Origin of the sequence: Curtobacterium sp. LFS079, from assembly GCF_047977865.1 — a bacterium.
In the GTDB taxonomy this organism is placed as follows: Bacteria; Actinomycetota; Actinomycetes; order Actinomycetales; family Micrococcaceae; genus Arthrobacter.
Window position 1 is genome coordinate 57,672 of the sequence record NZ_JBFPFO010000010.1, and the last position, 56,167, is coordinate 113,838.

The window sequence follows — 56,167 nt, forward strand, 5'->3', positions numbered from 1 at the left end:
CGGGGCTGCACGGGATCGAACTGAGCAGCGTCGACCTGCACGCCTACGAACTCGGGCGCGCCGCGGGCCAGGCCGCCATCGAGCGCATCCTCTATCCGGACTCCCCCGCCGTCGACCGCGTCCTTGCCCCGACCCTGGTCGCCCGCTCCTCAACCGCCGCGCCGCACTAGGCCAAGGGTGCCGCCCGGAGCCGCCCGCCGCCGTCGGTGCTGGTAGAGCGCTTCTAGAGCGCTGCGAAAACCTCGCGGAGCAGCTTGGCGGTCTCGGACGGCGTCTTGCCGACCTTCACGCCTGCGGCTTCGAGTGCTTCCTTCTTGGCCTGGGCGGTTCCGGCGGAGCCGGAGACGATGGCGCCTGCGTGGCCCATGGTCTTGCCTTCGGGCGCGGTGAAGCCTGCCACGTAGCCGACGACCGGCTTGGTGACGTTGGCCTTGATGAAGTCGGCCGCACGCTCTTCGGCGTCGCCGCCGATTTCGCCGATCATGACGATCGCCTTGGTCTCGGGGTCGGCCTCGAACGCAGCCAGGGCGTCGATGTGGGTGGTGCCGATGACCGGGTCGCCGCCGATGCCGATGGCCGTGGAGAAGCCGAGGTCGCGCAGTTCGAACATCATCTGGTAGGTCAGGGTGCCGGACTTGGAAACCAAGCCGATGGGGCCCTTGCCCGTGATGTTCGCCGGGGTGATGCCCACGAGGGCCTCGCCCGGAGTGATGATGCCGGGGCAGTTCGGGCCGATGATGCGGGTGATCTGCTTGCCGTCCGCGTCCACCTTGGACTGGGCGAGGGCCCAGAATTCGGCGGAGTCCTGGACCGGAACGCCTTCGGTGATGACAACCACGAGGCCGATGCCGGCTTCGATGGCCTCGACCACGGCGGACTTGGTGAATGCCGGGGGAACGAAGACGATCGAGACGTCGGCGCCGGTCTCGGCGATGGCTTCCTTGACGGTGCCGTAGACGGTGATTTCCTTGTCGCCGTGCAGCACGGTGGTGCCTGCCTTGCGGGCGTTCACGCCACCGACGATGTTGGTGCCGGCCTTGAGCATCAGGGCGGTGTGCTTGGTGCCTTCGCCGCCGGTGATGCCCTGGACGATGACCTTGGAATCCTTGTTCAGGTAGATAGACATTGTCGAGTCCCTTACTTAGCTGCGTTGGCGAGCTCGGCGGCCTTGTCGGCGCCCTCGTCCATGGTTGCTGCCAGGGTCACCAGCGGGTGGTTGGCCTCGGTCAGGATGCGGCGGCCTTCGTCCACGTTGTTGCCGTCGAGACGGACAACCAGCGGCTTGTTGGCGGAGGAGCCGAGCTCGGCAAGTGCACCGACGATGCCCTTGGCCACGGCGTCACAGGCGGTAATGCCGCCGAAGACGTTCACGAAGACGCTCTTGACCTGATCGTCGCCCAGGATGACGTCGAGGCCGGCGGCCATGACCTCGGCGGAGGCTCCACCGCCGATGTCCAGGAAGTTGGCGGGCTTGACGTTGCCGTGGTTCTCACCGGCGTAGGCGACGACGTCGAGGGTGGACATCACAAGACCGGCGCCATTGCCGATGATGCCCACTTCGCCGTCCAGCTTCACGTAGTTGAGGTCCTGTGCCTTGGCCTTGGCTTCCAGCGGGTCCGCGGCGTCCTTGTCCTCCAGCTCGGAGTGGTGCACGTGGCGGAAGTCGGCGTTCTCATCCAGGGAGACCTTGCCGTCCAGGGCAACGATGTCGCCGGCGCCGGTGCGGACCAGCGGGTTGACCTCGACCAGGGTGGCGTCTTCCTTCTTGAAGACGTCCCAGAGCTTCAGGATGACAGCGGAGACCTTGGGGGCCAGCTCGGCGGAGAAGCCGGCGGCGGCGACGATTTCGTCAGCCTTGGCCTGGTCGATGCCGACGGCCGGGTCGATGGCAACCTTCGCCAGGGCCTCGGGACGCTCGACGGCGAGCTGCTCGATTTCCATGCCGCCTTCCACCGAGCACATGGCCAGGTAGTTGCGGTTGGCGCGGTCAAGCAGGACGGAGAAGTAGAACTCTTCGGCGATGTCTGCACCCTGGGCGATCATCACCTTGTTGACGGTGTGGCCCTTGATGTCCATACCCAGGATGTTGGTGGAGTGCTCAAGTGCCTCGTCGGCAGTCTTGGCAACCTTCACGCCGCCGGCCTTGCCGCGGCCACCGACCTTAACCTGTGCCTTGACGACAGTAACTCCGCCGATCTTCTCAGCAGCTGCCTTTGCTTCTTCAGGAGTGTGCGCCACGATGCCGGCGAGCACGGGTACACCGTGCGCTTCGAACATATCGCGCGCCTGATATTCAAACAGGTCCACGGTTTAGTGTCCTTCTACGTCGAAGTAGTGTCGGTACAGCCGGCGTCCGCGGTGACCGCGGTAACCAGCTGCGGAAGAGAAGTGTGCAACGTCCCGCCAAAAACTGCCGGTCATATTGCGCAAGTTCCTCTGGAACTCTAGCCGCCCGCGGGGGCAAGCCGGTTCTACACTACCCGTTAAGTGAGTAACCACACACTTCTATCAAACGTAGAAAATCCGCGTAATCCCGCGGATTTTCAGCAGTTACCTCTCACTTGGCAGGCTACGATGCCGGCATTTTGCCGCTCGTAATGGTTCCGCCTTCGGAGACCAACACGTATCCGTCCCGGTTCACGAAGAAGGCCATCCCGGCGGAGATGTTCCCGCAGGCGACGCCGCCGTTGTATGTGGAGCAACGCAGGCCGTTGCGCTCGATGTTCTGCCCTCCGGTGAGGACCGGCAGTTCCGCGATGGGGCCGGCGCGGCTTCCCTTGGGCCCGAACTCTGCTTCCATTTCGGTGACCCCGGAGCGGCAGCTTCCATAAACCACCTTGTCCAGCCGCAGCAGCACGGTGCCGCCAAGGTAGCCCAGGCGCGTGCCGTTGCAGCTGTCGCTGACGTCCTTGGCCTGGGGTTCCGGGTACACGGCCAGCTCACAATGCACCACGGGAACGGCGTCAAACTTCGCGTTGGCACTGTCCGAATAAGTATTGGCCTCATAAGGCAGGTTCAGGTGGTATCCCCGGGCCGTGGTCATGGCACACACGATGTTGCGGTCCTCGGTGACGAAAGCGGTCACGTCGCCGCCGCCGAGTTCACTGGGCTGTGTGACCGGGGCCCGCTTGATCTGCTCCAAGGGAAGCAGAGGTGGCGGCGGCACGTACGCCGGGTCCTTCGTGGACACGGAACACGCCGTGGCCATCGTGAGCAGGCAGGCGGCCAGAATCCCCAACACAGTCCGTCGCATGGCACCCATTATGCCGTGCGACGGCGCCACCCCGGGGCTTTCACGACGCCGTCCGGCGTCAGCTCTCCAGTTTGGTCAGCGGCGCGTAACGCAGCAGCAGGCGCTTCTCCCCGACGTCGAACGTCACCTTCGCAACCGTCTTGTCGCCGGAGCCCTCGACGCCGGTCACGGTGCCGTTGCCGAAGCTCGTGTGGTTCACCTTGTCCCCCACCACCACGGCAATGACTTCCTTCTGCGGCTGCACCCGGTTGCGTGCGACGGCGGCCGGCACGTCGGCGTCGAACCCTGCAGTGGGGCTGGCGGCGGCGCCGCGGGAGGTCCCCGCACCCCAATAGGAACCGCCGTAGCGGTTGCCGCCCAGGGACGGACCGCCCCAGCCGCCCTGCTGGCGGGAGGTGCCTTCGCGCTTCCACTCGACCAGGTCAGAGGGGATTTCCTCGATGAACTGGCTGGCCGGGTTGTACTGGCTCTGGCCCCACATGTTGCGGACCTCGGAGCGGGTGACGTACAGCCGCTGCCGGGCGCGGGTCAGGCCCACATAGGCCAGGCGGCGCTCTTCGGCCAGTTCCTTCGGGTCCGTGGCCGAACGCTGGTGCGGGAAGATCCCGTGCTCCATGCCCGTCAGGAACACCACCGGGAATTCCAGGCCCTTGGCCGTGTGCAGGGTCATGAGGGTGACCACGCCCAGGCGCTTGGCCTCGGCCACGGCGGCGGCTGCCGCCGTGGCGTCCCCGTCCGGGGCGTCCGGGATCTGGTCGGCGTCGGCCACCAGGGACACCTGCTCCAGGAATTCGCCGAGCGAGCCTTCGGGGTTGTCGCGTTCGTATTCGCGGACCACCGCGACGAGTTCGGCGAGGTTCTCCACGCGGGATTCGTCCTGCGGATCGTTGCTGGCGCGCAGCCCGGCCAGGTACCCGGTTTGTTCGAGCACGGCTTCCAGGGCGGCGGCGGCGCCCGAGCCTGAGGCTACCTCGGCGAGGTCGTCCAGCAGCTTCACGAAACCGAGCACGGCATTCACTGAACGAGTGGCCATTCCCGGGGCTTCCGCGGCGCGGCGGGCCGCCGCCATGAAGGAGGTGCGGTCCCGTTCGGCGAGGGCCGCCACGGCACCTTCGGCGCGGTCGCCGATCCCGCGCTTGGGTTCGTTGAGCACCCGGCGAAGGTTGACGTCATCGTCCGGGTTCACCAGGACCCGCAGGTATGCGAGGGCGTCCTTGATTTCCTTGCGTTCGTAGAAGCGGGTGCCGCCCACCACTTTGTACGGCAGGCCGACGCGCACCAGCACGTCTTCGATCGAACGGGACTGGGCGTTGGTGCGGTAGAAGATGGCGACGTCGCCCGGGCGCAGACCCGCCTCGTCCTGGAGCCGGTCGATCTCCCTGGCGATGAACTGGGCCTCGTCATGTTCGTTTTCGCCCACGTAGCCGATGATCTTCTCGCCGTCGCCCTCGGCCGTCCAGAGGCGTTTCTCCTGCCGGTTCGGGTTGCGCGAGATCACCGAGTTCGCCGCGGAGAGGATGTTCTGGGTGGAGCGGTAGTTCTGCTCCAGTTTGATGGTGCGGGCGTTCGGGTAGTCCTCTTCGAATTCCACGATATTGCGGATGTCCGCACCGCGGAAGGCATAGATGGACTGGTCGGAATCGCCGACGACGGTCAGCTCGCTGGGGCCGACATGTCCCGGTCCGCCGTGGGTCGCGGCGTCCGTGCCCACGATCTCCCGTACCAAGGCGTACTGCGCGTGGTTGGTGTCCTGGTATTCGTCCACCAGCACGTGCCGGAAGCGCCGGCGGTAGGACTCCGCGAGCGCCGGGAAGGCCCGGAACATGTACACCGTCTGGGCAATGAGGTCATCGAAATCCATGGCGTTGGCCTGGCGCAGCCGCTGCGTGTAGCCCTTGAAGACCTCCGCCACGGCCTGCTCGAAGGGATCGTTGTAGTTTGCGGCCGCGGAGAAGGCATCGTCATCGATGAGTTCGTTCTTGAGGGCGGAGATCTTGTGCTGGATGGATTTGGGCGCGAAGCGCTTGGGGTCAAGGTCCAGGTTCTTGGCCACCAGGGTGATCAGCCGCAGCGAGTCGGCGGAGTCATAGATGGAGAAGTTCGAATTCAGGCCAACGCTGGCGGCCTCGCGGCGGAGGATGCGCACGCAGGAGGAGTGGAAAGTGGAGATCCACATGCTCCTGGCCCGCCCGCCCACCAGGGCCTCGATACGCTCGCGCATTTCGGCGGCGGCCTTGTTGGTGAAGGTGATGGCCAGGATTTCGCCGTGGTGCGCGCGGCCCGTGGCGATCAGGTAGGCGATCCGGTTGGAGAGCACACGGGTCTTCCCCGAACCGGCGCCGGCCACGATCAGCAGCGGGCTGCCGGAGTGCTTCACGGCTTCTTCCTGCTGCGGATTCAGCCCCAGCAGCAGCGACTCGGCGCTCGGCAAGGAGTGCCTGCCATGGCTGCCGGCAGATTCCCACGAAGCGGGACCGCCGGTCCCGGAACCACCCCGCGGCGCGCCGGGCGCGCCGGACGCCGAGGCGGGCAAACCGGCCCCGGCAAGGGAACGGGCGGGCTCGGGCGCAGCCTTGTAGGAGCTGCCTGCATAGGGGTCGAACAACATATCCATGGTGATTACAAGTCTAGGCGGTGGGGCAGACACGGAGGTTCCGGCGGCAGCCGGCGGAGCCTCCTGAGCCGGAACCGGGCCATTATGACTCCCGCCGCGAGCGCCGCCGCCACGGCGCCCAAGGTGTTTGCGACGACGTCCGAGAGGGACGTTACCCGGCCGGGAATCAGCAATTGCACAAGCTCGATGAAGGCGGATGCGCCAGCCGCCAGGGGCAGCATCCGCTGCCAGGAGGACGCCTTCGGCCAAAGGATCCTGACAAGCGCTCCGAAGGGCACAAACAGGACAATGTTCGCCACGAATTCCACCGCCGTGGCGGCGGGGCCGAACGGCAGGCCCAGGAAGGCCAGCCAGCCGGCGATGATCCCTACGAAGCCGGTGACGGTGCCGGCTTCGCGCGCGGGCAGGAAAACCACCAGGGCCAAGGCAATCAGGTAAGTGGCAAACACCGTGCGCAGGACCCGGCGCACGCGGGGATCGGAGGGAACCACAACTAGGCGAACCGGGGAACGGACTCGAGCGCCGCGCCGAGCTCGCGGACCGCCGTCGGACCTCCGGCGATGAACCAGGCCAGTCCGTTCACCCGGACGACGGCGGTGTCCCCGCCCGCCGCGCGGACAATCGCCTTGCCGGGGAGCCAGTCCCACTCCGGGCAGCTGTGCTGGAACCAGCAGCCGAGTTCGCCGTCGGCCACACGGCCGAGGTCGCAGGAGCCGGAACCGAACATGCGCAGCGACGCCGCCGACACCGCGGCCGCATGCCATGGCATGGCGGCGCGCGGATCGGCAAGCCAGGTGGGGTGGATGTAGGTAGCGGCGCAGAGTTCCGCAAGCGGGGTGGCGGAGGGACCGGCGATCCGTTCGCCGTTCAAGGTGGCAGGGTGGCCTTCGCCGCCCAGCCAGAGCTTGTCCGGTTCCGGCTGGTAGACGGCGCCGAGGATCACCGCGGGGTCCGGGCTGATGCCGTCCGGGCTGCCGCCGTCGCGCTTGAGGGCGATCGCCGAGCACCAGTAGCTCGAGCCGTGCAGGAAGTTGTAGGTGCCGTCCACAGGGTCGATCACCCAGGTCCGGCCGCTGCTGCCGGCCACGGAGCTGCCTTCCTCGCCGAGGATGCCGTCCTCGGGGCGGCAGCGGCGAAGCTGCTCCAGCACGTAGGCCTCGGCGGCCCGGTCCGCGGCGGTGACGACGTCGGAGACGGAGGTCTTGCGGTCCGCCTGGAGTCCGCCCATCCTCATCAGCAGCGCGAGCTGCCCGGCCTCGCGGACGAGGGCCGCGGCCAGTTCGTAGTCGTCGAGCGCGGGATCGAGTTCAACAGCGGAGTGCCTGCCAGTGGTCATGGGTCCAGCTTAAGTGGCGGGATAATGGTTGGATGGCCAAGACCCCCGCCCAACGGATCAGGAAGCACGGCGCCAAAGCAGCCGTCCCCGCGAGCCACCCGGCAACCCCCGTCAATCCCAACACCAAACGCACCGTAATTCAGAAAGACGGGGCCCAGGCCGAAGGCAACGGCAAGTTGGTGGTGATCGCCGGGGTCGTGGCGAGCGTCTTCCTGTTCTGGTACCTGCACCTGCTGACCCTGAACCAGATGACCCAGCTCTCCGGCGGCCTGGCGATGCCGGATTCGCTGATCGGCGGTTTTTCCCTCGACTACGTCCAGCACTTGCATGGAGCCATGAATGACGACGCCCGCGGCCAGCTGGGCTATATCCACAAGACGGCCGGCACTTTGTTTCCGCTGATCTTCGGCTTCAGCTGGCTGCTCCTGGTGGGCATCAACGTCTCCCGCAAGGCGCTCCGCTGGGCGTTGTGGGCGCCGCCGCTGGCTTTCGCGGTGGTCCGCTTGTGGGCCAACGTCGCCGTGGATGCCGCCTTGTCGCCGGCAGCGCCCGACGCCGGGCAGGTCGCCTTGGCGTCCACGCTCACCATCCTGGGCTGGGTGCTTTTCCTGTTGAGCCTCGCCGGCGGCGTGCTCGCCGTCTTCCTGGGGCGGCGCCGCGCGAAGCGCGCCTAAGCGAACTACCGGGCTGCCGAGGCTAGCGTGCGGAGCCTCCTACGTTCACCGTGCACACGGTAGGCAACCGTCAGGCCCACCAGGGACAGTCCGAGGATGATCGGGTACGCCATGGTCCGCTCGATGGCCCCGGGTTCGTCCACGCGGAGCGATGAGGCCAGCACGAAAACGGTGGCGCCGGACGAGACCATGCCGAACAGCAGCACCATCCAGGACATGCTGCTCCGGCCGAGCCACACAAGGCCGAGGACGGCCAGGGCAAGCGGAGCGGCGATGAAGTAGAGGCCGGCTCCGGTCAGGTGCCATGCAAGTTCCGTGTCCTCGGGGATGAGCCCGACCATTGCCTGCCCGATTCCCGCCACCAGGATCAGGGCCCTGACTGCCCCGGCGGCCAGCCAGGGAATGTTCCCCGAACCGGTCCGGATTGCCCGCTGGCCGGGCAGGGCTGCGACGGACAGTACGGCGGAGCTGAGCAGCACTGCGCCGAGCACCATCGCAACGCCCTGGAGCACGAAGGAGGCGTTCATGAGCCAGTTCAGCGGCGAGCAGACTTCGTGGCCGTTGAAGACATCGCACTTGGCCGCACCGAGATCGCTGATCACATGGGAGCGCCTGTCGTATGCCGGTGAGCCCTGCCATGCGGCCATGGCCACGGCTTCGACCGCGAAGTAGTGGATGAGGCTCAAGGAGGCCCAGGCACCTACCAGTTCACGCCGTCCGGCGAGGTCAGGAAGCAGTCCACGGTCGCCCGTCCCCCGAGCACCCGCCGTCGTCATAGCGCCAAATATAGACCCGCGGCGTGCGGAGGCGAAGGGATCCGCCGGATCAGGCCGTCGGGGCGTCCGCGTCGCTGGACAGCAGGGCACCGGCCTGGGCGGCGCGCTGGTGGGCGCCGGCCTTCTCGAAGTACTCCATGGACTGCTTCAGGCTCCGCTCGGCGGCCTTCCGGCGCCCGTCCGAGGCTTCCGCCCGTGCAAGGAGCAAGTAGGCCTCCCCCGCGGTCTGCGGCGGGAGCTTGTCCGCGGACCCAGTGACTTCGTTCAAGAGGACGATCGCAGCCGGGACGTCTCCGGCCAGGAAGGTCCAATGGGCGCGGACGTAGCGCAGCAGGAGGATATCTTCCTCGCTGCCCCCAACGATGTCCGTGGCAAGTTCCGCGCGCTCAATGCAGCGGAGCGTACCGGTATCCGCAACCCCGGCAGCAAGGCGCATCGCCGCCGAGGCCTTGTTGAACTTCGCCCAGACATCGAGGTTGCTCGACGGCGAAAAGGTGTCGGCAGCGAGTTCGTGGTGCTCCAGGCCTTCCTCGACCTTGTTGCACAGGAAGGCGACGTTGCCGATCACCCAGTACGCCTTGCCTGCCAACTGGTCATCCATGTCGTCCGAGATCCGCGCGGAAAGCGCAAGGGATTCTTCCCAGGCCTCTTCGAGCTTGCCGGATTCGGCGAGCGCCGCGATCAGGGCCTGGCGGGCGTGGACTTCGAACTCCGCGTCGGCGTCGTCACCCAGCAGGCCGACGGCGGAGCGCGCCGCTTCCGCGGCATCGTCCAGGAGCCCGCTGCCCTGCACGGACTTCGCCAACAGGATCAGCGCCCTCGCGCGGTCCCGGGATGAGGCGTCGCCCGGGGGTGTTTCCGCCAGCGTCCGGGCAAGGTCTGCGGCTTCGCCGACGTTCCCGGCATCCAGCAGGTTCTCGGCTTGGAAAAATGCCATGTTCCACCATCCGGAGGCGTCGCCCTCCTGGCGGGCAGTTTCCGCCGCGTTTCGCGCGCTGTCCGCCGCCCTGGCGAATTCGTGGCCGGCCCTGTATTCCCTGGCGCGCAGCTCTGCAGCTGCATAGGACGGTGTCCCCCTGTTTTCCGACATGACCTCATTATCCCGAAATAGGCAGTGCATGGTTCCGGCTGGGACGCCTGCGAGGCATACCATTTTCCCCGAAAATCGTAAACCGAATCTAGTGACACGGCGTGTCGCAAATCGCTATACTAACTACGTTTCACTCCGTTCTCTTGCTTCACATCAGTCACCTATCAGGAGCACCCGTATGAAAAGAACTATCGCCACTTTCCTTGCCGCTGCCGCTCTTGCGGTGGCCGGGTTTTCCACGTCGGCGGCCATTTCGGCAAATGCCGAGCATTCCGGACAGGATACCTCCATCGCCGGTGGCTGGTGGCCCAACTTCACGCAGAGCTCCGTAGAAGCCGGCGGTTGGTGGCCGAACTTCTCGAACAGCTCCGTTGAAGCCGGCGGCTGGTGGCCGAACTCCACAACCACCGGGAACGATATCTAAGACGAAGCACAGTTGAGGCAAGCAAGGGCGCCGGATCACATCCGGCGCCCTTCGCATGTCGCGGGGCGTTGCCCGGGAGATCTTCGAGTCAGGTTTTGCCCAGCAACCGGACGAAATCCGCAGGAGGCACCGGCCTGCTGAAGTAGTAGCCCTGTCCGCTCGCGCATCCAAGCCAGGACAGTTCCGCCGCCTGTTCGGCGGTCTCGATTCCTTCCGCGACCGCTTCCATTCCGCAGGCGTGGATCAGCTGCAAGACGGCAGCGACGAAATCCCTCTGGCCATCGTCCGTACCCAGTCCTTCAATGAGCGAGCGGTCGATCTTGACCACATGCACCGGCAGGTTGCGCAGGTAGCTGATGGAGGAGTATCCGGTGCCGAAATCATCGATCTCCAGCTGGACGCCCAGGTGGCGGAGGCCGGACAGGGAATACCGGTCGAGATCGGAGCCGTTGACAGCCACCGATTCCGTGAGCTCGATGACCAGCTTCGAGGCGTCGACGTGGGTGTCGGAGAGGGCGTCGCGCACCCGTTCGATCAGTTCCAGGCTTCGCAGCTCGGTGGGGGAAATGTTCACCCTCATGCTGAAGGCATCCACAAGCCCGGGGGTGTCCAGCCACGTGCGCAATTGCCGCAGGGCTTCCCGAAGGACCCAGTCGCCAAGATCCACGATGAGCCCGGTTTCCTCTGCCAGCGGAATGAAACTGTCCGGCATCACCAAGCCCCGCTCCGGATGGTTCCACCGCACCAGGGCCTCGGCCCCTTCGATCCTGCCGCTGGCCAGCTCCACCACGGGCTGGTAGTACAGGACCAACTGGTTTGTCCGGATGGCCTCGCGCAGCTCGGTGACCATTTGCCCCTGCAGCCGGCGGGCGTGCAGCAACGCCGGCTCGAACACCCGGACCGTATTGCGCTTCTCTGCCTTGGCCGCATACATGGCGGTGTCGGCTTCCATGACTAGCTCGTCCACGGACTGGCCAGGTTCGGCTACCCGGAGCCCGATGCTCGTGCCGCAAACAATCCGCAGGTCCCCGATCTCAATGCTTTCCGCGAGGGCACGCAGGATCCGCTTGGCCACGCCGCGGGCCTGCTGCACGTTCGATTTGGGCAGCATGACCGCGAACTCGTCCCCGCCAAGCCTGGCGACGGTATCGCCTTCACGGACAGCGTCGGCGAGCCGCTGGGCGGTAATCCGCAGCACGTCGTCACCGGCGCTGTGGCCCAGCCTGTCGTTGACACCTTTGAACGAGTCGAGATCGAGGACAAGCAACGCCGGCGGCAGTTCACCGTGTGCGGTTTCGGCCAGCTCGTGGCTCAGTTTCCGGTTGAGGGCTGTCCGGTTGGCAAGCTGCGTCAAGGGATCGGTCAGGGCCATCCGTTCAAGCTCGATCTGGGCCTCGCGGAGCATCGCCGTCCGGCTCTCCACCCGTTCTTCGAGCTCGCGGTAGACGGCCTGGAGGTCGTCGGCCATCAGGTTTATCCCGGCGATGACGGCGGCAACTTCATCCCGCGGACCGGAAAGCGGGATCCGCGTGCTGAGGTCGCCGTCGGCTATCCGGATGACCCCTTCGACGAGCGCCAGGAGGCGCGGGTCCTGCGATTCAGGATTCACGAAGGTAACCTGCCAACCACTCCCGGGCCGCAGCGTCGGAGATAAAGAAACGTGCAGGGATGGACTTCGGCGCAACCCGCAGCAGGAAATGCGCGATGACCCGGTCCACGGGACTTTCGCCAAGGAGTGCGAACGCCGAGACCGTTTCGGCGGCGGCGTTGACCGCGCGGGCGCCATCGTTGATGTCCAACACGCCCGTCACTGTGATCAGCACGGGACGCTTGCGCCCATCGGCCATGGCCCGCACTAGGGTGACCGCGGCTTGGGTTTCGGGGGAGCGCAGCTGCGAGCGGACAGGAAGGACAACCTCAACGATCCCGTTGTCGGCCAGCCTGACATCGATCGGCCCGGCGCTTCCCAGGCCGGTGTCTCCTTGCTGGCGGGCGATCTGCTGATTGCTCATGGGTCCCGGATCCTGCCGTGGCGATGGTTTTCCTGCGGCTCCGACTCGCCATCTGTCTTGTCGGCGCCTTGCAGCGGTGGACCAATGATAAGTCACTCCTGTCACATCCGCTCCTTTCTGTCCCAAGCCGCTGACCGGGCCGCGGCTCGCCGGGCGCGCCGCACGCGGGTGGCGATCAACAGGCCGGCCGCGGAGAATCCGATCGTCAAGGGATACGCCATCAGCCGCTCCAAGGTGCCGGGTTCGGGCAGGTGCATTCGGGTCACGCCGCCGACGATGAGCGCACCGAAGCATGCCGTGCCGCAGGCCAGGAGAAACCAGCTCATCCGCGTGTGGGGAAGCCATAGGAACCCCAGGAGCAGCAGGGCGAAGGCACCTCCGATGAAATACATGAGCGCCCCGGCAAAATGCCAGGGCGAGCCAAGGTCTTCCGGCACCAGGCCCACGATCACCGTTCCCGCGCCGGCCGCTCCGGTGAGCGCCCGGACACCGACAGCCCCGCTCCGGCTCCGCAGGTACGCCGCATCCTGCCGAATGCGCACCCCCGGCCTGGCCGCGACGCACAGCATTGCCGAACCCAGCAGCAGGGCACCAAGGAGCAGTCCCAGGCCCTGCACCACGAACGAGGCGTTCATGAGCAGATGCAACGGGGAACAGACGTCCCGCCCCTCGTAGACTGCGCAGTTGATGGCGCCCAGGTCGCTGATGAACCCGGTGCGGCGATCGTAGGGTTCCGGACCCGCCCAGGCTTCGATTACTGCGGCCTCGGCGGCGAAGTACTGCACCACGCTGAGCTGGGCCCAGGCGCCGACCAGAGTGCGGGGGTTTCCGAGATCGGGCAGGAAGCTGCCAGGCACGGCCTGGGCTGACGTCTGCTTTGTCATCACGGCCAGCCTAAGTGTTCGAACGCCCCGCCCGTAGCTTGTATGCTTGTATGCGTGTCCGGCGCCTGGCCAAATGGAGCAGGCTTCGAGCACCGCCCGCCCTCGTAGCTCAGTGGATAGAGCACGGCTCTCCTAAAGCCGGTGTCGTTGGTTCGATTCCAATCGAGGGCACTTGACTGACCAGCAGCCCGTCCCGGATCTCCGCGCGTGGCTGGCCGGCGGCTGGACCGTGCAGCGCACCCTGTGGGACCGAGCCAGCGGCACCCGAGGAACCTTCACCGGCGTCGCGCATTACTCCCAAACGCCCGACGGCGGCCTCCACTACCGCGAGAGCGGCACCCTCGAGTGGGGCAGCCACAGCGGCCCCGCCTCCCGCGAATATCTCCTGCGTCCCACGGGCAGCCCCGGTGCGATGGACATGTTCTTCCCGGACGGCCGGCCGTTCCACCGCTTCAGCTTCAGCCCGGACGCGGCGCATGACCGGCACTGGTGCGATCCCGACGACTACGCGGTGGGCTACCGCTGGCTCGGCCCCGACTCTTTCGCCTACAGCTGGGACGTGCACGGCCCGGCGAAGGACCTGTTGCTCGAATCCGTCCTGAGGAGGGAACCATGAGGGATCTGATCGTTGTCAGCGCGGTCTGTGTCTACGACCGTGCCGGCCGCATGCTGACGGTCCGCAAGCGCGGTACGGACAAGTTCATGCACCCCGGCGGCAAGCCTGAGCCGGGCGAAAGCGCCGCCGAGGCGGCGTCGCGGGAGCTCGCCGAAGAGGTGGGCATCCTCATAGCCCCGGGCGAGCTCGAGCCGCTTGGCGTCTACCTGGCCACCGCCGCCAACGAAGCCGCGACGGACATCCAGGCCACCGTGTTCACCGCGCCCGGCAGCTGGGAGGCCCACCCCTCGGCGGAGATCGCCGAGATCCGCTGGCTGGAGCTCGGCGGCGAGCTGCCGGAAGACCTCGCCCCGCTGCTCACCGAGCACGTGCTCCCGGCGCTGGCCGGAAAATAGCCGCTACAACTCGGGAACCGCCTCCTGCGCCACCGCTGTGGCCTCCGCGAACTGGGTGTTGTACAGCTCCGCGTAACGGCCGTCGGCGGCGAGCAGTTCGGCGTGCGTTCCGCGTTCAATGATCCGGCCGTCCTCCACCACCAGGATGGCGTCCGCCGCGCGGATCGTGGACAGCCGGTGGGCAATCACGACGGCGGTGCGTCCCTGGAGTGCCTCGCCGAGGGCCGCCTGCACGGCTGCTTCGCTGGTGGAGTCCAGTGCCGCCGTCGCCTCGTCGAGGATGACCACGCGGGGCTGGGCGATGAGCAGCCGGGCAATGGTGAGCCGCTGGCGTTCGCCGCCGGAGAGCCGGTAGCCGCGCTCCCCCACCACGGTGTCCAGGCCGTCCGGCAGTGAGCGGACCATGGCCTCCAGCCGGGCACGGCGCAGCACGTCCCACATTTCCTCGTCCGTGGCGCCGGGCCGGGCCAGGCGCAGGTTGGAGGCGATGCTTTCGTGGAAGAGGTGCCCGTCCTGGGTGACCATGCCCAGCGTGTCCCGGAGGGAATCGAAGGTGGCGTCCCGGATGTCCAGGCCGGTGCCGGGGCCGTACCCGCCCAGTCGCACGGTGCCCGAGTCAACGTCGTACAGGCGGGACAGCAGCTGCGCCACCGTGGACTTTCCGGCGCCCGAGGAACCCACCAGGGCCACGGTCTGCCCGGCCTCAACCCGGAAGCTGATGCCGTGCAGCACTTCTTCGCCGCCGCGGGTGTCCAGGATCGCCACTTCCTCAAGGGATGCGAGCGAGACCTTGTCCGCCGAGGGGTAGCCGAAGCGGACGTCGTCGAACTCCACCGCCACAGGCCCTTCCGGGATGGCGGCGGCGCCGGGCTTTTCCTTGATCAGCGGTTCGAGGTCCAGGATCTCGAAGACCCGCTCGAAGCTGACCAGGGCGCTCATGATCTCCACGCGGGCGTTGGACAGCGCGGTGAGCGGGGCATAGAGCCGGGTGAGCAGCAGGGCCAGCACGACGACGTCGCCCGGTGCCAGCTGCTTCTGGAGGGCGAGCCAGCCGCCCAGGCCGTAGACCAGGGCGAGCGCGAGCGCCGAAACGAGGGTAAGTGCCGTGATGAAGGTGAACTGCAGCATCGCAGTGCGCACGCCGATGTCCCGGACCCGGCCGGCCCGCAGCGCGAACTCGGCCGATTCGTCGTCCGGCCGGCCGAACAGTTTCACCAGGGTGGCGCCGGGCGCGGAGAAGCGCTCGGTCATCTGGGTACCCATGGCCGCGTTGTGCGTGGCGGCCTCGCGGCGGAGGTCGGCCAGCTTGGAGCCCATCCGCCGGGCGGGGATGAGGAAGACGGGCAGCAGCACCATGGCCAGCACGGTCACCAGCCAGGAGGTGTTCAGCATGACCACCAGGGTCAGGGCGAGCGCCACCACGTTGCTGACCACACCGGAGAGCGTGCCGGCGAACGCGGACTGGGCCCCGATGACGTCGTTGTTGAGCCGGCTGACCAGTGCGCCAGTGCGGGTGCGGGTGAAGAACGCGATCGGCATCCGCTGGACGTGGTCGAACACCCTGGTGCGCAGGTCCACGATCACGCCTTCGCCGATCATCGAGGACAGCCAGCGGGTCAGCAGTCCCAGCCCGGCCTCGGCCACGGCCACGATTGCGATCAGCACGGCCAGCCAGATCACTTCACCGGCATCGGAACCGGCGATGATGGTGTCCACAACCCGCCCGGCGAGCACCGGGGTGGCCACGGCCAGGAAGGCCCCGGCGATCGAGGCCAGCACGAAGGCGATCAGCCGGGTACGGTGCGGCCTGGCGAAGCCCAGCACGCGCTTGAGGGTCTCCTTGGAGAACGGCTGCGAGCCGCTCTTGGCCCGGGTGATGTTGTAGAGCGAGCTCCACGCCACGCGGTCCATGCTCATCGTTCCACGCCTCCCGTTGCGGTGTGCTGCAGTTCCGTGACCTGCCCGTTGTCGACGTGCCAGCGGGCGTCCAGCCGGACGTTTTCGAGCAGGCGCCGGTCGTGGGTGACCAGCAGCAGCGCGCCGTCGTAGCTGTCCAGCGCCTGTTCCAGCTGTTCAATGGCCGGCAGGTCAAGGTGGTTGGTGGGCTCGTCCAGGACCAGCAGGTTCACGCCGCGTGCCTGCAGAAGCGCCAGCGCGGCGCGGGTCCGCTCCCCCGGCGAGAGCGAGTCGACGGTCCGGGACGTGTGGTCGGCCTTAAGCCCGAACTTCGCCAGGAGGGTGCGGACCTCGGCGGTGGGCCAGTCGGAAAGCACGGTCTCGACGGCGGCCGCAAGGGTGAGGTGCCCGGCCAGCAGCCCGCGGGCCTGGTCGATTTCGCCGATGGCGACCGACGTACCCAGTGTGGCCTCGCCGTCATCGGGGTCCGTGATCCCGAGGAGCAGCCGCAGGAGGGTGGACTTCCCGGCGCCGTTGGGTCCGGTGATGCCGATCCGCTCGCCGGCATTCAGCTGGAGGTTGACCGGACCCAGCGTGAAGTCACCCTGGCGGACGACGGCGTCCCGCAGTGTGGCGACCACCGAACTGGAGCGCGGGGCGGAACCGATGCTGAACTGCAGCTGCCATTCCTTCCGCGGTTCGTCGACTTCCTCCAGGCGGGCGATCCGGGACTCCATCTGGCGCACCTTCTGGGCCTGCTTCTCGGACGATTCGGTGTTGGCTGCGCGGCGGTTCTTGTCGTTGTCCGGGTTCTTCTTCAAGGCGTTCCGGACGCCCTGCGAACTCCATTCGCGCTGGGTGCGGGCGCGCGCCACCAGATCTGCCTTGGTGTTGGCGAATTCCTCGTAGCGTTCGCGGGCATGCCGTTTGGCCACGGCGCGTTCTTCGAGGAAGGAGTCGTAGCCGCCGTCGTACACGGCCACGGAGTTCTGGGCCAGGTCCAGCTCGACCACGCGGGTGACGCAGCGGGCCAGGAATTCGCGGTCGTGGGACACCAGCACCGCCCCGCCGCGCAGGCCCTGGACGAAATTCTCCAGCCGGGCAAGGCCCTCGAGGTCGAGGTCGTTGGTGGGTTCGTCAAGGAGCACCACGTCGAAGCGGCTCAGCAGCAGGGCGGCGAGCGCAACGCGCGCGGCCTGCCCGCCGGAGAGCCCGGTCATCAGGGCCTCATGTCCGGTCTCCAGGCCGAGCTCGGCCAGGACTGCGGGGATGCGTTCCTCAAGGTCCGCGGCACCGGAGGCCATCCAGCGGTCGAATGCCGTTGAGTAGGCGTCATCGCTGCCGGGCGCGCCGCTGCCCAGGGCTTCGGCTGCCGTTTCCATCTCCGCCGTCGCTTCGGCGCACCCCGTGCGGCGTGCGATGTAGGCGGCCACCGTCTCGCCCGGAGTCCGTTCGTGTTCCTGCGGCAGCCAGCCAACGAACGCGTCGGCCGGCGCAAGGCTGACTGTGCCCTCCTGCGGGCGGTCCGAACCGGCAAGTATGCGGAGCAGCGTGGATTTGCCGGCCCCGTTGGCGCCCACGACGCCCAGCACGTCTCCGGGTGCCACCGTCAGGGAGAGATTGGAGAACAAGGTGCGGTGACCGTGGCCGCCGGAAAGGTCCTTGGCGACAAGTGTTGCAGTCATTGTTCAATCCTCTCACCGTGCCGGCAGCCGGCAGTCCGCTCGGGGCGAAACGTTCCGGGCATGGAAAAACCCGCCGGTCCGGACTTGGGGGGTGTTCGGACCAGCGGGTTCGGGAATCAAGCATAATTCAATAGGTCCAGTTCGTAAAATCAGTCCCTTACCAGATTCGAAAGCCGAGCATGTCCCTCCCTACCAAAGCGTTCCAGCGCTGGCTGCATGGAGTTGCCCCGGGCGTCAGCACTTCCGATGTCTGCAGGGTCTCCGGCGTGAAACGGACCACCCTGGCGCAGCAGATGGTGCGCGGCAAAGTGGCGGAGTCATCGCTGGTGCGGATCAGCCGCGCCCTGGACCTGAACCCCGTCTCCGCCCTCGCGTCCTTCGACTCCTACGCGGACCTGCGGGGCGCCCCCGCGACCCCCACGGATGCCGAGCTCATCAGCCAGATCGCCACCATGGACCTCCTCCGCACGGTCGTCGCCCGGAACGATCCCGGGGCGCCGCAGCGCTTTGAACTGGCTGCCGCGCCGCACGAAACGTCCGTGCGCAACTGGGTCGAGGCCATCGACGACGGCGAGCTGCGGCACCGGGTCAGCGACGCCACCGGGATCGCTCCGCAAAACTTCTCCGCTCACCTGACCGCCAACAGGATGCCCCCGGAACTGGCCGTCGCCACGGCCCGGGAGGCCGGCGTCGGGCCCGCAGGCGGGCTCATCGCCAGCGGGCTGGTCAGCGAAGCGGAGGCAGGATGGCCGCCGGGGGCACGGCAGGCCGCACTCGACCGGCTGGGCACCGCGGGACTGGTTTCCCTCGCCGGAGAGCGGCTCCAGGCGTTGGGCAAGGTCCTGCACCGCCAAGAACAAGAACGAAACCGCACCGAACGAATCTGGGAGAACCTGGGATGACCGCCGTCCTGCCATGGCTGACACTCTTTGTCTGCGTTGCGATGACAGCCGTGCGGGTGCCGAGCGCGATCAGGGGCCAGAACCGGACCATGTTCTTCCTCTTCGCCTTGCTCTCCGTGGACATTCTGTTGAGCATCCGCGAGCCGTACCTCGCCGCTGACGCCGTGCTCGGCGGTTTCAACCTGGCCAACCTGCTGCTGCGCTTCCTGCTCTACGGCACCTTCCTGCTGCTCGGAGTCAGGACCGCCGCCGCCTTCGGGTCCTGCGCGGGGATGCGGGCGATCCGCGGCCCTGCGGGCATGGCGGTGCTTCTGCTCGTCGCGGTGCTGACGGCATGGACCTTCTTCAGCATGGATACCAGGGGGTCGGCGGCAGGTCTGTCGGGCCTGCCCCGGACTGCTTCTCTGGAAAGCTACGCGGCGCTGGGCCGGTTCTACCCCGGCTACGTGGCCGCCTGCCTGCTTCCCGGGATCTGGCAGGCCGTCCGCGGCCCGGGCCCGGCACTGCTGCGCCTCGCCTCGGGTACCCTGTTGTTCGGCTTTTGCCTGCTGCTCCTGTCCCAGGGCTTCCCGTTGGTTCCGGAGTCCGCGTCCTGGCTGCGCGCGGTGATCAACTACTCGGCCGCGCTGGCCAGCGCCTTGGGCCTGGGCGGGATCTGGCTCTCGAAGTCCCTTGTCCGGCGCCCGGCCAGCGGTTAAAGTTTATGAAGAAATCCAAAACATACCGGTCAACCTCTTTCACAAACCCATTAGAACGTGCCACAATAATGATTGTGTGAATGGAACGCAGCCTGGCCCTTGAATCATGAACGGGTTTCGAGAAGCTGTGGCGCGGACAGGATCACCATTGGGGGGATGAGTGGTGGCGGGCTGTTGGGGACCGCCCCCACTCAGCCTTTTTAACGGCCCTTGCCGGTCCGGCGCGGGCACGGGGCCATGGCTAAGATGGCAATCATGAAAAGCCTGCTCACCCGCCGCACCGCAATCTCCGCAGCATTCGCCGCTGCCGCCCTCACCTTGGCTGCTTGCGGCGGAAGCCCCGCACCGTCCTCCGGTTCCGATACCTCCCTCTCCGACATCAAGTCCAAGGGCGAAATGGTGATCGCCACGGAAGGCACCTACAGGCCTTTCAGCTTCCATGAGGAAGGCTCGGGCAAGCTCACCGGCTTCGACGTCGAAATCGCCGAGGCCGTGGCCGCCAAGCTGGGCGTCAAGGCAAGCTTCCAGGAAACCCAGTTCGACGGCATCTTCGCCGGCCTGGACGCCAAGCGTTTCGACACGATCGCCAACCAGATCTCCATCAACGACGAGCGCAAGGCCAAGTACACGCTCTCCCTCCCGTACACCGTGTCCACCGGCGTCGTGGTGACCAAAGCGGACAACTCCACGATCCACAGCTTCGCAGACCTCAAGGGCAAGACCACCGCGCAGTCGCTCACCAGCAACTTCTACAAGATGGCCGTGCAGGCCGGTGCCAACGTGCAGTCGGTGGAAGGCTGGGCACAGGCCGCCACCCTGGTCCGCCAGGGCCGCGTCGACGCCACGGTCAACGACAAGCTCACCTACCTGGACTACGCCAAGACCACCCCTGATTCCGGGCTGAAGGTAGCCGCCGAAACCGCGGAGAAGACCGAGAGCGCGTTCGTCTTCCGCAAGGGCTCCGATGCGTTGAACGACGCCGTGGGCAAGGCTCTGGCCGAGCTCCGCGCGGACGGAACCCTGGCTAAGATCTCGCAGAAGTACTTCGGCGCGGACGTCACCAAGTAGCCGGCGGCCCCGCGGATGACTTTCAACTGGGACCTCGTCTGGAGTTCCTTCGGACCGATCGTCGGCGGTGCCGTCACCGGCACCATCCCGTTGACCCTGGCGTCCTTTGCCTTCGGGCTGCTCCTTGCCCTGATTGTGGCCCTGCTGCGGCTGAGCCCCAACAAGGTGCTCTCCGGCGTCGCCCGCTTCTACGTCTCGGTCATCAGGGGCACTCCCCTGCTGGTGCAGCTGTTCGTGATCTTCTACGGCCTGCCCAGCCTGGGGGTGAAGCTTGATCCCTGGCCCAGCGCCATCATCGCCTTCTCCTTGAACGTGGGCGGCTACGCCGCGGAGATCATCCGGGCTGCCATCCTGTCCGTGCCCAAGGGCCAGTGGGAGGCCGGGCACACCATCGGCATGTCCGGAGGCCAGACGCTGCTCCGGATCATCCTGCCGCAGGCTGCGCGGGTGTCCGTGCCACCGCTGTCCAACACCTTCATTTCCCTGGTGAAGGACACCTCGCTGGCTTCCCTCATCCTGGTCACCGAGCTCTTCCGCAACGCCCAGCAGATCGCCGCGTTCAGCCAGGAGTTCATGGTGCTCTACCTTGAGGCAGCACTTGTCTACTGGGTGGTGTGCCTGGCCTTGTCCACCGCGCAGTCGGCCCTGGAACGCAGATTGGACCGCTATGTCGCCCACTGATCCCGTTGAGCCTTCCCTGGTGCTTTCGGCCCGGGGGCTCACCAAGTCCTTCGGCAGCAACACCGTGCTGCGGGGCATCGACCTCGACGTCCGCCGCGGCCAGGTGGTGGCGCTGATCGGGCCCTCCGGCTCCGGCAAGACCACCGTGCTGCGCTCCCTCAACGGCCTCGAAGTGCCCAACGGCGGCACTGTGGCGCTCGGGGGAACCGGCACCTTCGCGACCATGGGCACTGCCCGCGGGGCCGGCGCCGCCGGCAGCAAACCCTTCGAGCTGGACTTCGAGGGCACCGTGGGCAAGCGGGAGATCGCGGCACTCCGCGACCGCAGTGCGATGGTCTTCCAGCACTACAACCTGTTCCCGCACATGACGGTGCTGAAGAACGTCACCGAGGGCCCGGTCCAGGTGCAGAAACGCCCCAAGGCCGAGGCAGAAGCAGAAGCCCTCAGCCTGCTTTCAAGGGTGGGGCTGGCGGAGAAGCGGGACGCCTATCCCTTCGAGCTTTCGGGCGGACAGCAGCAGCGGGTGGGCATCGTGCGCGCCCTGGCCCTGAAGCCCCAACTGCTGCTCTTCGACGAGCCCACCTCGGCACTCGACCCGGAACTTGTCGGCGAAGTCCTGGCCGTCATCAAGGAACTGGCCGAGGAAGGGTGGACCATGGTGATCGTCACCCACGAGCTCAGCTTCGCCCGCCAGGTGGCGGACGAAGTTGTCTTCATGGACGGCGGGGTCGTGGTGGAGCGCGGGCCCGCGGCCGAGGTCCTGGGCGCCCCGCAGCAGGAACGCACCAAGCAGTTCGTCAAACGGATCCAGCACGAGGTCTGAACCCGGGCCGCCGGGGCTCAGCGGCTGAAGCGCAAGGTCACCAGTTGGAAGGGCCGGAGGGTGAGCTCAGCCATGTCCTTGCCGGCAGCCACGCCCGGGAGGTCCACGGGCCGCTCCAGCAGGTCCACCGTCTGCACCGAACGGGCTTCGAAGTTGGCCGTGACCACGCCGCTGGAACGTTCGCCGAGGGATTCGTAGAGGCGCACCACTACGTCCCCGGTCCCGTCTTCGGCCAGCTTCACGGCTTCCACCACGACCGCCCTTCCGGACACCGTGAACAAGGGCTCGGCGGGCGTTGCCCCGGCCACGGTCCGCGGCTTGAGGTTGCGCCGGTAGCCCTCCTCGACGGCGTCGGCAATCGCGGCGCCCGGGCGGACGCTCAGCTCCAGGACGTGCATGCCGCGGTCTGCCTGCGGGTCGGGGAACTTGGGGGCCCGCAGCAATGAGACCCGCACATTGGTGGTGGTGCCGCCGTCGTCCCGGATTGCCCGGGTGACGTCATGCCCGTAGCTGGAGCCGTTGGCGACGGCGACTCCGTAGCCGGGCTCGCCCACGTGGATCCAGCGGTGGGCGCAGATTTCGAACTTCGCCGCTTCCCAGGACGTGTTGGTGTGGGTCGGCCGAAAGACATGTCCGAACTGGGTCTCCGAGGCCGAGCGGTCCGCCCGGACATCGAAGGGGAAGGAAATCTTCAGCAGCTTCTCGCGCTCCTGCCAGTCCACGGCGGTGGAGATGTCCAGGGACGGCGCGTCCGGAGCCAGCGTGATGCGCTGGGTGATCGTGGAGGAACCCACCTCGCGTTCCACCACGACGACGGCGTCCCCAGCCTCGCGTTCGAGACGCACCGAACGCGCTTCGGTCAGGGAGCGGACGTTGCGGCGGTAGAACTCGTCGATGTCCCAGGCGTCCCATTCGTTGGGGGTGTCGCGGAAGAGCTCCAGATGGTTGCCGTGCTGTCCCGGCGCAATGGCTTCACGGCGGCTGGCATGGTCGGACAGGGAAACCAGCAGGCCGTTGGCATCCAGCACGGCACGGATGACGCCGTTGTCCAGCACATAGCCGCCGTCCTGTTCCGTGGCTTCCACCGGCCGCTCCGCGGGTAATGCCCCGGCCACGGCCAGGGCGGGCACGCCATTGCGGGCCTGGGGAGCGGCGTTGAGCAGGAACGGGGTCTCCCCCTCGCCGAGCAAAGCCTTCGCGGCGCCGGCGATGATGTCTTCGAGTTCACGGGCGATGGCGGCGTAGTTGCGTTCGGCGTCCTGGTGGACCCAGGCGATCGAGCTGCCCGGCAGGATGTCATGGAACTGCTGCAACAGCACGAGCCGCCACAGCCTCTTGAGCTCCGCCGCAGGGTACCGGTACCCGCTCCGCACGGCCGCCGTCGCGCACCACAGCTCGGCTTCCCGCAGGAGATGCTCCGAGCGCCGGTTTCCCTGCTTGGTGTTGGCCTGGCTCGTGTAGGTCCCGCGGTGCAGTTCCAGGTACAGCTCCCCCACCCAGACGGGCGGCTCCGGGTATTCGGCCTGCGCCTGCTGGAAGAACTCCTTGGCCGTGCCCATCCGGACCTTCGGTGAGCCTTCCAGGTCCGCCGTGCGGTGCGCGGCGGCAACCATTTCGCGGGTGGGTCCGCCGCCGCCGTCGCCGTAACCAAACGGCACCAGCGAAATACTGCCCCGGCCGTGCTCGCGGTAATTGCGTTCGGCGTGGGCGAGCTCGCGGCCGTGGAGTTCGGAGTTGTAGCTGTCCACGGGCGGGAAGTGGGTGAACAGCCGGGTGCCGTCGATGCCTTCCCAGTTGAAGGTGTGGTGCGGCATCCTGTTGACTTGGTTCCAGGAGATCTTCTGGGTCAGGAACCAACGCGAGCCCGCGGACTTCACGATCTGCGGCAGCGCCCCGGAGTAGCCGAAGGAGTCGGGCAGCCACGCTTCCTGGCAGTCGACGTCGAACTCTTCCAGGAAGAAGCTCTTGCCTTCGAGGAACTGGCGCGCCATGGCCTCGCCGCCGGGCATGTTGGTGTCCGATTCCACCCACATGCCGCCCACGGGCATGAACTGGCCGGCCTTGACCTTTTCCCGGATCCGCACGAACAGCTCCGGGTAGAACTCCTTGATCCAAGCCAACTGCTGCGCGGAGGAGCAGGAAAACACGAAGTCCGGGTTGTCGTCCATGAGCGCGACGACGTTGGAGAAGGTGCGCGCGCATTTCCGGATGGTCTCGCGGACCGGCCACAGCCAGGCGGAGTCGATGTGGGCGTGGCCGGTGGCCAGCAGCTCATGCGCCGAGGCGTAGGCGGGACTGGCCAGGACCCCGGCGAGTGCCGCCCGGCCGGCGGCTGCGGTTCCGGCGATGTCGTCCGGGTCCATGACGTCCAGCATGCGTTCGAAAGCGCGCAGGATTTCGTGGCGGCGCGGCAGCTCGACGGGCAGTTCAAGCATGAGCCCGCCCAGGGTCCAGATGTCCTGGCTCAACTCCCAGACGGTTTCGTTGAGTTCGGCGATCGCGATCCGGCCCAGCCGGTAGCGCGGCTCCTCCCCCGCCGTGGCCTTGTCGCCCAGCGGCGTGGAAGCGAAGGTCCAGCCCTGGCTCAGGTCGGGGTTGGCCGCGGCCTCGACATAGAAGTCCACGGACATGCCGCCGCCCAGGAGCTTCAGGGGAATGTGCTGGTTCCGTGGCGAGATGGCCTTGATGATGGTGCCGTCCGGCCGCCAGGCGATGCCCTCGCACTGGAAGCCCGGGGCATCGTTGCTGAAGCCGAGGTCGACGACGACCTCGACGGTCGTTCCTTCGGCCGCACCCCAGCCGTCCGGGACCTCGCCCTGGAGCCGGATCCATTTGGTGCTCCAGGCCCGGCCCCAGGCCGAGCCGTGCTCAAGCGGACCATAGGCCTGGCGGATGGCTTCAGCGGCTGGGACCGGTTCGCCCGGAACGTCCCAGCTGCTCAGCGTCAGCGGCACGGTGCGGGCATAGATCGCGGGCGCTATCCGCTCGCGGACAAAACGGTCCAGGCGCTTTTCGGTCAGTCGCCGGTCGTCGTGCAATTCAGATCCCCCTAGCGCCCCGCCGTCTGTTGTCGGCCGGGCCGTAAGCCCCGATGGGAAGCAGGCTTGTCATGGTGCGGACAAAGCTGCGCGGAACAGCGTTTCCATTCGATGGATAAAAATCTACGTCGTCAACGGCCAATCGCCAAGTGATTGCCGACTCTCTCTGCAGCCGGGTGTGTCAGGCCCGGGACGCCGCACCGCTCAGCAGCCGCTCGCTTCCCGCGTAGACGTTCAGGCTGGTGCGGCGGCTGAAACCGACGAGGGTCACACCGGTTTCTTCGGCAAGCTGCACTGCCAGGCTGGAGGGAGCACTGACCGCGGCCAGCATCGGAATTCCGGCCAGGGCGGCTTTCTGCACCAGTTCGAAGGAGGCGCGTCCGGAAACCTGCAGCACCGTACCCGACAAGGGGAGCTTGCCTTCGCGCAGCGCCCAGCCCACCACCTTGTCGACGGCGTTGTGCCGGCCCACGTCCTCGCGCAGGCACAGCAGTTCCGCGGCTCCGTCCTCGTCGATCCGGAACAGCCCTGCCGCGTGCACGCCGCCGGTCTTGTCGAACACCGCCTGGGCTTCGCGGAGCCGGTCAGGCAGGGCGGCGACCGTTTCCACCGGAACCCGGAGGCCGTCGTCGGCGGTGTTATGTCGCAGGGTCTTGCGCACGGCCTCGATCGAATCGGTGCCGCAGATACCGCAGGAACTCGAGGTGTAGACATTGCGTCCGGTGTCCGGCAGGACGACGTCGGGCCGGAGCTGGGCTTCCACCACATTGAAGGTCTGCACGCCGTCCTCGTCTTCGCCGGCGCAGAAGCGCAGGGAGACCAGTTGCGCCGGATCCCAGATCACGCCTTCGGACACCAGGAAGCCGGCAACAAGGTCGAAGTCGTCGCCGGGAGTGCGCATGGTGACGGAGAAGGACATCCGGCCCAGGCGGATCTCCAGGGGCTCCTCGACGGCGAGCACGTCCTCCCGGTACCGGACCGGATGCTCGGCGGCCTGGGGGGAGCCGTCCAGCACGAACTTATGGACCTTGCGGCGCTGGGTCATGCGTCCCATTCAGCTGCCCTCCGGGGTTGAAACATGGTTCACGAAGCGCACCACCATGGCCTTGAAGCCGGGCGTGTTCGATTCCCGGGCCACCAGTTCGCGGTGCACCAGGGCATTGGCTTCCGGGAAGTACGCTGCAGCGCTCCCGCGGGCCGTGGGGTAGGCGATCAGGCGGAACTTGTCAGCGCGGCGCTCACTGCCGGCAAAGGTGGAGATCACGTCCACCATGTCACGGTCCTTGAAGCCAAGCCGGCCAAGGTCTTCCGGATGCACCAGAATCACCCGACGGCCGTCGGACACCCCGCGGTAACGGTCGTCCAAGCCGTAGAAGGTGGTGTTGTACTGGTCGTGGCTGCGCATGGTCTGCAGGATCAGATGGCCTTCCGGAGCCTCAAGGTACTCCAGCGGGCTCACGGTGAATCGGCCCTTGCCGATATCCGTGGCGAAGGTCCGCGTGTCCCGCGGCGGGTTGGGCAGCACGAAGCCGTTCTTGTTCCGGACGCGGGCGTTGAAATCCTCGAAGCCCGGAATGGTACGCGAGATGTGGTCGCGGATGACGCCGTAGTCCTCGGCCATGGCCCGCCAGTCCACCGGGTGGTCGTCGCCCAGGACGGCCTGGGCCATCCGGGCTACGATCACCGGTTCGCTCAGCAGGTGCCCGGACACCGGCTCCAGGCGGCCCTGGGTCTTGTGGATGACGGACATCGAGTCTTCAACGGACAGGAACTGGCGGCCGCCCGGGTGCTTGTCATCGGTGTCGGTGCGGCCGAGCGTGGGCAGGATCAGGGATGTCTTGCCGTGGACGACGTGCCCGCGGTTGGGCTTGGTGGAAATGTGCACGGTCAGGCCGGCCTTCCGCAGCCCCGCTTCCAAGGCTTCAGTGTCCGAGCCCGCGGCGGCAAAGTTGCCGCCCATCGAGACGAAGACGTCGATGTCGCCGTTTTCCAGGGCGTGTTGGGTTTCCACGGAGTCGTAGCCGTGCTCGCGGGGCATGGTGAAGCCGAACTCCTGGTCCAGGGCGAGGAGGAACGCCTCCGTCGGCTTTTCCCAGATACCCATGGTGCGGTCGCCCTGCACGTTCGAGTGTCCGCGGACCGGGCAGGCACCGGCGCCCGTCTTGCCGAAGTTGCCCTGCAGCAGGAGCAGGTTGATGATCTCCCGCAGCGTGTCCACGGAATGCGGCTGCTGAGTCAGCCCCAGCGCCCAGCAGATGATCGTTGCCTTGGAAGATGCCAGCATGCCGGCGATCTTGGTGATTTCCCTACGGTCAAGTCCGGTTGCCTTCTCCGTGACTTCCCAATCCAGGGTGGAACGGGCCTCGGCGTAGGCTTCGAATCCGACCGTCTGTGCCTCGATGAACGCCCGGTCCACCACGGTGCCAGGATTGCGCTTCTCTTCTTCCAGCAGCAGGTGGCCCAGCGCCTGGAACAACGCGAGGTCACCGCCCACCTTGATCTGCAGGAACTCGTCCGCAATGGTCGTTCCGCCGCCGATGACGCCGTTGAGCGTCTGGGGGTCCTTGAAGTTGAGCAGGCCGGCCTCGGGCAGCGGGTTCACGGCCACCACCTTGCCTCCGTTGCCCTTGCATTCCTTCAGCGCGGACAGCATGCGCGGGTGGTTGGTGCCCGGGTTCTGCCCGACGACGAACACCAGCTGCGCCTCGTGGATGTCCTCCAGGGAGACGGTGCCCTTGCCGATACCTATGGTCGGGTTCAGGGCCGAGCCCGAGGACTCGTGGCACATGTTCGAGCAGTCCGGCAGGTTGTTCGTGCCCAGCGAGCGGGCGAACAACTGGTACATGAACGCGGTCTCGTTCGCCGTCCGGCCCGAGGTGTAGAACACGCAGCGATCCGGCGTCGACGCTGCTATGTGTTCGGCGATCAGGGCAAAGGCGTCGCCCCAGCTGATCCGCGAGTAGTGTGTGTCCCCTGGACGCAGGACCACGGGTTCGGTGATGCGTCCCTGGCTGCCAAGCCAGTACTCGGTCTTGTCGTCCAGTTCAGCCAGCGAATGCGCGGCCCAGAATTCCGGGGTGACGGTGCGGGTGGTGCTTTCCTCGGCGATGGCCTTGGCGCCGTTTTCACAGAACTCGGCCGGGCTGCGCCGTCCGGTGATGGACTCGGGCCATGCACAGCCCGGGCAGTCGAAACCGTCACGTTGGTTGACCCGCAGCATGGAACGCACAGTCCGGCTGACACCGGCCTGCGCGAGCCCCCGCTCCAAGGCCACCGTTACAGCTTTGACGCCAGCTGCGGAGCGCTTGGGCTCGTGGATCTGGAGGTCATCTTCGTTGATGTCCTGTTGGGGCGCGTGCCTGTTCATAGGACCATCATGGCAAGCACGCAGATGTGATGCCACTGATGCCCGACATCCGGGCAGGACGGCGGATCCGGGTATCGCGGGCCGGTTCAGGCATCCAGTGCGCTCCAGTCCACCGGGCCGGACGGGGCCTTCCGCGCCGGCTTCGCGGTTTTCCGCGGCTTCTCTTCCGGGTTCGGCGCGGGAAGCGGCGGCCCCCACGGCAAGGGGAAGGCCGGCACAGGGGCCCCGAGCTGCACGCCGTGCGGGGGGACCACCATGACGCCGTCAGCGCCCGCCAGGCCGCGCATCATCCCGGAGCCCGCATGCTGGGCCGGGGATGCCAGGCCATAGACGAACTTGAACGGGATCAGCCGGGTGCGGCCCGGCTGGGCGTCGAGCGTGGCGCCGCAGGGGACTTCGCCCACCTCGCCAAGGCTTTCGTGGCCCAGGGCCGCCAGCAACGGCGCCCCCACGGTGAACAGCACCATCATTGCCGCCAGTGGATTGCCCGGCAGACCCAGCACGAAGCGGCCGTCCGGCAGTTCGGCCAGCACGGCCGGGTGCCCCGGCCGCATCGCGATGCCGTCAATCAGCAGCCGCCCGCCCAGTTCCGCGACGGCCTTGCGCAGGTGGTCCGTACCCGAGCGCCCGGTTCCGCCGGTGGTAATGACGACGTCGGCCGGCGCGGTTTCCGGAGTCGACTCACCTTCCCGGAACGCTTCGAGCCATTCGTCGTAGGAGTCGCCGGCCCTCAGCTCGCCGCCTCGGATCCCGCCCAGGAGTTCGACGACGGCGCCCAGCTGCGGGCCGAAGGTGTCACGGACCTGTCCGGGCGCGGGGACTCCTTCTGTGACGACCTCCGAGCCGGTGAACAGGAACTTGACCAGCGGTTTGCCGAGCACTGTGAGTTCGTCGCATCCGGCCAGCGCGGCTACAGCGAGGTGCGCCGGGTTGAGCACGGTTCCGGCCTTGATGAGGATCTCCCCGGCAGCGGCTTCTTCGCCGGCACGGCGGATGTGCTGCCCGTTGCGGGGCTCCCCCGGCTTGGCGCCTCCGCCCAGCGCCAGGACCGGCAGGCCGTCGTCGTCGGTGGCAATCACGCCGCTTTCGCTGCGCAATACGGCTTTGGCCCCGGGCGGGATCAGGCCGCCGGTGACGATGGGGCTTGCCTGGTGGGGTGCAAGGCGATGGCCGGGCTCGGCGAGGATCCACGGACCGCTCCCGTTGACCGCCCAGCCGTCCATGGCCGACGAGGCGTAATGCGGCAGGTCCTGCAGTGCGCGGACATCCCCGGCAAGGGTGCGGCCCAGCGCTTCAGCCAAAGGGACGGGCCCGGCGGGGATGGGAGCCGCGCAGTCGAAGGCGAGTTGCCTTGCTTCGTCCCAAAGATGATCCAGGTGGCCGTGATCGTGTGGGGCCTCCGCATCCGTCATCCGGCGTCGGATTCCGCAGTGCCCGATTCCCCAGTGCCGGATTCCGCAGCATAGTCCTTGGAGAGCTTGCGGGCCAGGGCCATCGCGGCGTCCATGGACGTCTTCTGGTCCGCCTGGCCGGAACCGGCGGCGAGGCCGGCGGCCAGGCCCGCCACGAAGGTGGTCAGCGGGGCGGCCGGGCGCACCACCGAGTGGGCGGCGACGCCGGCGAGGGACAGCACGGCGTCGATGTCGACCTGGGTGTCTTCGAGTTCAAAGGCCTGCAGCAGGGACCTGCACCATTCTTCGAGGGTTTCTTCCTGGCTCTTCACGATGCGCCTCCACGTCCGGTGCAACTGGTGTCACGACGGGCCGCCGTGCACGCCGAGCGCAGCGGCATCGTCCCAGGTATCCACGTCGTCGGCGGCGTGTTCGGGAACGGCTGCGGTCAGCAAATCAAGACTAGCAAGCAGGCTGAACACCGGGGCGTTCGTTAAGGTCCCCTCAGCGGCCCGCGTGGCGACGGACCGTCGCAGGGCGGCCGTGGCGTACACAGCCAGGAGGGGCTGTTGCCTGCCGTCGGAGGAAACTCCCAGCACGCCGTCGGCCCCGGGACGCTCCGCCAGGGTGGCCAGGAGCGCAGGCACGGCAGTCGCTGCGTGGGGCATGTCGCAGGCCAGCACCAGGACCCAGGGAGCCTGCGGCCTTCCGCTTTTCCCGAGTTCGCCCAGCCCCGCGGCTATCGCCGCGGCGGGCCCGGCGAAGGGCGGATCTTCCCGGACGGTCAGCGCCCCCGGCGGCAGCTTTTCCGGACGGGGCCCGACGACGACCAGCGAACCGGCGCCCAGCGCTGCGGCCATTGCCCGCTCAAGGAGCGTGGCGCCGTCGTACAGCAGCCCGGACTTGGGCACGCCGCCAAGGCGGGAGGACCTGCCTCCCGCGAGGATCACCGCGTCGAATTCCACCCGCCCAGACTACCTGCCACGCCGGCCGCCGATCGTGCCGGGCGGGGCGCGCCAGGAGGTCAGGCCGCCGATTCAGGCAACAGGAAGGGGTCCCAGGCAGGAGCAGGCTTCTCGAGCTCCTTGATCTGCCAGATGGTCCCGGTGGGGGCCGCCGGAGTGAAACGCAGCTTCCAGCCCATCTCGGCCGGAGTGTGGTCACTCTTGTCGTTGTTGCAGCGCAGGCACGCCGCCACCAGGTTTTCCCAGGAATCCGCGCCGCCCCTGGATTTGGGGAGGACGTGGTCAATGGTGTGGGCTGCTTTGCCGCAATAGGCGCACCGGTGCGCATCCCGCCGCAGCACGCCACGGCGGGTGACAGCGGTGATCCGGTTGTATCTCGGCCGGATGTAGCGGTTAAGGAGGATCACGGACGGTCGGCCCAGGATCTCCCGCGGCCCGACGACAGGCTCGTCGCCTTCGGCCACTACGCTAGCTTTTCCGGTGAGCACAAGGACCAGCGCCCGGCGGAAGGTAACTACCGCCAGCGGTTCATATCCAGCATTCAGAACGAGTGTGCGCATGCACGTACCTCTTCACGGCCGCACCCGTCAGGGGCGCGAGGGCCGGCTGCCCTCTGCTTGTACGGGCTGTGGATCGACACCTCAAGAGTAAACATGCAATGGCCGGAACAACGAATCCGCGCGCCCGTTCACGGGAGGTGTCGGGCAATGTTCATGTGCCGGCCATGTGGGGAACGGCCGGTTCCCCTTGGCGCTTAACCCCAAAACCCCCGCCGGCGGGGCGGCCAGCAGGGGTTTTGGGTGAAGCGTCCTAGTGGTAGCGGAACCAGGCGTTACCGGGCGTGACGCCGCTCAAGTCGCCGGGGTTGTTCCTGTCGATCGACCGTGCCAGTGTGCCGTTGAAGTACACCTGCGGCATGGTCCGGATCTGCTGAGTGGGGTAACTGTCCGGGATCTGGATCGCCAAGGCCCCGGAAGCATTTTCGCTCTTGTCGAAGACGGGATCGTGGATTTGCGCATCCAGGAGGTCGGAGTAGGAGTTGCCGAAGGACAAATGCAGGCCCCCGTCGTCCGTCAGCTTCTGATCGGAGTAGCGTCCGGCAACGATCAGCTTGGGACGGAAGTGGCGGATCACACCGGTGGCGTTCTCATGATTGATGCCGCAGGAGGACAGGACTCCCCCGCCCGACCCCTGCGTCCACGTGTGGATGTCTTCGGTGTAGATGTTCTCCGTGTTCCAGAAAGTCACCATTCCGGAAACCCCGTGATGGGCGTACACGCGCTTCACTACGGCATTGCGGGAGTTGTTGAAGCCCAGCGCGGAAGCCCCCACGCGTTCGCCCGTTGCCTCATCCCTGTTGTCGAACTCCACATCCTGGACCAGCATGTTGTCGCAGTGGTTCTGGCCGAGACTGAAAGTCTCACCCGGAGGGTAGTTGCCGTAGCCCCGGTTCGCCCCGTGGAACTTGATCCGCTGGAACGTCGCGTTCGGCGTGTTGGCGATGCCAAAGCCGTTGTAATGGTGTCCCTGCTCCGTGCCGATGAGCGTGAAGTCCTGGAACACCGGCGACTGGTCGCCGTTATCCATGAACCACATGTAGATCGGATTGGTCCCGCTGGACGGCTCAACATAGGCCTGGGTGGACGAATTGGGAACCATCCGGAAACGGGTCACCCCGATGCCGGACCCGGCGATTCCCTTCAAACCGGTGGGAAGACGGATTCCGTCATGCCAGCCGTTGGGGCTCTTGAAGTCGGACCACGTGAATTCCCCTGCCGGGAACGTGATGATCTTTCCGTAGGGCACCTTGTTGAAAACGCTCTGGAGATCATCACCGGGCGTAAAGAGATCTTCGTAACGGACGTACTCGGGACCGGAAGGACGGGTCACTCCTCCAGTATCCGTGGTCGGGGCCGTGGGGTCCGGGGTGGGAGCGGTGGGGTCCGGGGTGGGAGCGGTGGGGTCCGGGGTGGGAGTGGTGGGGTCCGTGTTCCGGCCGTAGACTCCCCAGGCATTACCCCCCGGGTCCTTCGCGGCACCGGTCAGGCCGAAGGTCGCTACAGCTCCTGCCCCTGCGAGGAAGAGGCGGCGGTCCAACGGTTTGGTTTTCAATTGCTGCTTGGCTTTCAGATGCTTCGGGGTCTTCAAATGCTTCGGGTGATTCATGATTTGTTCCTTGTGGGATTAGACGAGGACGAGCCCTGATCCGGGGGACCATCGCGTCCTGACGGAATTTCTTCTTTTGGCGGTTGCCCTATGCCGGGACAGCGGGCACTGGGCCCGTTTGGCGATGTCCTGGGTGCTCCGCATACGCAGACGGCAGGCGCCCCATGGGTGTTGCAGGCAGAATCCGACTTCGTCGCAGGGGCCCACTTGGGTGGGCGAAGCTCGAGTGGATTCGCGGCATGTTTGCGCGCTGAATCGACGGACGGCCAAGGATCTGCGATCCAGTGAGGCCCGATCGGGAAGGTTCAAGTAGCGCGGCGACATCGCCATGCGGGGGACGGCCGCGGGCCGGCCCGCTCAACGCATGGGCCATGGTTTTTCCCTAGTCAACGAATGCCAGGGTGTTTTCAGGAAAAAAGGAGAGGGGACCGGGGCGGCGGTATGCCGGCCCCAATCCCCCTCATCCGGTCGCAGGCGCTCTCAGGCGCCGTCGCAACCGGATTTCAATTCAATTTTTTGACTAGCCGCCGACGCGGATGAAGACCGGGCCGGAGCCGACGTATGCGCTGTAGAGGGCGGTAGTTCCACCGTTCCAGCCGCCGTGCACAGCCATGCCGTTGCCGACGTACACGGCGATGTGGGCCATGCCCATGCCGCCGTTCTGGTAGTAGATCAGGTCGCCGGGCTGGGCCTCGGCGGCGCTGACGGTGCGGCCGAGGGACAGGTAGTCGGCCGGCCAGCCGTGGAAGTGGATGCCGACGGCGGCCAGGGCGTTGCTGGCCAGGGCGGTGCAGTCCTGTGCGACGCCGAGCTGGGCGTAGGCGGCAGCTGCGATCGCGGCACCCTGGCCGCTGGCAGCCTTGGTGGACGGCGCCTGGGTGGAGACGGAAAGCTGGGCAACAGGAGTGTTGTCGGCCGGAGCCGATTCCTGGACCTCGACGGGGGCTTCCTCGACAACCGGGGCCGCAACAGTCTTGACGGCGGGGCGCTCGAACTTGATGGCAACGCTGGAGCCGGCGGAGATGCTTGCCTGCGCGACGGTCTGGACTTCCAGGGTGGAAGCGGCGCTGGATTCGCGGGCAACGTTGGTTTCGGCAGCGTTTGCGGCGACTCCGCTGGTCAGGACCAGGCCGGAAGCGGCGGCGATAACGGCTGCCTGGCGGCCCATGCCGCCTGCGTTGCTGCCAACGGTCTTGGCGAGGACAGCAAGCGATGCAGTCTTGGGGGCTGCGGCACGGTGGCGCGCAGCAATAGTGCGTGAAGACACGTAGAGGCCTCTCCCTATGCCCGCGAGGTAAGCTGTCGGATTCGGATGGGAGTCATCCGGCCGCAGAGCTGTTCCATATGGAAAGATCTGCGACTTAACCCCAAGGCCACCGTGATGATGACCGGAAGTGGGTCCCCCGCCTCTGCCAGACGATGTTTTGCGAACGGATCCTTGAGCAGCGGCAGAGCTAGGCAATCCACTCAAGTGCATCAACTCTCTAGAAGTTGATGCGGTTTAGACGGTACAGCAATTCGGATCGAATGTCACATTCAGGTCACGGCACGTGACAATCATGCGAGAGATCTCCATCAGATCGGGCTACAGCCAGCCCAGCGGTTCGACGACTTGGCCGTTGACCATGACCTCGAAATGCAGGTGGCAGCCGGTGGAGGCGCCGGTGGTGCCGCTCAGGGCAACCACATCGCCCCGGTTGACCGTTTGGCCGACCGTGACGTTGAAGGAGGACAGATGGTTGTAGGTGGTTTCCAGGCCGTTGCCGTGGTCGATCACGACCCGGTTGCCACCGCCATAGGGGTGCCAGCCGGCGAAGGTGACCTTGCCGGAAGCCGCCGCGTAGACGTCGGTGCCACACTGGGCCGCGAAGTCGCGGCCGCGGTGGAATTCGCCGTACCCACCCGTGAACGGATCAATCCGGTAGCCGAAGGGCGAGACGGAAACCATGCTCGCCAGCGGCGCGCCCAGCGTGCCCTTGGAAGATTCCGCTTGGACGGAGCCAGCCGACTGCGCGCTCAGCAACTGGCGAAGCCTGGCGTCCGGGTCGGCCTTGGTGGATACCGCCATGCGGCTGAAGTCGACCTTCGCGCTGGCTGAGACGGAGATCTCGGGCTGGGAGCCCATCGCAGACGCCGAGGAGCCGGCCTCGGAGGCGGCGGTCATCGCACCGCTTCCGGGGAAGGCGACGGTCATAAGGAGACCGGTGGCAGCAAGTGCAACGCCGGCTTTCTGACCCACGCCGCTCGTGGCTGCAAAGTCAGCCACCTGCTGCAGGGGACTCCTGCGGCGCCGGGTTTCACGGGGGGAATCACGGGGCCCGTCGATCCGCGCTACGGCACGCGGCCGCAGCTCAGCAACGGGGCCGGACGCACGCCTGCGGCCCCTGGTGTTCTGCGTGGTCAAAAGGTTCCTCTCTGGAGGCCTGCGAGGTTAGCTGTCGGATTCAGGTCAGAGAGTTCACAGACCTGGCCCGCAAGGAAAGGCACGCGGCACAGGGGTATCCCCGAAAGGCCCCTGCGCAACTTGCATTCCCGTGCGGACTTCACCCCAAGGCTGCCTTCCGGCGGCCGCTGATGGTTCCCCCGCCCCTGCCAATGAACGGATTAATACACCTGTTCCGCTGGCAGAGTTCGACTCCGGATCAGGTAACGCTTTGGTATCGGCGCTAGTACACAACTATAGGTGATTAACGCCCTCAGTAATAACTTCGTTATCTTCGGCTGCGGCTTACGCGACGGTCACAAAGACGTGCGCAGCCACTTCCGGGGGCAGTTCCAGGGCGCCCTCGATGCCGGGAACACGGACGGAGATGTACTCCCCCGCCCGGGCCAGGGACACCTCGGCACCGGGACGGATGCCGCCTTCGTCCAGCTGGACCAACAGTTCAGGCTCCACCTGGATCGGCTCGGCCAGCCGGCTCACCACAACGCGGGCATCCGGGGCGTAGCCTTCCATCGCCTGCAGGAGGTTGACGACGCCGTCACCGAAAGGATGCGCGGCAGTCCCGCCGATCGCTTCAAGGCCCGGGATCGGATTCCCGTACGGCGACTCGGTGGGGTGGTCAAGGAGTTCGTAGAGCCTGCGCTCGACGCGTTCGCTCATGACGTGTTCCCAGCGGCAGGCCTCGTCGTGGACATAGGCCCAGTCCAAGCCGATGACGTCGGCAAGCAGCCGTTCCGCGAGACGGTGCTTGCGCATGACCTCGGTGGCGCGCTTGCGGCCGACCGGGGTCAGCTCAAGGTGGCGGTCATTCGAGACAATCACGAGCCCGTCCCGCTCCATGCGGCCCACCGTCTGGGAAACCGTGGGGCCCGAGTGGCGGAGGCGCTCGGCGATCCGGGCGCGAAGAGCGACGATGCCCTCTTCTTCGAGCTCCAAGATCGTTCGAAGATACATCTCAGTGGTATCGATCAGATCCGTCATCCAGCTCAGCTCCTCGAGCACAGTATCTTGCGTAATTTCCACCGTACCGCAAGCGGACGGGCAGCCGTTTGGCGGGCTTTCCCGCCTGGACTCCACACCCAAGCCTAGCTTATTTGGAATTACTCTTGATAATTCCGTAGCGGTGCGGGACACATTGGCGGGCCCGTGGCGCACTGTGACACTCCGGTTCCGCCCTTCCCGCGAAGTCAGGCAGAATTGGGGAGGCGATGGGGCACTTCTGCCACCCGCCGCGAACCACCATGCCGCTACCCCATTGGAGCTAACCCGTGAGCGAGAACAGCATCACTATTCCGGCAGATCTCAAGCCCGTGGACGGCCGGTTTGGCGCCGGGCCCTCGAAAGTCCGCCCGGAGCAGATCGAAGCGCTCTCCGCCGCCTCGGCAACCATCCTCGGCACCTCGCACCGCCAGGCACCGGTCAAGAACCTGGTCGGCTCGGTCCGCGAGGGCCTCAGCCGGTTCTTCAAGGCTCCCGAAGGCTATGAGGTGATCCTCGGCGTCGGCGGCTCCACCGCGTTCTGGGACGTCGCCAGCTTCGGCCTGGTGGAAAAGAAGGCCCAGCACCTGTCCTTCGGTGAGTTCGGTTCCAAGTTCGCCGCGGCCACCAACAAGGCCCCGTTCCTGGAGGCCTCCTCCATCATCAAGTCCGAGCCGGGGACCCGCCCCGTCGCTTCGGCCGAGGCCGGCGTCGACGTCTACGCCTGGCCGCAGAACGAAACCTCCACGGGTGTCGCGGCGCCCGTCAAGCGCGTCGATGGAGCCGACGACGGCGCCCTCGTCCTGGTAGATGCCACCTCCGCTGCCGGCGGCCTCGACGTCGACGTCGCCGAAGCGGATGTGTACTACTTCGCCCCGCAGAAGAACTTCGCGTCCGACGGCGGCCTGTGGCTGGGTCTGTTCTCCCCCGCCGCTCTGGAACGCGCAGCCCGCGTCAAGGCGAGCGGCCGCTGGATCCCGGACTTCCTGGACCTGCAGACCGCGATCGACAACTCCAAGCTGAACCAGACCTACAACACTCCTTCGCTGAGCACGCTCGTCACCCTGGACGCCCAGGTCCAGTGGCTGAACAAGAACGGCGGCCTGGACTTTGCTGCCAAGCGCACCGCCGACTCCGCGCAGCGGGTCTACCAGTGGGCCGAAGCCTCCGAGTTCGCCACCCCGTTCGTTGCCAAGGCCGAAGACCGCTCCAACGTCATCGCCACGATCGACTTCGACGACTCCGTCGACGCCGCGGCCATCGCCAAAGTGCTGCGCGCCAACGGCATCGTGGACACCGAGCCATACCGCAAGCTGGGCCGCAACCAGCTGCGCATCGCAACCTTCGTTGCCATCGAACCCGACGACGTCTCGGCGCTGCTGGCAAGCATCGACTACGTGGTGGGCGAACTGCGCAAATAGCAGACCGAATACAGCAGCGCCGTCCCGGACTTTCCGGGGCGGCGCTGCTCTTGTTAAGGACGATGCATCAAGGACGCTGTGAAGGGCCAGGAGTTTCCCCGGCAGACACGGATGCGATCCGGAAGACACGAAGCCCCCTGGCGCTGCGGTCAAAACTCAGGCGCAGCTGCCGCGCCCTGACAATCCAGACAAGGCCGACGATCGCGGCGGAGATGCCGGCTGCTGCGGCGACACCCAGGGACCAGCGTGGGCCTGCAACGTTGGCGATCCAGCCCACCAGCGGCGCGCCGATGGGTGTGCCGCCCATGAAAATCGCCATGTAAAGGGCCATGACGCGCCCGCGCATGACAGGATCCGTGGTGGATTGGACGTAGCCGTTGGCGCTGGTAATCATCGTCAGCGCGAAGAGGCCCACCGGCACCAGCGCGAATCCGAACAGGGTGTAATCGGGCGCGAGGGCGGCCAGGAGGCTGGCCACTCCGAAGGCGCCCGCCGCCCCGAAGATCAGGCGCAGGCGGGGGCGTCCCCGCCTGGCGGAAAGCAGGGCGCCGGCCACCGAGCCGATGGCCATCACCGAATTCATCAGCCCGAAGGCGCTGGCGTCCATGCCGAATTCCGTTCCCACCATCGCGGCGATGAACAGTACGAAGTTCAGCCCAAGCGTTCCCATGATGAAGATCGCCACAAGGACCACCACGATGTCCCTGCGGTGGCGCACGTAGCGTAAACCTTCGCGGATGCGGCCCTTGCCCGCCGCGGCGCGGGGCTGGACGCGCAGGGTGCCCACGGGGATCGAAGCCAGCGCAAGGATCATCGCCAGGAAGGTCACGGTGTTCAACAGGAAAACCCAGCCCGGACCCACCACGACCGTGAGCACGCCGGCAACGGCGGGTCCGATCATGCGGGCGACGTTGAAGGAAGCGCTGTTGAGCGCCACGGCGTTGGCCAGGGAATCGTCGCCCACGAGTTCGGACACGAAGGTCTGCCGGACGGGGGCATCCAGCGCGGACACCAGTCCCAGCAGGAGGGCAAAGACGTAGACCTGCCAGAGCTGCCCGGCCCCGGCCACCACCAGGATTCCCAGGCCCGTGCTCAGCAGGGCCATGATCCCCTGGGTCAGGAAGAGCAGTCGGCGTCGGCTGTAGCGGTCCGCGAGCAGTCCCGCCCAGGGCGCCAGGAAGAGCTGCGGGCCCATCTGCAGGGCGAGCGTGATGCCCATGGCACCGGCGTCATGGTTGCTGAGGTGGTCAAAGACCAGCCAGTCCTGGGCGGTGCGCTGCATCCAGGTCCCGACGTTGGAGACCAGTGCGCCCAGGAACCAGACCCGGTAGTTGCGCATGTGCAGGGATTTGAAGGTGGACATCAGTTGCCGCCTTCTTCCGGATCACCTGCAGGACACCCCAAGACTTATTCAGCCTCGGTTTCGCCGCTATCGGCAGCGTCCTCGGGTTCGGCGTCGTCCTCAGGGTCTCCCGAAGCGTCGGCCGCGTCCCCGCCGTCGCCCGCGTCGGCGGACGGTTCGCCGGCCTCGGCTCCGGCCTCGCCGTCGTCGTCGGAATCGCCCTCCGGAGCCGGCGCCTCATCTTCGGGACGCACACGCTTGGCCCACGGAATCCACTCAGGGGCCAGGATGGATTCCTCCGAAGGCAGCAGCCCGAGCTCACTCACCGTCACCGTCTTGGACCGCGAATTGCGCGTCACCACGGCGTACCACTGCCAGCCGCCGTAGCCGGGCAGCCGGGACTCGAACAGATGGGTGACAACCCGTTCGCCCTCGGACTTCGCCGCGATGTGCGGGCCGATCTCGCTGTCCTTGGCGATGGTGGCCACGGCCTCTCGGGCGACGTCGACGGCGGCAGCCAGGAAGGCGTCCGGCTTGCCTGTGCGCCACACCGGAACGCCGGCGCGCTGTTTGGCGGCCGGAGCCTTCGCAGGGGATTTCGCCTGGGACGTGGCCGCAGCGGGTTTCCGCGCGGAAGCGCCACCGGCCGCCGCTGCGGGAGGGCCGGCCTGGCCTGCTTCTACGGATTCGGAGGTCATGGGTGGCCTAGGCCTCGAGCTCGTCGGCAACCTTGCGGAGGGCGGCCGCGATGGCCTTGCCCTTGGCGCCTTCGGGGTACTTGCCTGCGGAGAGGCTGCCGGACAGCTTGTCCAGCACGGAGACTAGGTCCTGGACCACGGGGGCGAGCTCACGGGCGTTCATGCGCTTGGCCTTGGCAACGGAAGGCAGCTTGTCCAACACGCGCAGGCCAAGCGCCTGCGCACCGCGGCGGCCGTCAGCCACGCCGAACTCGACCCGGGTTCCGGCCTTGAGTTCGCTTACGCCTGCGGGCAGCGCGGATTTGGGCAGGAACACTTCCTGGCCGTCTTCGGCCGCGAGGAAGCCGAAACCTTTGTCCTTGTCATACCACTTGACCTTGCCGGTGGGCACGTATTCAACCTTCTTCGTTCTTGCATGGAGACACGGCCGGCAGCTCACCGCATCCGCAGGGTCCTGCGGGATCAGGGGTAATTGCCTGCTCCGTGTTGGTCTGTTCTCCCAAGGTTATCCTGCCGGGCAGCGATCCCGTGCTTTCGTACCGGCTGTTAGCGTTGCTTTCATGAGTATCACCGGCTACCGCCGCCCCCTGACGATCGCGGCCGCCGTCGTCGCTTTGCTGTCCCTCGCCGCCGTGGGCGGGGTCATGGCCATCGCCGCCGCGGGCAGCGCCGCCCCGGCCTGGATGACCTCCATTGCCCTTTACGGGCTGCCGGTCGCCTTCCTCGCGATGCTCCTGCTGGTAGTGGATGCCGTGTTCCAGCGCCGCAGGAAATAGGGCAGGGCACACCGGCTCCCGCGGGCGGTAACGTTGAAGTGATGTCCCTAATCCGCGCGCTCAGCAAAGACCTGGAAGCGCGCAGCGACGATTCGCTGCGGGCCCTGTTTGCCGCGCGGCCTGACCTGATTTCCCCCGCGGCTCCGGACTTCGCCGCCCTCGCCGCGCGCGCCAGCGCACGGGTGAGCGTGCAACGTGCCTTGGAACGCCTGAACAAGCCCGAGATGCAGGTACTCGAAGCACTGCACCTGTGCACGAACCCGGACACCGGCCACGGAATTTCCGCAGCGGGCCTCAAGAAAGTCATCGCCGGGGCCACCCTGACGGCGCTGGAAGGAATCCTGCACCGGCTCGAGGACCTCGCCCTCATCCACCGCTGCGAACCGCCCGCGGGCACCCAACCCTCGGCGGCCAGGCAGCGCTTCTACCTGCCGGTGGGGAGCCTGAAGGACGTGGTGGGCATCTACCCGGCGGGACTGGGCCGCAGTTACACGGAGTTGGTCCGGCTCCAGCCCGCCTTCGCCCAGCGGGTGGTTCAGCTGGTGACGGAACTGCGCCGCAGTGGAGCCGGCGTCCCCGAGGCGGCCACCCCCATGGAGGCCGCCCTCGCCCTGCAGCGCTGGACCTCGGCCTCGAAAGCGCTGGACGAAATCCTTGCCGGGGCCCCGGAGCGGACCCGTGCACTGTTGGACAAGTTTGGAAACTGGGCCATGGGCGCTGTGCCCCAGGCGCAGCGGATGGCGTCGATCGGCAACGAAGGCCCCGACGTCGGCCCAGTCGACTGGCTGCTGGCCCGCGGTCTGCTGGTTCCCCTGGATGCCTCGCACGTGGAACTGCCGCACAGCGTGGGGCTGGCATTGCGCGGCGGCATGATCGTGGACCACTTCACGGTGCAGGCACCCCGGCCGGAGCTGGGTCTGACCAGTGCCCTGCTGCGCCGGAACGCCGCCCTCGGCGCCATCGCCGAAGCCCTGCGCATCCTCGGCGAACTGCTTGCCGCCGCCCGCGAGCAGCCTTTGGCGACGCTGCGCAGCGGCGGGGTCGGCGTGCGGGAACTCAAGCGCCTCGCGGACCGGCTGCGCCTGGAGATCCGCGAGGCCGGCCTTTTCCTTGAGATCGCTGGTCTGGCCGGGCTCCTGCGCCTGGACGTGGACAGTTCCACCTGGATCCAGCCACCGGGCCTGGAATGGCTCGCACTGCCGCGCCAGGAACAGTGGCTCTGGGTGGTGAACGCCTGGCTGGCGAGCGAACGGGCACCTTCCCTGGTGGGCCAGGCGGTGTCCGGCGCCGCGGGACACCAAGGCAAGCCCAATTCCGCAGGTACAACCATCAACGCCCTGTCCGCCGAGGCCCAGCGCCCGGATGCCCCGCTGATCCGTCGGCGCGTGCTGGACATCCTGCACGAGCTCACAGTGGAGGCCTCCGCTCCCGACGGCCGGGCCCCTGTGCTGGACGCGCGTTCCGTGCTGGGACGCGCGGAATGGTCCCAGCCGCGGATGGCCCGACGCTTCAGCTCCTTGGTGCCGGGCATCCTGCGGGAGGCGGAGCTCCTGGGGCTCATCGGCTCCGGCGCCCTGACCCAGCTCGGGGCCGCAATCGCGGTCGAAGAACCGGACCGTGCCCTGGAAATCCTCGGCGAGCACCTGCCGGCCGCGGTCAACCATGTGCTGCTGCAGGCCGACCTCACCGCCGTTGCCCCGGGGTACCTGGCGCCGGGCCTCGGCGAGCGCCTGACCCTGCTCGCCGATGCTGAGGGGCAGGGTCCTGCGACCATCTACCGCTTCTCTGAAGCCTCCGTGCGCAGGGCGCTCGACGCCGGCCAGGACGCCGCATCGATCCTGCAGTTCCTGCGCGAACACTCAGCTACCGATGTTCCGCAGCCCTTGGAATACCTGGTGCAGGACACCGCCTCAAGGCATGGCAGGCTGCGCGTTGCCAGCTGCGCCAGCTTCATCCAGAGCGACGATGAAGCCGCCATCGCCGAGCTCCTCCAGGAAGCCGGCGCGGCCAGCCTGGGCCTGGTCCGGATCGCGCCGACCGTACTTACCTCGGCGGCGAGTCCCCGGGAAACCGCAAGGGTGCTGCGCGAGCTGGGACTGTCCCCCACAGTGCAGGAGCCCGAGCCCGCCGTCGTCCGCTACAAGCGGACCGCCGCCGTCGCCGGCAGCGCCCGGCCGGTCTATTCGGTGCCCCGTTCGGCTCCTGCAGAGGACGACGTCGAAGCGCAGCTTGCGGTGCTGCGGCACCATCCCGGCGGGGCCGCCGAAGCCTCCGGCGAGGCCGCCGCGCAGCTGGGACTTGAGACGCTCCAGCGGGCGATCCGCCTGAAACAGGCCGTGACCATGAACGTAGTGGACGGGGAAGGGAATTCCAACAGCGAAACAGTTGTTCCTGTCTCCGTCTCCGGTGGCAGGGTGCGCGTGTTCGATCCTGCCCGGGACACCGAACGGGTGCTGTCGATCCACCGTATTGTGGATGTCGAGCCCGCGGCCGGTCAGGCCGCCAAACCGCACAAGTAAGGGAGCAGCGTGAGCGACGGTCCGCTGATCGTGCAGAGCGACAAGACCATCCTGCTGGAAGTGGACCATGAACTCGCCACCGAAGCCAGGCATGCCATCGCGGCCTTCGCCGAGCTGGAGCGCGCCCCGGAGCATGTGCACAGTTACCGGCTCACCCCGCTGGGGCTCTGGAACGCGCGGGCGGCAGGGTTGGACGCCGAAAAGGTGCTCGACACGCTCCTGCGGTACTCGCGCTTCCCGGTGCCCCACTCCCTGCTGCTGGACGTTGAGGAAACCATGTCCCGCTACGGGCGGCTGCGGCTGGAGAAGGATCCCCAGCACGGCCTGGTGATGCGCACGGACGACTACCCTGTACTGGAGGAAGTGATCCGGGCCAAGAAGATCGCGCCGCTGCTGGGCCCGCGGATCGACGGCGAAACCGTGGTGGTGCATTCCTCCCAGCGCGGGCAGCTCAAGCAACTGCTGCTCAAGCTCGGCTGGCCCGCCGATGATCGCGCTGGTTATGTGGACGGGACGCCGCACCTGATCTCCCTGAACGAGGACGGCTGGCAGCTGCGGCCCTACCAGAAGCTCGCCACGGAGAACTTCTGGTCAGGCGGCAGCGGCGTCGTCGTACTCCCCTGCGGCGCGGGCAAGACGATCGTGGGCGCGGCCGCCATGGCCACAGGCTGCACCACTACCCTGATCCTGGTGACGAACACGGTCGCCGCCCGGCAGTGGAAGGACGAACTGCTCAGGCGGACCTCGCTCACCGAGGACGAGATCGGCGAGTACTCCGGCTCGGTCAAAGAAGTCCGGCCGGTCACGATCGCCACGTATCAGGTGCTCACCACCAGGCGCGGCGGGATCTATCCGCACCTGGAACTCGTGGACGGCCATGACTGGGGACTGATCATCTACGACGAAGTCCACCTCCTGCCGGCTCCGATCTTCCGGATGACCGCGGACCTCCAGGCCCGTCGCCGACTGGGACTGACCGCCACCCTGGTCCGCGAGGACGGCAGGGAGGGGGAGGTGTTTTCGCTCATCGGGCCGAAACGGTACGACGCGCCGTGGAAGGACATCGAGGCGCAGGGCTACATCGCTCCGGCGGATTGTGTGGAAGTCCGGGTGGACCTGCCGCGGGATGAGCGCGTGGCATACGCGATGGCCGAGGACGCCGACAAGTACCGCCTGTGCTCGACGTCGGAAACCAAGACCGCGCTCGTTGAACAGTTGGTGGCCGCGCACCCCGGCGAGCAGCTGCTGGTGATCGGGCAGTACATCGACCAGCTCGACGAAATAGGCCAGCGCCTGGAGGCGCCGGTGATCAAGGGCGAGACTTCCGTGCGCATGCGGCAGAAGCTGTTCGATGCGTTCCGGGCCGGGGAGATCCACACCCTGGTGGTGTCGAAGGTGGCCAACTTCTCCATTGACCTGCCGGAGGCCTCCGTAGCGATCCAGGTTTCGGGTTCCTTTGGTTCCCGGCAGGAGGAAGCGCAGCGGCTCGGGCGGCTCCTGCGCCCCAAGAAGGACGGCCGGGCAGCGCGTTTCTACGCCCTGGTGGCCAGAGACACGCTGGACCAGGACTTCGCCGCGAAGCGCCAGCGCTTCCTGGCCGAGCAAGGCTACGCCTACCGGATCATGGACGCGAAGGACGTCGGCGCCGCGGGCTGAATAGCCGGAATACCGCCGGCTCCTTTCCCCTTTTTGGGCGGTCCATGTGGCTGATCAGCGCCCGTAAAAGTTCCCGGGTCCGGGTCATTGTGGCCCCAATTTGCCGGGCGTACACTCTAGCTGCTGGGTACATATTGGTAACAGATCCTGAGCTCAGATCAGGGCGGGTGGGGCCGCACAGGCTTTTCCCGCGCACAAGGACGCGTAGATGCGCAGACGGCCCAGCCAATCCACCGGCACACCACCTCCAGCGATCACTGGCGGTTTCGTGCTGCCCAGCCCACTTCGGCGTGCAAGGAAGCGACGATCATCGGAGTAGTCCGGCCAGCGGCCCCCTGCGCGGGTGGCGGCCGATCAAATATTGGGGAGAGATGCTGGGGATTCACCGGCACCGGGCCGTTCGCCCGCGCCGTACCTATTCGCCACTCTGAGAAGTGAGCAAAACCCATGAAAAACATCGCACGCGCCCGCTGGGGCGCAGGAGTCGCCTGTCTAGGCTTGATCATCGCCGGAGCCACCGGCGCACAGGCAGTACTTCCCGGAACCAACTTCGAAGGCAATGACGGAAACCTTGTAGTCACCACAGCAGGCAATACCGATTGGGCCAATGTGGCCGGCCGGAATACCGGCATCGACAAGCCCACAGGGAAGACGGACAACTCATTCGGCCAAGGCACCAAGGAAGACGACCCCGCCGTCACCGTCGTGACCGGCGCCATCCCGCCCAACAAGAACGATCTCACCCGCTTCTACGAAGCTTCGGAACAGGGCGCGAACGGCGACATCTTCCTGTACCTGGGCTGGGAACGCCTGGTAAACATCGGCAACGCCAACCTGGACTTTGAAATCAACCAGAACGCCACCACAGGATTCACAACAAGCGCTACCGGACCGGTGACTCTGAACCGCACCGCTGGCGACCTGTTGGTGACTTATGATTTCGGCGGAAGCGGCACTCCGACGCTCGGTCTTAACAAGTGGCTCACGGCCGCAAATGGCAACACCGTTAGCCAATGCTTCTCGGCCAACGCTTTGCCGTGCTGGGGCCAGCATGTCACGCTCGGTGGCAACGTCGCTGAGGGACAGGTCAACAGCGGAACAATCGCAGAACCTATAGCGGGCGGCTCGCTCACCGCCGGACTTTTCGGCGAGGCCTCGATCAACTTGACTGCCGCCGGTGTGTTCCCGACGGGTGTCTGCGAGGCTTTCGGCAGCGCATTCGTCAAGAGCCGTTCGTCCTCCTCGTTTACCGCGGAACTGAAGGACTTCATTGCCCCGATCCCGGTCAATATCAGCAACTGCGGCAGCATCACCATCAAGAAGGTGACGCAGGACGAACCCGTTCCGGGTACACAGTCCTTCGCCTACACTACGACCAACCTGACCCCAGCCACCTTCAGTTTGGTGGGCGGCGGCACGCCGCGGTCGTTCCAGAACCTGGCCGCAGGAACGTACACCGTGACGGAAGGGACCCAGACCGCACCGTGGAGCTTCGTTTCCCTGACCTGTGACACAGCAACAGGCGTGACCATCACCGGCCAACAGGTGTCGATTGCGTTGGGCAATGGCCAGAACGTGACGTGTACCTACACCAACAAGTTCACCAAGGCGCAGCCCACGGTGGCGACCACGCAGGACCTGATTCCGAACGACAACTTCATCCTGTCGGGTGGACTCGGGACAGTAACCGGATCCATCGTGTTCAATCTCTACGCCCCGAGTGATGCCACTTGCGCCGGGACGCCGGCCCTGACCCAAACAGTGACGGTGAACGGCAACGGAACATACAGCACCACCAACAGCACGTTCCACTCCACAACCGAGGGAACATGGCGCTGGGCATCCAGCTACAGCGGAGACGCCTTTAACCTCCCGGCGACCTCTGCCTGCGGCGTTGAACAATTCACCATCGTGAACAGTGCACCCTGACTCCACGGATAGAAAGTAGAGACTGAGGACCCCGGCCGTAGGTCGGGGTCCTCAGTCTTGTGCTGACGGCTTGTCCCGGCCACTTGCCCTCCGGGGCGTCAACCGCGGCGCGGTTTGGCGGCAGCTTCAGGGCCCAGCAGGTAGTCGGCCGCGGTGGCCCGCACCAATTCGCTGACCGTGTCCAGCAGCGGCGAGGACGTGCGCCAGCGCTGCCAGTACAGCGGCACGTCGAAGGGCCGTTCCGGAGCCAGCTGCACCAGGCGTCCGGCGTCCAGCTCCGGCCGGCATTGAATCTCGGGGACGAGTGCCCAGCCCAGGCCCAGGCGGACGGCGTCAAAGAAGTCCTGCGACGCCGGCACATAGTGCCGCGGCCCCCGTGCTGGCCTTGCCGCCCGGCTGCGCGATTTCCTGAACAGTCCGTCCAGGAAGGCGTCCTGATAGGCGTCTTTCCTGTCGAAGTCGACGGCGGGAGCCGCGTTGAGCAGCAACGGATCCACCAGGCTGCCGGCGGCGAAGTCCGGCAGCCAGCGTTCGAGGAAGTCCGGCGCGGCCACGGCGCGGTAGCGCATGGTGCCCAAGGCCTCCACCCGGCACCCCTGCACAGCTTCCGGCGTGGCAGTCACCGCCGCCATCACATTGCCGGAACGCAGCAGGCCGGCGGAATGTTGTTCGTCGTCCCGGCGGAGATCGAACACCACATCCAGCCCGGCGGGCATCCTGGCCAGTGCGCGCAGGAACCACACGGCAAGAGAGTCCGCATTGATCGCGATCGGCATGCTGTGGTGCTCCGAGCCTCCGGCCGCGAGCCCCAGCTCACGTCCGGCGTCCTCCTCAAGCTGCGCCATTTGCCTGGCCAGGCGCAGCACCACCTCCCCGGCCGCCGTCGCTTCGACCGGATTGCTGCGCCGCAGCAGGACCTGCCCGGCGTTGTCTTCCAAGGCCTTGAGTCTCTGGGAGACCGCGGACGCAGTGACGTGGAGTCGCCTGGCGGCGGCTTCGAGGGTGCCTTCGCTGACCACTGCGGCGAAAGTGTGCAACTGCTCGGAGGAAAAGCGGCTCATAAGAACATCTTAGGGACGCTAAGAATCTTTAGCTGGTCTAACTGTCGGAACGACCGTAGCGTCAATGGGGTGGAAATCAACGGAATCGTTCATGCAATCATCCTGGGCCTCGGCACGGGCCTTGCCCTCATCGTGGCGATCGGAGCCCAGAACGCCTTTGTCCTGCGACAGGGCCTCCTCGGCCGGCACGTGGCCGCCGTCGTCACGGTGTGCGCGGTCTCAGACGCGGCGCTCATCGCCGCCGGGATTCTCGGCATGGGCGGCCTGGTCACCGCCGCGCCAGCCGTAGTCGTGGCGCTGCGATACATCGGCGCAGCGTTCCTGCTTTGCTATGGCCTCTTGGCGGCGCGGCGTGTTTTCCGTCCGCAGTCCTTGCTTCCGGCGGAAACCGACGAGGACGGACTGCCCGCGGGAACGGGGGCCGAAGAGCCAGGATCGACCGTTTCCGGATCGCAGGCGGCCGGATCAACCGCACTTGCAACCGTAACCCGCGTTCAGGGCCTGGCCCCGGCCCTGGCCACGATCCTGGCCCTGACCTGGCTCAACCCCCATGTCTACTTGGACACGGTGGTCCTGCTGGGCTCAGTGGCCAATTCCCAAGGCGCCGGCCTGGAGTGGTGGTTCGGTGCAGGAGCGGCATTGGGCAGCGTCCTATGGTTCTGTTCGCTCGGCTTCGGGGCCCGCCTGCTCCGGGGATTCTTTGCCCGGCCCGCCTCATGGCGGTTCCTCGATGGCGGCATTGCCGTCACCATGATCGCGCTGGCGGCCGGCCTGGCGCTGGGAAACTAGGCCTGGCGGCCGGTCAAGCCACCAGGCGTCCTTCACGGGCTGCCGGAACGGCGTCAACCGTGGCCCAGCATTCCGGCGCCACGAGCTTTGAGTCCGCGAAGTGCTCTGCCTCGGCCAGGACATCGAAGGTTTCGTGCCCGATGCGTCCGGACTCCGCATCGAGGTAGTGGACGTGGTATTTGGTCTTTCCGGTGTTCAGGGCTGCTTCGTGTTTCATGGCTCCAGTGTGGAACCAGGCACTGACATTTTTACCTTCCCGGCGCGGCGTGTCCGTATCGCGGCAGCAGACTGTGCTCGAACCCGCATATTCCTCCCATCAAGCATCCAGCGAACTCACAGTTACTGGGAGGAACATGAATGGCATGAAGAAGAACGGTCCCGAAGCCAAGCTCCTCGTTGTCGATGACGAACCCAACATCCGCGAGTTGCTCTCCACTTCGCTGCGGTTCGCGGGCTTTGACGTTGTCGCCGCGTCGAACGGACGCGAGGCGCTGGCCGCCGTCGAGCAGCATGCCCCCGACCTCGTGGTTCTGGACGTCATGCTCCCGGACATGGACGGCTTCACCGTCACCCGCCGCCTGCGCGCCTCCGGCAAGCACTTCCCGGTGCTGTTCCTGACGGCAAAGGATGACACCGAGGACAAGGTCACCGGCCTCACGGTCGGCGGGGACGACTACGTCACCAAACCCTTCAGCCTCGACGAGGTCGTGGCGCGCATCCGCGCGGTACTGCGGCGGACGCAGCCGCTCGAGGACGACGACGCCGTGATCCGGGTGGACGATCTGGAGCTCGACGACGACGCTCACGAGGTGCGCCGCGGCGGCACCGTGATCGAACTGTCGCCCACCGAGTTCAAGCTGCTCCGTTACCTGATGCTCAACCCGAACCGGGTACTCTCCAAGGCCCAGATCCTGGACCATGTCTGGGAGTACGACTTCAACGGCGATGCATCGATCGTGGAGTCCTATATCTCCTATCTGCGACGCAAGGTGGACATCGATCCCGATTCGGCGGGTCTTATCCAAACCAAGCGCGGTGTGGGCTACGTGCTGCGGACGGCGGAGAAGCGCTGACCTTGAGCGATCGTTGGAAGTCGGCCTCGCTGAAGTCGCAGCTCGTCGCGATCATCATGGGCCTGCTGCTCCTGGCGTTGGCCGCAACCGGGGCCGGAACCCTGACCCTGGTGCGGAGCTACCTGCAGGACCAGGTGGATGACAAGCTGCGCGCCGCCGTCGACCTCGCGCGGCAGCAGCGCTCCTTCGAGAAGCTCGAACCCAATCCGGCAGTCCCCACCGATTACTCCCTCATGCTCTTCAACCCCGGCGGCGGGTCCTACGTCTTCGGCGGGAACAAGGACGTCCACCCGGACATCGCCAGCTTCTCCCCGGATACGGCGCGCAGTTACGGCTACCAGCCGTTCCAGGTGCGCGGCACGGACGGGAACAACTGGCGCGTCGTCGCGGTCGCCGTCGTGGACACCGCCACCGGGCAGAATGCGGTGGTGATCGTGGGCCTGCCGCTGACCCCCGTGGACAAGGTCATGGAGCACGCCACCTTGGTGGTGGTCGGCGTCGGGCTGCTCACGCTGGTGCTGGCCTTCTTCATCGCCACCTGGACGGTGGGCCGGTCCTTCCGGCCCTTGGTGCGAGTGGAGAAGACTGCCGCGGCCATCGCCGCCGGCGATCTGTCCCGGCGTGTGGACATCGAGAACCCGGCCACGGAAGTGGGCCGGCTAAGCGCCTCGTTGAACGCGATGCTTGCGCACATCGAGACCTCCTTCGCAGCGCGGGCCGCGTCCGAGGGCCGGATGCGGCGTTTCGCCGCTGACGCCTCGCACGAACTACGGACTCCCCTGGTCACCATCCGGGGCTTTTCGGAGCTGTACCGTCACGGCGCCCTGGCCACGCCCGAGGACGTCGGGACCGCCATGGGCAGGATCGAAAGCGAAGCCAAGCGCATGGGGTCCATGGTCGAAGACCTCCTGATGCTGGCCCGCCTGGACGAACAGCGGCCCCTGCAGCTCAACCCGGTGGACCTGCGCCTGCTGGCGAACGACGCCGTGCTGGACTCCATGGCGAATTCTCCCGGCCGGGCGTTCTCGCTCACCGGGATCGACGGCCGCCCGACCGCCGCGGCTCCGGTGCTCGGCGACGAAGCAAAGCTCCGCCAGGTGCTGGGAAACCTCGTTGGCAACGCCCTGCGCTACACGCCGGAAGGCACCCCCGTGGAGATCGGCGTCGGCGTACGGAGCACGGAGATCGGAGAGACCTCTGTCCTCGAAGTCCGGGACCACGGCGCCGGGATTCCTGTGGAGGAGAGGCCTCGGATCTTCGAGCGCTTCTACCGTGCGGACACCTCCCGGACCCGGGAAACCGGCGGCAGCGGGCTGGGTCTGGCAATTGTTTCGGCGATCGTCGCCTCGCACGGTGGCACCGTGCGTGTGGAAGACACCGACGGCGGCGGCGCCACGCTGGTGGTCAGCCTCCCCCGGCGCGACGGACTGGCCACGCCGGGACATTCCGGGCAGAGCCACTCGGGGCAGGCCCGCTCGGGGCAGGGCCACCCAGGGCAGGGCCAGGACGCGGCTGACGCCGCAACCGGGGCGGCTTCCTAGACCGACCTGCCGCCCTTGGGACGGCCCGGTTGCCGGAGTTGTCCACATAGCAGCTTCCTGCTCTGGAGGGCCGTACCGGCCGCGCCTAGGCTCATTTGCGTGGACCACAGCCAGCCGCATACGCGGACCCGTCAGAGTCGAAAGGCAACGCCATGAGTGTCATTTCCGTCGATACCGAATTGATGCAGTTGAAATCAGCCAACGTCAAGGCCACGGAGGACCGGATCAGGGCAGACGTCCAGGCCATGAAGCGGGGGCTCGACGAGCTCCAAGCCACCTGGAAAGGCACGGCCGCCAACAACTTCCAAAGCCTCATTGCCGAATGGACGCTGACGCAGAACAAGGTGGAAGCATCCCTTGCTTCCATCAACCTCGCGCTGTCCACCGCCGCCGCCAGCTACGTCCAGACCGAACAGGGGAACACCCTGAGGTTCAGCTACTGAGCGGTGGCGCACTGAGCGGTGGCGGCGCACCGCTGGTCCCAAACCCGTCCACACGCCCTGCGGGGCCGGCCATCCCCCAGGCAGGCCCCGCAGCTTCCCCTAGCTCTCGGGCGTCCCTTGGTGGAAACGAAGGCGCCACTGGCCGCGGTCGAGCAGCCAGAGCGAGCTGCGCAGGGACGCACCGGCACGGGACCGGCTGCGATAGTTGAGCAGCATCGAATTTTCGCTGACGCGGTCTGCGCTGAGAAGTTCCACTTCGATGGCCTCTCCCGGATCTTCTTCGAGGGCCATCAGCATCGCATCCCGCGTCCAGTAACGGCCTGAGCTGCCGATCTCGGCGAAATCCGGGTGCAGCAGGACCCCGGTCCTGCCGATATCCGCCCGAACGTCAGGACGCAGCAGTTCCCGCTCCAGGGCAAGCACCACATCCTCGGCCGGAAGTTCGCCGGAGGGCAGGATTTCGTCGTCGAGTTCACTGAACAGGTCGGCCTGGCCGAAGATGCCGGACTCGCCGAAAAGGGCCGGCTCGGCGTGCCTTTTCGATGCGGCGCCAGGAGCCGCCGCGGTAGCGGAAAGGGGTACCGACGCGGCAGCCGCAACGGGAGTGGCTGCGCCGACAGCGGACGCCGGCTGCTGAGCGCCGGGGAACCCGGGGCCGACCGGTGCGGCGGTTCCTTGCTGGTAGGCCAGGGCAACGGCCCGGGCGCGTACGTCCGCGGCCTCGTTGAGGTCATGGCCCGCGTGCCCCTTGACCCATTCGAAGGTGTACTTGCGGCCCGCGATGGCTTGGTCGATTTCCTTCAGGAGGTCCACGTTGAGCACCGGCTTGCCGTCCGCCTTGCGCCAGCCTTTACGCTTCCATCCGGCCATCCACTTGGTGATGCAGTTGATGACGTACTGGCTGTCACACAGGATCCGGAGGTCTTCCTGGGGCAGGTGGGCAGTGGACTTGAAGAGGTCCAGCACGGCCATCAGTTCACCTTGGTTGTTGGTGCCGTGCGGCCAGCCCCCTGCCTGCCAACAGGAGTCGTCAACGTACCAGGCCCAGCCTGCAGGCCCGGGATTGCCGAGGGCGGAGCCGTCGGCGGCAGCAATAATCGTCATGCCTTCAATCCTGCCAGACGGCACTGACAGCGGAGCCCACCGGGAGGGAGGCCGGGAAGGACGACCCGGAAAAGGGCCCGGAAAACGCCGACGGCGGCTCCCACCGAAGTGGGAACCGCCGTCGGGCGCTATAGCGGGAGGGCTGGGCCCACGCGCCCGGGGGACCCGCTGTGCAACGCGCTCTGCGCGCTGAACAGCGGGAGGGCTGGGCCCACGCGCCCGGGGGACCCGCTGTGCAACGCGCTCTGCGCGCTGAACAGCGGGAGGGCGTGGGGATTAGAAGCCGCCCATGCCGCCCATCTCGTCGGCGCCGGGGCCTGCCGGGGCAGACTTCTCAGGCTTGTCGGCAACAACGGCCTCGGTGGTCAGGAACAGGCCGGCGATGGAGGCAGCGTTCTGCAGGGCAGAGCGGGTGACCTTGACCGGGTCGTTGACGCCGGCAGCCAGCAGGTCCTCGTAAACGCCGGTGGCGGCGTTCAGGCCGTGGCCGGACGGCAGGCCGCGGACCTTGTCCACCACAACGCCCGGCTCGAGGCCGGCGTTGAAGGCGATCTGCTTCAGCGGAGCGTCGATGGCAACGCGGACGATGTTCGCACCGGTTGCTTCGTCGCCTTCGAGCTGCAGGTTGGCGAATGCCTTGGCACCGGACTGGATGAGGGCAACGCCACCACCGGCCACGATGCCTTCTTCAACGGCAGCCTTCGCGTTGCGGACGGCGTCCTCGATGCGGTGCTTGCGTTCCTTAAGCTCGACCTCGGTTGCGGCACCGGCCTTGATGACTGCAACGCCGCCGGCCAGCTTGGCCAGGCGTTCCTGCAGCTTCTCGCGGTCGTAGTCGGAGTCGGAGTTCTCGATCTCGGCACGGATCTGGGCCACGCGGCCGGCGATCTGCTCGGCGTCGCCGGCACCTTCGACGATGGTGGTCTCGTCCTTGGTGACGACAATCTTGCGCGCCTGGCCCAGCAGTTCGAGGCTGGCGTTCTCCAGGCTGAGGCCGACCTCGGAGGAGATGACCTGGCCACCGGTGAGGATGGCGATGTCGGCGAGCTGGGCCTTGCGGCGGTCACCGAAGCCCGGTGCCTTGACGGCGACGGACTTGAAGGTGCCACGGATCTTGTTGACGATCAGGGTGGCCAGGGCCTCGCCCTCGATGTCTTCGGCGATGATCAGCAGCGGCTTGTTGGACTGCATGACCTTCTCCAGGACCGTGACGAGTTCCTTCACGTTGGAGATCTTGGAGTTGACGATCAGGATGTACGGGTCTTCGAGGACCGTTTCCTGGCGCTCTGCGTCGGTGACGAAGTAAGCCGAGATGTAACCCTTGTCGAAGCGCATGCCCTCGGTGAGCTCAAGCTCCAGGCCGAAGGTGTTGGACTCCTCGACGGTGATGACACCTTCCTTGCCGACCTTGTCCAGGGCTTCGGCGATGAGGCTGCCGATTTCGGTGTCGCCGGCGGAGATCGACGCGGTGGCGGCGATTTCTTCCTTGGTTTCGATTTCCTTGGCGGAGTTCAGCAGTTCGGCGATGACGGCGTCAACGGCCTTCTCGATGCCGCGCTTGAGGGACAGCGGGTCGGCACCGGCGGCAACGTTGCGCAGGCCTTCCTTGACCAGGGCCTGCGCCAGCACGGTAGCGGTGGTGGTGCCGTCGCCAGCGACGTCATCCGTCTTCTTGGCAACTTCCTTGACCAGCTCGGCGCCGATCTTCTCGTAAGGATCGTCGAGCTCGATCTCCTTGGCGATGGAAACACCATCGTTGGTGATCGTGGGGGCGCCCCACTTCTTCTCGAGGACGACGTTGCGGCCACGCGGGCCGAGGGTGACCTTGACGGCGTCGGCGAGGATGTTCAGACCCCGCTCGAGACCGCGGCGTGCCTCTTCATCAAATGCAATGATCTTGGCCATAACGGCGGTAGTCCTTTCGGGACAGTCGATAAGAAGGAGCCCTGCAGTGGTGCCCGCGACGGACGGCCCGTTCCTTGCGGCCTCTGTATGCCGCGCAGTCCGAACCTCACCCCAGCAAGGTTTCTTGATCCCCCTGGCACTTATGCGTCCCCTAAGCGGCCGGAGCCGGCAGCGGATTAGCAGTCGATGCCAGTGAGTGCTAAGTCAATAATTAGCACTCACCCGTGGAGAGTGCAAGCAGTAGCCTGCCCGGACAGCCAAGTAGCGGGACCGTGTTCGCCAGCAGTGATCATCCGCAGCTCATGAAGCGGAGGAGCGTGTGGCCGTTTCCTTGCCGTCAACCTTCGCTGTGTTGTCCGGGCCGTAGGTCAAAACCATGTAGTTCGCCGAAGTGATGTCACCATTGGCGTCGAAGCCGATGGAGCCTGATTCGCCCTCGTAATCGGGCGTCTTGCCGGCCTTCAGGACCTCGAGGCATTCCCGGTAGCTGCTGCAGGCGGTCCGCTCCCCTGCGGCGGCGGCCTTCGGCATCACCCCGCCGGAGACGGTGGTGAGCCACGCCGCGACTGACGCTCCGGCGTCGTCCTCCGCTGCGGCTGCGGCAATGGCCGCCAGGTTCACGGCGTCAAACGTTTCGGCCGCGAAGGTCATGTCCTTCAATCCCGGGTCGACACCCACCAGTTCATTCTGGAAGTCCGTCCCCGGGAAGGCCCCGGGCAGCACTCCACGCGCGCCGTCCAGGCCGCCGGCACCCAGTTCGCTGCCGTACTGGCGGATGGCGCCGTCGCTGAGGATCAGTTTCTTTCCGGAGATTCCCGCGTTGACCAGCTCCGAAAGGGCAGCCTGCGCACCGCGCCGGGCAACGAGGACGACGGCGTCCGGGGCCGCATCCTTGAGCGTCGCGACGGCGGATCCGGCCTTGCCTTCGGCGAAGCCTGCCGCCGGCAGGACCTCCATGCCGAGCCGCTTGGCAGCGTCAGACACGGCGTCGGAGACCTGGCTGCCGTAGTCGCTGCTTTCGTGCAGCACGGCGAGCCGCCGGGCTCCGCCGTCGCGGGCAAGCTTTGCCAGCACGCTCCCTTGCACCGAATCGGCGGGCGCGGTGCGGAAGTAGTACCCTCCGCTCTTGTAACTGCTAAGTGCCGTTGACGTATTGGCAGGCGAAATCACCGGCACTTTGGCCCGGGCAAGGACGTCGATCGCCGCCGGGGCATGGCTGGAATCACTTGGTCCGATCACGACGTCGGCATGGGCGTCAAGCAGGGAGCGCGCCTGGGCGCCGGCGTCCCGGTTGAACGCCGCGGCATCGGCCGCGGGAGCGGGCGGGATCAGCTCCACAGGCCGGCCCTTGTGCCCGCCGGCAGCATTGATCTGTGCGATGGCAAGTTTGGCGGCAGCGAGTTCCGAGGAGTTCAGGAACGCCGAATCGCCCGAATTGTCGAGGATCAGACCGATCCTGAGGGTCCCGTCGCCGCTGGCTTCGACGCGGTCCAGGCGGGCATTTCCGCTCGGCGCGGCGCATGCCGGGATGCCGAAGAGCAGTCCCGGGACAAGGGCCAGCGCCCACAGACGGTGGTTGAACACTGGACGCCGGCGGAGCGCAGAAGGCACTAGATCAACCGGACGCTCTCTGCCTGCGGCCCCTTCTGGCCTTCGCCGAGTTCGAATTCCACCCGCTGGCCCTCTTCAAGGGCGCGGAAGCCGTCCATCTGGATGGCTGACCAGTGCACAAAGA

General features: G+C 66.7%; 52 protein-coding genes, 1 tRNA gene and 2 riboswitches (2 of these 55 only partly in view). Of the genes, 20 read left to right on the top strand and 33 right to left on the bottom strand.

The window, feature by feature from the left end:
* Positions 1-170 carry the end of a LacI family DNA-binding transcriptional regulator gene (locus ACNQPB_RS15485; protein WP_498753178.1) on the top strand. The gene continues 853 nt to the left of window position 1, outside the view, so the window shows 170 of its 1,023 coding nt (coding positions 854-1,023); the start codon falls outside the window, past its left edge; the stop codon is at positions 168-170.
* Between the two features lie 53 nt (positions 171-223).
* Here the strand turns inward: ACNQPB_RS15485 and sucD are convergent, their stop codons facing one another.
* The 6 genes from sucD to ACNQPB_RS15515 form a co-directional block, all read right to left on the bottom strand.
* Complete coding sequence (sucD, locus tag ACNQPB_RS15490) at positions 224-1,126, bottom strand: succinate--CoA ligase subunit alpha (RefSeq protein ID WP_498753180.1); 903 nt, start codon at positions 1,124-1,126, stop codon at positions 224-226.
* Positions 1,127-1,137: 11 nt separating this feature from the next.
* The gene (sucC, locus tag ACNQPB_RS15495; protein ID WP_498753182.1) at positions 1,138-2,307 is read right to left on the bottom strand and encodes an ADP-forming succinate--CoA ligase subunit beta; all 1,170 of its coding nucleotides are present in this window, start codon (positions 2,305-2,307) and stop codon (positions 1,138-1,140) included.
* 262 nt (positions 2,308-2,569) lie between these two features.
* Positions 2,570-3,262 (bottom strand): hypothetical protein, encoded by a 693-nt coding sequence (locus ACNQPB_RS15500; RefSeq protein ID WP_498753184.1) that lies wholly within the window; start codon positions 3,260-3,262, stop codon positions 2,570-2,572.
* 49 nt (positions 3,263-3,311) lie between these two features.
* Positions 3,312-5,867 carry a DNA helicase PcrA gene (gene pcrA / locus ACNQPB_RS15505; protein WP_498753185.1) on the bottom strand — a complete coding sequence of 852 codons (2,556 nt, stop codon included), beginning with the start codon at positions 5,865-5,867 and terminating at the stop codon, positions 3,312-3,314.
* A gap of 5 nt (positions 5,868-5,872) precedes the next feature.
* Positions 5,873-6,337 (bottom strand): VanZ family protein, encoded by a 465-nt coding sequence (locus tag ACNQPB_RS15510; RefSeq protein ID WP_498753187.1) that lies wholly within the window; start codon positions 6,335-6,337, stop codon positions 5,873-5,875.
* Between the two features lie 23 nt (positions 6,338-6,360).
* Positions 6,361-7,203: an inositol monophosphatase family protein gene (locus tag ACNQPB_RS15515; RefSeq protein WP_498753189.1), complete on the bottom strand. Its 843-nt coding sequence runs from the start codon at positions 7,201-7,203 to the stop codon at positions 6,361-6,363.
* Between the two features lie 32 nt (positions 7,204-7,235).
* Here ACNQPB_RS15515 and ACNQPB_RS15520 point away from each other — a divergent pair, with 32 nt between their 5' ends.
* The gene (locus ACNQPB_RS15520) at positions 7,236-7,877 is read left to right on the top strand and encodes a hypothetical protein (protein WP_498753191.1); all 642 of its coding nucleotides are present in this window, start codon (positions 7,236-7,238) and stop codon (positions 7,875-7,877) included.
* A 5-nt stretch (positions 7,878-7,882) separates the two neighbouring features.
* Here ACNQPB_RS15520 and ACNQPB_RS15525 read toward each other — a convergent pair whose 3' ends face one another.
* Positions 7,883-8,563 (bottom strand): DUF998 domain-containing protein, encoded by a 681-nt coding sequence (locus ACNQPB_RS15525; RefSeq protein WP_498753193.1) that lies wholly within the window; start codon positions 8,561-8,563, stop codon positions 7,883-7,885.
* Between the two features lie 139 nt (positions 8,564-8,702).
* Positions 8,703-9,743, bottom strand: a complete 1,041-nt coding sequence (locus ACNQPB_RS15530; RefSeq protein WP_498753194.1) for a hypothetical protein — start codon at positions 9,741-9,743, stop codon at positions 8,703-8,705.
* A 178-nt stretch (positions 9,744-9,921) separates the two neighbouring features.
* On the opposite strand from ACNQPB_RS15530, the gene ACNQPB_RS15535 reads away from it, so the two are divergent.
* Positions 9,922-10,167, top strand: coding sequence for a hypothetical protein (locus ACNQPB_RS15535; protein ID WP_426302316.1), 246 nt, complete (start codon positions 9,922-9,924; stop codon positions 10,165-10,167).
* 88 nt (positions 10,168-10,255) lie between these two features.
* On the opposite strand, the gene ACNQPB_RS15540 is transcribed toward ACNQPB_RS15535, so the two are convergent.
* From ACNQPB_RS15540 to ACNQPB_RS15550, 3 genes are all read right to left on the bottom strand, one after another.
* Positions 10,256-11,776, bottom strand: a complete 1,521-nt coding sequence (locus ACNQPB_RS15540) for a putative bifunctional diguanylate cyclase/phosphodiesterase (RefSeq protein ID WP_498753196.1) — start codon at positions 11,774-11,776, stop codon at positions 10,256-10,258.
* Complete coding sequence (locus ACNQPB_RS15545; RefSeq protein ID WP_498753198.1) at positions 11,766-12,179, bottom strand: DUF7793 family protein; 414 nt, start codon at positions 12,177-12,179, stop codon at positions 11,766-11,768. The genes ACNQPB_RS15540 and ACNQPB_RS15545 overlap by 11 nt, the downstream gene beginning before the upstream one ends.
* A gap of 101 nt (positions 12,180-12,280) precedes the next feature.
* Entirely contained in the window at positions 12,281-13,063 is a 783-nt protein-coding gene (locus tag ACNQPB_RS15550; RefSeq protein ID WP_498753200.1) for a DUF998 domain-containing protein, read from the bottom strand.
* 98 nt (positions 13,064-13,161) lie between these two features.
* On the opposite strand from ACNQPB_RS15550, the gene ACNQPB_RS15555 reads away from it, so the two are divergent.
* From ACNQPB_RS15555 to ACNQPB_RS15565, 3 genes are all read left to right on the top strand, one after another.
* Positions 13,162-13,234 (top strand) — tRNA-Arg (locus ACNQPB_RS15555).
* Between the two features lies 1 nt (position 13,235).
* Positions 13,236-13,679, top strand: coding sequence for a DUF6314 family protein (locus ACNQPB_RS15560; protein ID WP_498753201.1), 444 nt, complete (start codon positions 13,236-13,238; stop codon positions 13,677-13,679).
* Positions 13,676-14,074, top strand: a complete 399-nt coding sequence (locus ACNQPB_RS15565; protein ID WP_498753203.1) for an NUDIX hydrolase — start codon at positions 13,676-13,678, stop codon at positions 14,072-14,074. The genes ACNQPB_RS15560 and ACNQPB_RS15565 overlap by 4 nt, the downstream gene beginning before the upstream one ends.
* A 3-nt stretch (positions 14,075-14,077) precedes the next feature.
* Here the strand turns inward: ACNQPB_RS15565 and ACNQPB_RS15570 are convergent, their stop codons facing one another.
* Positions 14,078-15,991: an ABC transporter ATP-binding protein gene (locus ACNQPB_RS15570; RefSeq protein ID WP_498753205.1), complete on the bottom strand. Its 1,914-nt coding sequence runs from the start codon at positions 15,989-15,991 to the stop codon at positions 14,078-14,080.
* Complete coding sequence (locus tag ACNQPB_RS15575; RefSeq protein WP_498753207.1) at positions 15,988-17,655, bottom strand: ABC-F family ATP-binding cassette domain-containing protein; 1,668 nt, start codon at positions 17,653-17,655, stop codon at positions 15,988-15,990. Before ACNQPB_RS15575 ends, ACNQPB_RS15570 begins: the two co-directional genes overlap by 4 nt.
* A 179-nt stretch (positions 17,656-17,834) precedes the next feature.
* Between ACNQPB_RS15575 and ACNQPB_RS15580 the strand changes: the two genes are divergently transcribed.
* From ACNQPB_RS15580 to ACNQPB_RS15600, 5 genes are all read left to right on the top strand, one after another.
* A complete protein-coding gene (locus tag ACNQPB_RS15580; RefSeq protein WP_498753209.1) occupies positions 17,835-18,557 on the top strand; it encodes a hypothetical protein in 723 nt (240 codons plus the stop codon).
* Positions 18,554-19,255 carry a hypothetical protein gene (locus tag ACNQPB_RS15585; protein WP_498753211.1) on the top strand — a complete coding sequence of 234 codons (702 nt, stop codon included), beginning with the start codon at positions 18,554-18,556 and terminating at the stop codon, positions 19,253-19,255. The genes ACNQPB_RS15580 and ACNQPB_RS15585 overlap by 4 nt, the downstream gene beginning before the upstream one ends.
* A 255-nt stretch (positions 19,256-19,510) precedes the next feature.
* On the top strand, positions 19,511-20,323 hold the full coding sequence (locus ACNQPB_RS15590; RefSeq protein WP_498753213.1) for an amino acid ABC transporter substrate-binding protein: 813 nt from the start codon (positions 19,511-19,513) through the stop codon (positions 20,321-20,323).
* A gap of 15 nt (positions 20,324-20,338) precedes the next feature.
* Positions 20,339-21,004: an amino acid ABC transporter permease gene (locus ACNQPB_RS15595; protein WP_498753215.1), complete on the top strand. Its 666-nt coding sequence runs from the start codon at positions 20,339-20,341 to the stop codon at positions 21,002-21,004.
* Positions 20,991-21,827: an amino acid ABC transporter ATP-binding protein gene (locus ACNQPB_RS15600; RefSeq protein ID WP_498753217.1), complete on the top strand. Its 837-nt coding sequence runs from the start codon at positions 20,991-20,993 to the stop codon at positions 21,825-21,827. Before ACNQPB_RS15595 ends, ACNQPB_RS15600 begins: the two co-directional genes overlap by 14 nt.
* 17 nt (positions 21,828-21,844) lie before the next feature.
* Here ACNQPB_RS15600 and ACNQPB_RS15605 read toward each other — a convergent pair whose 3' ends face one another.
* From ACNQPB_RS15605 to ACNQPB_RS15655, 11 genes are all read right to left on the bottom strand, one after another.
* Positions 21,845-24,865 (bottom strand): alpha-mannosidase, encoded by a 3,021-nt coding sequence (locus ACNQPB_RS15605; RefSeq protein WP_498753219.1) that lies wholly within the window; start codon positions 24,863-24,865, stop codon positions 21,845-21,847.
* Positions 24,866-25,046: 181 nt separating this feature from the next.
* Positions 25,047-25,919: a formate dehydrogenase accessory sulfurtransferase FdhD gene (fdhD, locus tag ACNQPB_RS15610; protein WP_498753221.1), complete on the bottom strand. Its 873-nt coding sequence runs from the start codon at positions 25,917-25,919 to the stop codon at positions 25,047-25,049.
* Positions 25,920-28,232, bottom strand: a complete 2,313-nt coding sequence (locus ACNQPB_RS15615) for an FdhF/YdeP family oxidoreductase (RefSeq protein WP_498753223.1) — start codon at positions 28,230-28,232, stop codon at positions 25,920-25,922.
* Between the two features lie 86 nt (positions 28,233-28,318).
* Positions 28,319-29,644, bottom strand: a complete 1,326-nt coding sequence (locus ACNQPB_RS15620; protein ID WP_498753225.1) for a molybdopterin molybdotransferase MoeA — start codon at positions 29,642-29,644, stop codon at positions 28,319-28,321.
* Positions 29,641-29,955, bottom strand: a complete 315-nt coding sequence (locus ACNQPB_RS15625; RefSeq protein WP_498753227.1) for a DUF6457 domain-containing protein — start codon at positions 29,953-29,955, stop codon at positions 29,641-29,643. The genes ACNQPB_RS15620 and ACNQPB_RS15625 overlap by 4 nt, the downstream gene beginning before the upstream one ends.
* Before the next feature lie 30 nt (positions 29,956-29,985).
* Positions 29,986-30,588, bottom strand: coding sequence for a molybdenum cofactor guanylyltransferase (mobA, locus tag ACNQPB_RS15630; protein WP_498753229.1), 603 nt, complete (start codon positions 30,586-30,588; stop codon positions 29,986-29,988).
* 59 nt (positions 30,589-30,647) lie between these two features.
* A complete protein-coding gene (locus tag ACNQPB_RS15635) occupies positions 30,648-31,148 on the bottom strand; it encodes an HNH endonuclease (RefSeq protein ID WP_498753231.1) in 501 nt (166 codons plus the stop codon).
* Positions 31,149-31,398: 250 nt separating this feature from the next.
* Positions 31,399-32,754, bottom strand: coding sequence for a hypothetical protein (locus ACNQPB_RS15640; protein ID WP_498753233.1), 1,356 nt, complete (start codon positions 32,752-32,754; stop codon positions 31,399-31,401).
* A 520-nt stretch (positions 32,755-33,274) separates the two neighbouring features.
* Positions 33,275-34,021, bottom strand: coding sequence for an NlpC/P60 family protein (locus tag ACNQPB_RS15645; RefSeq protein ID WP_498753235.1), 747 nt, complete (start codon positions 34,019-34,021; stop codon positions 33,275-33,277).
* A gap of 3 nt (positions 34,022-34,024) precedes the next feature.
* Positions 34,025-34,193: riboswitch (cyclic di-AMP (ydaO/yuaA leader) on the bottom strand.
* Positions 34,194-34,339: 146 nt separating this feature from the next.
* Positions 34,340-35,158 carry a M23 family metallopeptidase gene (locus tag ACNQPB_RS15650; protein ID WP_498753237.1) on the bottom strand — a complete coding sequence of 273 codons (819 nt, stop codon included), beginning with the start codon at positions 35,156-35,158 and terminating at the stop codon, positions 34,340-34,342.
* 2 nt (positions 35,159-35,160) lie between these two features.
* Positions 35,161-35,367, bottom strand: a riboswitch (cyclic di-AMP (ydaO/yuaA leader).
* A gap of 115 nt (positions 35,368-35,482) precedes the next feature.
* Positions 35,483-36,178, bottom strand: coding sequence for an iron-dependent transcriptional repressor DtxR (locus tag ACNQPB_RS15655; RefSeq protein WP_498753239.1), 696 nt, complete (start codon positions 36,176-36,178; stop codon positions 35,483-35,485).
* Positions 36,179-36,465: 287 nt separating this feature from the next.
* On the opposite strand from ACNQPB_RS15655, the gene serC reads away from it, so the two are divergent.
* On the top strand, positions 36,466-37,596 hold the full coding sequence (serC, locus tag ACNQPB_RS15660) for a phosphoserine transaminase (RefSeq protein WP_498753241.1): 1,131 nt from the start codon (positions 36,466-36,468) through the stop codon (positions 37,594-37,596).
* A gap of 67 nt (positions 37,597-37,663) precedes the next feature.
* Here serC and ACNQPB_RS15665 read toward each other — a convergent pair whose 3' ends face one another.
* Genes ACNQPB_RS15665 through ACNQPB_RS15675 form a run of 3 tightly spaced genes read right to left on the bottom strand, consistent with a single transcriptional unit; the run spans position 37,664 to position 40,027 of the window.
* Positions 37,664-38,959 (bottom strand): MFS transporter, encoded by a 1,296-nt coding sequence (locus ACNQPB_RS15665; RefSeq protein ID WP_498753243.1) that lies wholly within the window; start codon positions 38,957-38,959, stop codon positions 37,664-37,666.
* Between the two features lie 44 nt (positions 38,960-39,003).
* Entirely contained in the window at positions 39,004-39,636 is a 633-nt protein-coding gene (locus tag ACNQPB_RS15670; RefSeq protein WP_498753245.1) for a DUF3027 domain-containing protein, read from the bottom strand.
* Positions 39,637-39,643: 7 nt separating this feature from the next.
* Entirely contained in the window at positions 39,644-40,027 is a 384-nt protein-coding gene (locus ACNQPB_RS15675) for a cold-shock protein (protein ID WP_498753247.1), read from the bottom strand.
* 169 nt (positions 40,028-40,196) lie between these two features.
* Here ACNQPB_RS15675 and ACNQPB_RS15680 point away from each other — a divergent pair, with 169 nt between their 5' ends.
* From ACNQPB_RS15680 to ACNQPB_RS15695, 4 genes are all read left to right on the top strand, one after another.
* Complete coding sequence (locus ACNQPB_RS15680) at positions 40,197-40,412, top strand: hypothetical protein (protein ID WP_498753249.1); 216 nt, start codon at positions 40,197-40,199, stop codon at positions 40,410-40,412.
* 41 nt (positions 40,413-40,453) lie between these two features.
* Entirely contained in the window at positions 40,454-42,931 is a 2,478-nt protein-coding gene (locus ACNQPB_RS15685) for a helicase-associated domain-containing protein (RefSeq protein ID WP_498753251.1), read from the top strand.
* 9 nt (positions 42,932-42,940) lie between these two features.
* Positions 42,941-44,587 carry a DNA repair helicase XPB gene (locus ACNQPB_RS15690; protein ID WP_498753252.1) on the top strand — a complete coding sequence of 549 codons (1,647 nt, stop codon included), beginning with the start codon at positions 42,941-42,943 and terminating at the stop codon, positions 44,585-44,587.
* 447 nt (positions 44,588-45,034) lie between these two features.
* A complete protein-coding gene (locus tag ACNQPB_RS15695; RefSeq protein ID WP_498753253.1) occupies positions 45,035-46,516 on the top strand; it encodes a hypothetical protein in 1,482 nt (493 codons plus the stop codon).
* Positions 46,517-46,614: 98 nt separating this feature from the next.
* Here ACNQPB_RS15695 and ACNQPB_RS15700 read toward each other — a convergent pair whose 3' ends face one another.
* Positions 46,615-47,577 (bottom strand): LysR family transcriptional regulator ArgP, encoded by a 963-nt coding sequence (locus ACNQPB_RS15700; RefSeq protein ID WP_498753255.1) that lies wholly within the window; start codon positions 47,575-47,577, stop codon positions 46,615-46,617.
* A 69-nt stretch (positions 47,578-47,646) separates the two neighbouring features.
* On the opposite strand from ACNQPB_RS15700, the gene ACNQPB_RS15705 reads away from it, so the two are divergent.
* A complete protein-coding gene (locus ACNQPB_RS15705; RefSeq protein ID WP_498753257.1) occupies positions 47,647-48,366 on the top strand; it encodes a LysE/ArgO family amino acid transporter in 720 nt (239 codons plus the stop codon).
* A gap of 13 nt (positions 48,367-48,379) precedes the next feature.
* On the opposite strand, the gene ACNQPB_RS15710 is transcribed toward ACNQPB_RS15705, so the two are convergent.
* A complete protein-coding gene (locus ACNQPB_RS15710) occupies positions 48,380-48,583 on the bottom strand; it encodes a hypothetical protein (RefSeq protein WP_498753259.1) in 204 nt (67 codons plus the stop codon).
* Positions 48,584-48,728: 145 nt separating this feature from the next.
* Here ACNQPB_RS15710 and ACNQPB_RS15715 point away from each other — a divergent pair, with 145 nt between their 5' ends.
* The 3 genes from ACNQPB_RS15715 (at position 48,729) to ACNQPB_RS15725 (ending at position 51,423) form a co-directional block, all read left to right on the top strand.
* The gene (locus tag ACNQPB_RS15715; protein WP_498753261.1) at positions 48,729-49,439 is read left to right on the top strand and encodes a response regulator transcription factor; all 711 of its coding nucleotides are present in this window, start codon (positions 48,729-48,731) and stop codon (positions 49,437-49,439) included.
* A gap of 2 nt (positions 49,440-49,441) precedes the next feature.
* On the top strand, positions 49,442-50,980 hold the full coding sequence (locus ACNQPB_RS15720) for a sensor histidine kinase (RefSeq protein WP_498753263.1): 1,539 nt from the start codon (positions 49,442-49,444) through the stop codon (positions 50,978-50,980).
* Positions 50,981-51,132: 152 nt separating this feature from the next.
* Complete coding sequence (locus ACNQPB_RS15725) at positions 51,133-51,423, top strand: WXG100 family type VII secretion target (protein WP_498753265.1); 291 nt, start codon at positions 51,133-51,135, stop codon at positions 51,421-51,423.
* A 99-nt stretch (positions 51,424-51,522) separates the two neighbouring features.
* On the opposite strand, the gene ACNQPB_RS15730 is transcribed toward ACNQPB_RS15725, so the two are convergent.
* The 4 genes from ACNQPB_RS15730 to ACNQPB_RS15745 all read right to left on the bottom strand — a co-directional run.
* Positions 51,523-52,527, bottom strand: a complete 1,005-nt coding sequence (locus ACNQPB_RS15730; RefSeq protein ID WP_498753266.1) for an RNase H family protein — start codon at positions 52,525-52,527, stop codon at positions 51,523-51,525.
* Between the two features lie 276 nt (positions 52,528-52,803).
* The gene (gene groL, locus ACNQPB_RS15735) at positions 52,804-54,432 is read right to left on the bottom strand and encodes a chaperonin GroEL (protein ID WP_498753268.1); all 1,629 of its coding nucleotides are present in this window, start codon (positions 54,430-54,432) and stop codon (positions 52,804-52,806) included.
* Between the two features lie 300 nt (positions 54,433-54,732).
* Positions 54,733-56,016, bottom strand: coding sequence for an ABC transporter substrate-binding protein (locus ACNQPB_RS15740; protein ID WP_498753269.1), 1,284 nt, complete (start codon positions 56,014-56,016; stop codon positions 54,733-54,735).
* 26 nt (positions 56,017-56,042) lie between these two features.
* Positions 56,043-56,167: the 3' portion of a cold-shock protein gene (locus ACNQPB_RS15745; RefSeq protein WP_115789218.1), read on the bottom strand. The gene runs 79 nt beyond the window's last position; only the last 125 of its 204 coding nucleotides appear in the window; the start codon falls outside the window, past its right edge — the gene reads right to left on this strand; it ends in the stop codon at positions 56,043-56,045.

Coding starts and splice junctions, on each gene's coding strand:
- ACNQPB_RS15545 (WP_498753198.1), bottom strand. CDS start 12,179: ATGAGCAATCAGCAGATCGCCCGCCAGCAAGGAGACACCGGCCTGGGA.
- ACNQPB_RS15580 (WP_498753209.1), top strand. CDS start 17,835: ATGTCCCTCCCTACCAAAGCGTTCCAGCGCTGGCTGCATGGAGTTGCC.
- ACNQPB_RS15535 (WP_426302316.1), top strand. CDS start 9,922: ATGAAAAGAACTATCGCCACTTTCCTTGCCGCTGCCGCTCTTGCGGTG.
- ACNQPB_RS15640 (WP_498753233.1), bottom strand. CDS start 32,754: ATGAATCACCCGAAGCATTTGAAGACCCCGAAGCATCTGAAAGCCAAG.
- ACNQPB_RS15715 (WP_498753261.1), top strand. CDS start 48,729: ATGAAGAAGAACGGTCCCGAAGCCAAGCTCCTCGTTGTCGATGACGAA.
- ACNQPB_RS15655 (WP_498753239.1), bottom strand. CDS start 36,178: ATGACGGATCTGATCGATACCACTGAGATGTATCTTCGAACGATCTTG.
- ACNQPB_RS15550 (WP_498753200.1), bottom strand. CDS start 13,063: ATGACAAAGCAGACGTCAGCCCAGGCCGTGCCTGGCAGCTTCCTGCCC.
- ACNQPB_RS15585 (WP_498753211.1), top strand. CDS start 18,554: ATGACCGCCGTCCTGCCATGGCTGACACTCTTTGTCTGCGTTGCGATG.
- ACNQPB_RS15520 (WP_498753191.1), top strand. CDS start 7,236: ATGGCCAAGACCCCCGCCCAACGGATCAGGAAGCACGGCGCCAAAGCA.
- ACNQPB_RS15515 (WP_498753189.1), bottom strand. CDS start 7,203: ATGACCACTGGCAGGCACTCCGCTGTTGAACTCGATCCCGCGCTCGAC.
- ACNQPB_RS15695 (WP_498753253.1), top strand. CDS start 45,035: ATGAAAAACATCGCACGCGCCCGCTGGGGCGCAGGAGTCGCCTGTCTA.
- ACNQPB_RS15570 (WP_498753205.1), bottom strand. CDS start 15,991: ATGAGCATGGACCGCGTGGCGTGGAGCTCGCTCTACAACATCACCCGG.
- ACNQPB_RS15595 (WP_498753215.1), top strand. CDS start 20,339: ATGACTTTCAACTGGGACCTCGTCTGGAGTTCCTTCGGACCGATCGTC.
- ACNQPB_RS15730 (WP_498753266.1), bottom strand. CDS start 52,527: ATGACGATTATTGCTGCCGCCGACGGCTCCGCCCTCGGCAATCCCGGG.
- fdhD (WP_498753221.1), bottom strand. CDS start 25,919: ATGGGACGCATGACCCAGCGCCGCAAGGTCCATAAGTTCGTGCTGGAC.
- sucD (WP_498753180.1), bottom strand. CDS start 1,126: ATGTCTATCTACCTGAACAAGGATTCCAAGGTCATCGTCCAGGGCATC.
- ACNQPB_RS15615 (WP_498753223.1), bottom strand. CDS start 28,232: ATGAACAGGCACGCGCCCCAACAGGACATCAACGAAGATGACCTCCAG.
- ACNQPB_RS15725 (WP_498753265.1), top strand. CDS start 51,133: ATGAGTGTCATTTCCGTCGATACCGAATTGATGCAGTTGAAATCAGCC.
- ACNQPB_RS15590 (WP_498753213.1), top strand. CDS start 19,511: ATGAAAAGCCTGCTCACCCGCCGCACCGCAATCTCCGCAGCATTCGCC.
- groL (WP_498753268.1), bottom strand. CDS start 54,432: ATGGCCAAGATCATTGCATTTGATGAAGAGGCACGCCGCGGTCTCGAG.
- ACNQPB_RS15565 (WP_498753203.1), top strand. CDS start 13,676: ATGAGGGATCTGATCGTTGTCAGCGCGGTCTGTGTCTACGACCGTGCC.
- ACNQPB_RS15710 (WP_498753259.1), bottom strand. CDS start 48,583: ATGAAACACGAAGCAGCCCTGAACACCGGAAAGACCAAATACCACGTC.
- ACNQPB_RS15575 (WP_498753207.1), bottom strand. CDS start 17,655: ATGACTGCAACACTTGTCGCCAAGGACCTTTCCGGCGGCCACGGTCAC.
- ACNQPB_RS15700 (WP_498753255.1), bottom strand. CDS start 47,577: ATGAGCCGCTTTTCCTCCGAGCAGTTGCACACTTTCGCCGCAGTGGTC.
- pcrA (WP_498753185.1), bottom strand. CDS start 5,867: ATGGATATGTTGTTCGACCCCTATGCAGGCAGCTCCTACAAGGCTGCG.
- ACNQPB_RS15680 (WP_498753249.1), top strand. CDS start 40,197: ATGAGTATCACCGGCTACCGCCGCCCCCTGACGATCGCGGCCGCCGTC.
- ACNQPB_RS15620 (WP_498753225.1), bottom strand. CDS start 29,644: ATGACGGATGCGGAGGCCCCACACGATCACGGCCACCTGGATCATCTT.
- ACNQPB_RS15665 (WP_498753243.1), bottom strand. CDS start 38,959: ATGTCCACCTTCAAATCCCTGCACATGCGCAACTACCGGGTCTGGTTC.
- ACNQPB_RS15500 (WP_498753184.1), bottom strand. CDS start 3,262: ATGGGTGCCATGCGACGGACTGTGTTGGGGATTCTGGCCGCCTGCCTG.
- ACNQPB_RS15530 (WP_498753194.1), bottom strand. CDS start 9,743: ATGTCGGAAAACAGGGGGACACCGTCCTATGCAGCTGCAGAGCTGCGC.
- ACNQPB_RS15670 (WP_498753245.1), bottom strand. CDS start 39,636: ATGACCTCCGAATCCGTAGAAGCAGGCCAGGCCGGCCCTCCCGCAGCG.
- ACNQPB_RS15600 (WP_498753217.1), top strand. CDS start 20,991: ATGTCGCCCACTGATCCCGTTGAGCCTTCCCTGGTGCTTTCGGCCCGG.
- ACNQPB_RS15635 (WP_498753231.1), bottom strand. CDS start 31,148: ATGCGCACACTCGTTCTGAATGCTGGATATGAACCGCTGGCGGTAGTT.
- ACNQPB_RS15685 (WP_498753251.1), top strand. CDS start 40,454: ATGTCCCTAATCCGCGCGCTCAGCAAAGACCTGGAAGCGCGCAGCGAC.